Genomic DNA, 48,537 nt, shown 5'->3' with positions numbered 1-48,537 from the left:
TAATCAATTGAAGAAAGTTTTATTTTAAAGTAAATTTTACTTTTGTTTTAATATTGTCTGAAGAATTTCCGATTTGCGCTTCAAAATCCCCAGGTTCGGCTACCCATTGGTGTTTTTCGGCATCGAAGAAACTCAAAGCTTCTTTGTCTATCGTTAAAGTCACTTCTTTTTCTTCACCCGGATTTAAAAATACTTTTTCAAAACCTTTTAATTCTTTTTCAGGTCTTAAAACGGATGATTTTTTGTCTGAAATATAAAGCTGAACCACTTCCGCTCCTGCTCTTTTACCCGTATTTTTAACTTTTACCGTAAAACTGATTTTATCATTTTGCGAAATTGTGCTTTTGTCGGATGTTGCTTTTCCAAATTCAAACGTAGTATAACTTAAACCATGACCGAAACTGAATAACGGCTTAATTTTTTTGGTATCGTGCCATCTGTAACCCACCAAAATACTTTCATTATAGGTAATATTGATAGGATTTTGCTGATCTTTTCCTTTTCCGGAAGCCAATTCTTCTTTATTTCCCGGATATTCTCCCAAAGTGTGTGCAGAATTATCTTCTAATTTCACAGGAAAAGTAAACGGAAGTTTTCCTGAAGGATTTGCGTCTCCCGCCAAAACAGATGCGATAGAATGTCCGGATTCTGAACCTAAATACCAAGCCTGAACAACGGTAGGAACCTCTTTGATCCAAGGCATCGCAACTGCGTTTCCTGAAACCATTACCACTGCAAGGTTTTTATTGGCTTTTGCTAAAGCTGAAATCACCTGATCTTGGTTGTAAGGTAATCCGTAGCTTTTTCTGTCGTTTCCTTCGCTATCCTGGAAGTCAGCTTTATTTAAACCTCCTACAAAAATTACGTAATCAGAATTTTTTGCAAGCTCTACAGCTTCTTTTAAAATTTCGTCTGCCGAGCGGTTATCTTTTAAATCCTGACCAGATTTTACACCATTGTACTCACCTCCTACATCGCCAACGTAGCCTCTTGCAAAACTTACATCAGAATTTTTTCCAAATCTTGCTTTGATACCTTCCAGTGGAGAAATTTCATATTTAGCTTTTAAAGAAGATGAACCTCCGCCGACAGTCATCATTTTAATGGCGTTTTCACCGATGACAGCGATTTTTTTGGCACTATTTAAATTAATAGGAAGTACATTTTTATCATTTTTAAGCAAAACAATTCCTTCCTCTCCTATTTCTTTGGCAACGGCTTTGTGATTTTCAGAACCTATATTTCCGAAAGGTTTATTTTTATTTAAAGTGGTTTTATAAGCTAAATTCAGAATTCTTGTGACTTTATCATCCAATTCTGTTGTGCCTATTTTTCCTGCCTTAATCAATTTTAAATATGGATATGCCAGATAATAGTTGTCATAAGCATTTGAAGTTCCTTCAGAAAGACCGTTTGTCCAGCTTCCGAATTCCATATCCAAACCATTTTTGATGGCTTGTTCGGTATTGTTTACAGCACCCCAATCGGATACAACAACGCCTTTATAATTCCATTCCTTTTTCAGAATATCATTCAAAAGATATTGGTTTTGACTGGCGTACTGATTTTTGTACATATCATAAGCTCCCATAATCGTCCAAGAATCACCTTCTGTAACTGCGGCTTTAAAAGGCGGAAGGTAAATTTCATACAAAGCTCTGTCATCAACAATCACATTACTCGTATGACGGAACATTTCCTGATTATTCAGCGCAAAATGCTTCACAGAAGTCGCAACACCATTCGACTGCACTCCTTTTATATAAGGAACCACCATTTTTGAGGTGAGATAAGGATCTTCACCCATGTACTCGAAGTTTCTTCCGTTGAGAGGTGTTCTGTAGATATTAACTCCAGGACCCAGAATAATATCTTTTTTACGGTAACGAGCCTCTTCTCCAAGGGCTTTACCGTAATTCCATGACATATTTTTGTTCCAGGTTGCTGAAAGAGCGGTAAGTGCAGGATAAGCGATGATGGAGTCGTTCGTCCAACCCGCCTGATCCCATTCGTCCCATTTTACTTCTGCTCGCACCCCGTGAGGGCCGTCTGCAGTCCAAAATTCTGGAATTCCTAAACGGGGAACTCCCGCTGAGCTGAATTTAGACTGTGCATGAAGCATAGCTATTTTTTCCTCAAGCGTCATTCTTGATAATGCGTCTTTTACTCTTTGCTCAACAGGTTTTGAGTCATCAAGATAAATTGGTATCGTTTTGTTCTGCGAAAATGCAGAAGCTGAAAGTAGTATTGAAAAACTAAATAGAGCAGCTTTTTTGATCATAAATCTTTTAGTTTGAATTGGTAACAAATTTAAGAAAATAAAAATCATTAACTCATATTGAGACAATAATTTTAACTTTTTATTTAATAATTAAATTAGAAATGGATCAAAAAAATCTCTTCAAAAGATTTGAAGAGATTTTAGTGTCTATATATTTAATGATTGTCCTTAATTACTAATGACTTAGTTATTAACGGTTTGATTGTCATTCTGTATCTAAATTAATTTATTTTCAGTGTGTTGAGATTCCTACGGAATGACAAAATAACTGTTAATTTAGTTTTATGCTTAAAAACGGACAGTCGTTATATATTTCGTTTAATCTATCGGTTCCCAAAGCTGAATTTTGTTGTTTTCAAGATCTAAAATATGGACGAATTTTCCATAATCATAAGTCTGAATTTCATCTAAAATTTTCACATTTTCTTTTTTGAGTTCTTCCACCAATAATTCGAGATTATCTACACGGTAATTGATCATAAATTCCTTTTGGGAAGGCTCAAAATATTCTGTATTTTCTGCAAAAGGAGTCCATTGTGTAGTTGCTGTTTTGTCGGTTCCTTTATCTTTCCACTGGAAACTTACGCCATACGGACTTGTCTCCAAACCAAGGTTTTTCTTATACCAATCGTTGACTGCGTTGGTATCTTTAGCTTTAAAAAATATTCCGCCGATGCCTGTTACTTTTTTCATTTGTTGCTGGATGTTGGATGTTTTATGTTGGATGTTTTATGATGGATGTTAGATGTTGGATGTTAGATGTTGGATGTTGGGTGCTTGGTGTTGGATGATGGATTTATTTTAATATTGAAATAAAACACTTCCCCAGGTAAAACCACTTCCGAAAGCGGAAAGGAGAACTAAATCCCCTCTTTTGATTTTGCCCAATTCTATCGCCTCGCTTAAAGCAATCGGAATAGAAGCCGCCGTTGTGTTTCCGTACTTCTGAATATTGTTGTGGATTTTTTCATCCGGCAAACCAAATTTCTGCTGTACAAACTGGGCAATTCTCAAATTCGCCTGATGCGGAATGAACATATCTAAATCTTCAATGGTTTTCCCAGCTTTATTCAATGCTTCCTGCATGGTTTCCGGAAATCTTGTAACGGCATGTTTGAAAACAAAATTACCGTTCATAATTGGATAAACTTCTTTGTTGGTAACATTTTCCGGTTCAAGTCTCATTCTGTCGCTCCAGCCAAATTTAGAACCCGGAAACTGAGTACACAGTTCATCTGCATATTTCCCTTCAGAATGCATATTCATCGCTAAAATATCTCCGGCATTTTCATCTTCCGTTGCTGAAAGGACAATCGCTCCTGCCCCATCTCCGAAAATAACAGAAACTCCTCTTCCTTCATCAGAAAAATCAAGTCCGAAAGAATGAACTTCTGCTCCTACAACCAAAATATTTTTATAAGTACCTGATTTAATGAAAGCATTTGCCACACTCATTGCATAGACAAATCCTGAACATTGGTTTCTGACATCCAAAGCACCGATGGTATCACAACCTAACATGTCTTGTAATAAAACGCCACATCCCGGAAAATAATAATCCGGTGAAAGCGTTGCGAAAATAATATAATCGATATCTTTTGGAGTTAATCCTGCATTTTCAATGGCTTTTTCGGAAGCTTTAAAACCTAGATAAGCGGCGGTTTCCTGAGAATCATTGCGGTTGGCACGGTGTCTTCTCTCTTTAATTCCGGTTCTTTCCGTAATCCACTCGTCATTGGTGGTCATTAGTTTTGCTAAATCATCATTGGTGACAACGTTATCCGGAACATGAAACCCTATTCCTTTTATTGTACTTTTAATCATGTTGTTTTTTTATTTTGGTAAAGATAAAATTTATTTGATACATAATAGATTGAGGCAAAATTTAGGGTTTAGGGTTTAGGGTTTAGGGTTTAGGGTTTAGGGTTTAGGGTTTAGGGTTTAGGGTTTAGGGTTTAAAATTACGACCTTTTATAAATTGAACTACTTAAAACTTCTTACTAAACAATTAAACAACTAACCAATTAAACAATTAATCGATTAACCACTAAACTAATCAGGGTTTAGGTTTTAACAGATCCCAAAGTAATTAAAAATTTATCTGTCTAAATTTTAGTTAGTATTAAGAGTCTGTTTAAATTTCATCAAAATTATTGCCCCAACCCTAAAGGGAGTAATTTTGATGAAATTTTCAAGTAATTTTTGCTCCCTTTAGGGTTGGAGTAGACAAAAATTACTTGATAATGAAGATTTGAATAATTTTTAATCGACCTCTAAATTCTTACTCATTTCAATATATCTTTGTTTTTAAATATCATTACTTTTATAGTATGCCAATAGAAACGATTTACCGGGATAAAAACTGCGAATGGATTGACGTAGAATCGCCCACTGAAGAAGATTTGAAATTCCTTCATGAAAGGTATGAAATCAACAATCTTTTGCTGGAAGACACGATGGATCCCAATCACCTTCCTAAATACGAAAAAGACGGGAACATTCATTTTTTCCTATTGAGGGAAAGTACCGAGCAGGAAAGAAAAAATCTCAACACAATAAGTGATATCAGTACGAAAATCGGGATTTTCATATTTAATGAAACCATCATCACCGTACACAGGATGAAAACCAAAAGCATTCTGCAGACCAAAAAACAGCTCAGTATGGGAAAAGATGAATGCAGCCCGGCAAAAATTGCACTTTATCTCACGCTTCTGATTATGAAAAGTTTTGATGATGAATCAATAAGCCTTCTCGAAACAATGGATAATTTTGAAAACGAAATTTTCCTTAAAAATACCAACCACACCAACCAGCTGAGAAGACTGTACCGCCTGAAAAGAAAATCCGGATTGAATTCAAGGGTTTTGTCGATTTCTACTGACGCTATTGATAAATTTAAACTGCTAAACCTTCAGGATTCTGAAATTCAGGATTTGAAAGATAAGCACAAAGATGTGGTTGCCGATTTTGACCATCTGAATGCTCAGATTACTAACTTAATTTCCATGTTTCTGGCGTTGTCTGATCAAAAAGCCAACCAGGTGATGAAAGTTTTGGCAATTTATTCGGTTTACTTCTTACCAATCACATTTATTGCCGGTCTTTACGGGATGAATTTTGACAATATGCCGGAACTGCACACCAAACATGGCTATTTTTATACTTTGGGAGGTATGGCTGTGATTGTGATCTGTACTTTTATCTATGCGAGGAGGAAGCAGTGGTAATCAACTACGGTTGTTAGATTAAAACTACATCATTCAAATCTTCAAACATTATAATATGAGGAACCAAAAAAATTTAAGAATCGAATTTGTCCTGATTATATTATTTTTCTCATTGATTTCCTGTGGTAAAACAATAACTGTCAACGATAAATTAGAAATTAGCAAATGGAATGATGAGGGTTATTCATTAAATTTTAATAACCATGATAACTGGCTGGGTGTTGTTCGGCCAGATATTACAAGTTATGATTTACAGAATAATATTTTAATTTTAGAAAGAGCATCTGAAAATGAAATTACAGATTACTATGTGATTAATCTTGATTCTCTAAATCATGCAAAAGATTTAACAGACAGCACATTAAGTAAGAAAGAGTTTAAAAATAAAATAAATCGATTAAAAATTAATTATAATCCAAAAAAATTATAGGTAACATATTAACTAAGGAATAGCATTAAACACCATACCAAATCATGAAAACAGAAATTTTAAACAAAATCCTTGAAGACGAAACCCTCTCTTCAGAATCAAAAGAAAAATTCAAAGCTTTACACGAAAACATTTCCAGTAAAGAATTTTCTGATCTTCTCGATGCCACCGGAAATCAATATGTAGAATTTGTACAGGAAGGCGGCGGCGTTTGGGGTAGCGCTCTTGTAGGCTATCTTTACGGACTCGAAATCTTCGGGATCCGTTTTCTGAAAGTTGCGGGAACGAGTGCCGGAGCCATCAACACCATGCTTATCGCTACCTGTAAAGAGAAAGAAGATGCCAAAAGCGATGTCATTAAAGACATTCTTTTCAACTGGGATTTTTCAGATTTTATGGATGGGAAAGATTATGTGAAAACCACCATCCACTCGATTCTCAACAACAAACATTTTCTACAAACCAATTTTATCCTCTGTGGAATTCTCCTGCTGATCCTGGTTATCGCCCCTTTTGCCATCCCTACCGGAAGTATTTTCTACACCAAACTTCTATTTCTGCTTCCGATTATTCCTCTAATCATCGCATTTCTTTACCTTAGAAAACTCTACAGAGATTTCAAAAAAAACAACAGCGGACTGAATCCCGGAAATACTTTTCTCGAAAAAATGACCGACGTGACCCGTGCATTCGGTATAAAAACCGTCGCCGAACTCAACAGAAAATTCGCACAAAAAGAGCACAACCTCAATCTCAATTACCGCTACGGAAACAGCTCAGAATACTACAACCTCGCCTTGGCAAGCATTGAAAAAATAAAAACCGACTTCTCCCAACCCGAAAATCATATCGATGAAACCCGCTATCGGCTCTTCTACGAAAGTGCCAAAAACAACGACTATTACAAAACCAATCCTTTTTATCTTCTTAAATCTGAATATGTAGTTATCACCACCGATATTTCTGCAAAAATAAAGGTCGAACTTCCCAGAATGGCAAATTTATACTGGTCTGAAGAAGAATTAAAACACATCAGTCCGGCTGAGTTTGTGCGCGCCTCGATGTCGGTACCCTTTTTTTTTGAGCCGATGAAGAAAACCGTCAATTCCCAAGACGACTCTGTAAAATATGCCTGGAAATACTGGCTAAACATCGCACCGGAAGACATCTACCCGACCGGAATTTTCATTGATGGCGGCAGCCTTTCCAATTTTCCCGTTGACCTTTTCCACAACAACGATGTTTTTTATCCGAGACTTCCGATTTTTGGGGTAAAACTGACCAGCGATTCTGATATGCTCACCGACAAAGAACATACTTCAGACGAAATTCTGAAAACTCCCCTTTCATTTGCCGGAAATATCATCAGCACCATGAAAGGTTTTAACGACAAAACTTTCCTCACCAAATACAGTTTCTACGAAATCTACAGCATACAATCGGTAAACTGTGGCAAAAGCAACTGGCTGAATTTCTTTATGAAAAAAGAAGAAAAAGAAGATCTTTTCAACAGAGGTTTTCAGGCAGCCTTAGATTTCCTCAACACCTTCGACTGGGAGAAATATAAATATGAAAGAATGATTGTCTCGATGAAAGACAAAAAGATTTTGAAAGAGATGGATACGCCGACTGTGGGGTGAGTTTTTTTGAGTTGGAGCGTTGGAGTGTATGAGTGTTTTTAGAAATGTTTTTTTAAGTTTAACTCATAGACCTTACCCTATTTTTCTAAATTGCGGATTTTAACCAGAACAAAAATGAAATTGTACTTAGACATTGATGGCGTTTTATTAACTTCTAAACAAACAAAGGCAGCAGCAAATGCAGAGGAACTAATAATATTTGCAGTGCAAAACTTCGATTGTTATTGGTTGACTACGCATTGCAAAGGAAATGCAGATCAAGCTTTAAACTATCTGAAAAATTATTTTCCGAGCAATATTGCTGATGTTTTAAGAAAAGTAAAAGCAACAAATTGGGACACATTAAAAACCGAAGGGATTGATTTTAGTTCAAACTTCATTTGGTTAGATGATTATCCCTTAAACGCTGAAAAGTTAATTCTCGAAAAAAACAATACTCTTACGAATTTAATTGAAGTCAATTTAAATAACGAAAATGAATTATTGAATGTAGTACAAAAATTAAAAACTGTTCTTATCGAAAAATAGCTGATTTAATTTCTAATAAAAGAAGTAGTTTCTCCTTGCTGGTGCGAGCGTCTCGCTCGTACCCATTATCAGCTTATATTGTGGACACAAGCGGGACGCTTGCGCCAGCAAATGATTAAAATTTTCTAACAATACAATATTTCCCGTTCCTCTCTCTAACAATTCAGGTTTAGGTTTAGGTTTAGGTTTAGGTTTAGGGAAATTATTAAATTTAAAACTATCCAAGAAAATTTACTTTTAAAATAAATCATCATTAACTTTGATTCTTAAATAAACTAAAAATGAAATTCATCTGTGAATGCTGTGGAGAAGAAAAAGAAGAATGGCCTGCAATAGCCTACAACTCGCCTTCACCTTACACTAATCTTACAGAACAGGAAGAAAAGAATTCTGAACTGACTTCAGATTTATGTATTATCAGATATGATGATGAAACATGCTATTTTATCAGAGCTGTTCTTATACAAAATGTGATTGACAGCTGTCAGAATCTTGAATACGGAGTTTGGGCTTCTTTAAGCGAGAAAAGTTTTAATGATTATGTGGAAAATTATGATAATAAAGATTTCACTACGGTCTATTTTGGATGGCTTGCCAATTACATTCCCGGCTATGATTACGATTCAATCCCAACCAATGTTGAAGTTGATAATTCATTAGGTAGACCATTAATTCTTCCGCACAGTTCTCATGAAAATACTTTTGTAAAAGACTGCTATGACGGTATTTCTTTAAAAGAAGCAGAAAGAAGAATAGATTCTGTTCTGAATAGATAACTGAAATATTTTAATCAACTTTTACAGAATAATCCTTTTAAAATAAATCTATAAAATCATGATTCAATTAAACATTCATTGTAAGCCAACAAAAGAAAATATTGAATTTTACGAGAATATTATGGGGGCGTACGCTGTAATTTTTATCGATTATAAAGATTACGAAGGTGCATTTGAACTTGCAAAATTCTACATTACAAAGGATAATTGGGAGATAATTGAAATTGAAGATGAATATCTGGAATTGGAAACCAAAGTAAATTTTGATGAAGATTATTTAGAGTGTTATGATGAAGCTAAGAAATATGGTTATTCACTAATATATAATCTCTACGAAACTGATGATGAATAGTCCTAAAAAATTCTGTCCATTACACCGTTAGCGCAAGCGTCACGCTTGTAGTTCCAAAACAGCAATGAGCTTGAAACCTGTAACACCTTTGAAATCTACGCATTACAAATCTTGGTTTAGATTCCTACGGAATGACAAATAAACTGTAAAAGCTAAGTTATTATCTGTTTCTTACATTCATTTAATATATATATTCACAATTAATAAATCATGCAGGAAAAACTCAACCTCCGACAATCTTTAAACATCCTAATATCAGAAAACATCACTGCAACAGAAAGGTTTCAAAACCAAACCCTGCGTCCTATTTTAAAATTACAGAATGATTTGTTTGTTGATTTTTTCAGGAATTATATTTCAAAACAAAGTGGTGATTTCGATTCTTTATCAACCCTGAAAAAACACAACTATATTGAGCAAACTTTACAAAAAGATGCCTCCCTCAAAAATGTTTTTATAGGAATGTGTATTGGTATGTTTACTTTAGAAGAAATTACGATTTACCATTCTGACAGCAAAACTTTCAATAAAAGAATTATTGCGATGCTTATCGAAAGGTTAAAAGATCAGATAAAATAATCTCCCACTTTTACACTTCTCTTTATTATAATTGGCAAAGGCAATTCTCTTGTAGTAAATTGAGGTTATTTAAGAAAATCCCCTAAAAGGGCTATTTCTCCACCTGCTTTATTTATTTAGTTTTGATGAAAACATTTAGGGAAAAAAAAATGATATTATTAAGACCTGAAAACATTAAAATTTTAAATTCAATAAAAATGAAAAAACTTCTAACCTTTTTTGTAATGGCATTTGCCGTAAGTTTCTCACATGCCCAAAGTGTCTCAGACAATCTGAAGTGGCTGAAGAAAAATGAGAAAAATATGACCAAGATAAATACTTCGGGAGGTATATATGCAGCATTTAAACCAAAAATAGAATTCACAACAGATAAAATAAGGGTTTATACAAAAGAGAAACAGGCGGAAATTTTATGGGAGAAGCTTAATGAAATTATTGTAACAACCTACCCTGGAGGTAAAACAACGAGTCTCTCTATGGATTCTGATGAACAGCATATCACGTTTGACTGTGATAAAGATAAATGTAGTGATATGGCACAGAAAATCGGTCAGGTAGCTATTGCATTTGGAGGAAAAACACAGCTATATACCAGAGATTTAAGCAAGATAACTTCTGAAGATGTGTTTGGTCGTAAGTAAAACAGATTATAGATTACACTTTATAAGCAGTTGGTGCAATCGTCTTGCATGTGTCCATTAATTGCAGTATGGACACATGCAGGATATTTGCGTCAGCATGTTTTTTTTTGATGATTGTTAACGGGAAATTTTGCTTAAAATTTCATTCAAATAAAATTTAAGCAGGCTTTTAAAATGATCATTTCTGCGAATTTTCTTTTTCTTCAAAAGCCTTCATCGCACGGTTCAGGCTTCGCATGGTAATTCCAAAATAGGCAGCCATATCGTCTTTAGACATTTTCATTTCTTTAGCTCTTTCATCGAGAAGTTGGGCTAAAGTAGTTTCTTTATGGTGCAGTTTCTGATAAGAAGCCCTGGTGGAACTGTTCACAATACGTTCTGCAAAAACAGCGACTAAAAGTTTGTTGAAATTTGGATCATTTTTTATCAGTTCCTGAAAGTATGGAATAGACATTGAATACGCTGAAACCTCAGTAATAGCATCGATACTGCAGATACAGGGAACATTTTTTACCACTTCTATTTCGCCCAGAATTTCGCCTTTTCCTAAAAATTCTACGATATATTCTGTACCGTTTTCCTGAATGAAAAAACATTTGGTAATTCCGGTTTTTACAAGCATAATCTCTGTAGAAACATCATTCTGAATAAACAGATGATCATCTTTTTCGAATGATTTTAAAAGAATATTCCCTTCATGTTCCTCACTCGTGTACAGTTTGTCTAAATATTCTAAAAAAGGCTGATTGGTTCTTAACATAATGTCTCAGAAATCTTAAAATGGTATTCTATTTTCGTCTCCTAAAATTACAATTTCTAAAATAAACTCAATGTGAATAATCGCTTAAAAAAATCTTTAATTAAAACACATCTTAGACGCTAAATTTTAATTAGTGGTTAATTGTTTAGTTGTTTAATAGTAAAGTATAAGTACTTCAAATTTTAAAAGTTCTTAATTTTAAGTCTTAAACCTTAAACCTTAAACCTTAAACCTTAAACCTTAAACAAAATTAAATCTCCCTCCACTTCGGCTTTGCTTTCAAAACTTCCTGATGAATGGCGCAGGTCTCAGCGTGGGCACCTTTCAGCCAGCCGGTGCTCATCAGAAACTCATTTACAATTTCTCCGCCAGTGAATTTGAATGTTTTCTTGAAGAGTTTCATCCATTCCTGTAAGGTTTTAGGATGGTTGCTTTCGAGCCATTTTTCGAAAGAACCAAATTCTTTCTGAAGCTCGATAATAGTTTTTGCGTTTTCAATGGCAGCGTTTACCTTTAATTTATTTCTGATAATTCCGGGGTCTGCCAGCAATCTTTCATGGTCTTCTTCAGTATAAGCCGCAACTTTTTGAATATTAAAATTATCATACGCTTTTCTGAAACTTTCTTCTTTTTTAAGAATCGTTTCCCAGCTCAAACCTGCCTGATTGATTTCCATAATTAATCTTCCAAACAGTTCGTTGTCATCATGAATAGGGAAACCGTAATGGTTGTCGTGATACTTTTTGTGCAGCTCTTTTCTGCTTTCGGGCTGCATATTTTCGATGGCTGAACAGTAACTCATTAGAAAAGGTTTTCGGTTTTGGTTAAAAATTTGTCTAAAGCTTCTTTGAGGTCAATTCCGGAGCGGTCTGCCAATACAATGAGCCACCAGATATTTTCTCCTAATTTGTGTTCCAGTTCTTCAGCGGCATTCTTCTTCGACCATGTTTTTTCGTGGGACATTACGTTTCTGCCCACCAGTCCGGCATCGGTAAGATAAGCTAAAGCATCCTGCTCTAGAGTCCATTCGCTTCCGTTTTGCTGAACTTCGAGTTGATGGTACTTTTCTCTGATAGCTAAAGAGCGTTCCACAATTTTATCGAAATTATTCTGATCCATATTTGATTTTAATAGGATAAAGATAAGGCAAACTGCTGACAACTGTTTGTCAGGAGAAATTTAAATGATTAAAGATGTCTCCGCAGAATTTATTTTAAACGCAAAGGCAACAAAGGTTTTCATAAAATCTGATAAAAATTAAGACAGACAATGCCACTTCGTTTAAGAATGAAATACAAAGATTTTAAATTACTTTTTAAAAGTAAAACTTAGGCAATTTCAGTTTTCTTCAAACCAAAAATTTCTTTTCCATTAAAAACAATTACAGCGACAAAGATGATTGAGTAAGCTAAAATCTGTACAAAATCAAGCTTCTCATGATAGACAGCTCCTGCGAGAATAAAAGCGATGATGGGATTGATATTCAAAATCATCCCTACTTTTGAAGAAGCTATACCAGACAGAGCATACAAATTGAGAAGTAAAGGAACAATGGTGTACATCACGGCAATGATTTCAATAAAAACATAAAACTTAATTTCCGTAGGAACCGCTCCCGAATACGAAGGAAAAAATGGTAACAAAATCAATGATGCCAAAATCATGTGAAAATTGAGCACCAAAAATTTATCAAATTTCGTATTCGTGCTTTGTACAATAAGGTAACACGCATAAGTAGAACCAATGAGACTGCTGTACAACATATCTAAAAGGTTGGAATATGAAAGTAAAACACATCCGACAGCACTAAGAAATACCGAAAGCCACTGAAGTTTTGAAAGTTTGTCTTTAAGAATAAAAAATGCAAGAATAGTTGTGATAATCGGGCAAACCAAATAAGCAACAGATGTAGCACGAACACTTATATGATTCATCACATAGATAAAAGAAAACCAGTTTCCTGTGAGCAAAATGCTGCTGAGAATATTTAAACCTATTACTTTTTGCTTCTGGTTTTTGGCCAGATTTTTAAAATATTTCAGGTTTTCTTTCAACTTTGATTTTCTGAAAAGCACCGTTACCACCGTCATAATTATTGCACAGCTGAAAACTCTGTAAAACAGAATATCCAATGATGGATAAGAATGCAGCGGCTTTAAAACCAAACTGAATGTTCCCCATAATGAGAAGGCGGTAATGGCGGCGAGATAATATTTCAGGTTGTTCAAGGTAAAGTAAAGGTATTTATTGCTTTAAAGTGAGACAAAGATAATGAATGTTAGAAAATTTAAGTTTAAAAATAAATTGGTTGAAGAAGATTATTTTGTATTTTTAATTACCAAAACAAACCATTATGAAAAACTCAATTTCTACATTTTTAATTGTGACACTGTGCAGTTTCGGAATTACTGCTAACGCTCAGAAAATTTCCGATGGCGAAACAGTTGACATCAACGGAATGAAAGTCAGTTTTAATATTATGAACAAAGAAAGTGTTCAGGCTGGGGGAAAAACTTTTGACCGGTATAAAGTCGCTGCGTCTGTAAGAAATACATCCGACAAATCTTACAACATCAGATTAACCTCTTATCCTCAAATCGTTATGGATACTGGTATTGTAGAACTTGACTGCATGAATGCTACCGGAGCAAAACTGACCTCAAAAAAAATTCAGCTTAAAATGAAAGCCCAGATGATCAACGTTTCCTACTCGGCTTACGATAAATCCGGAAAATCAGTAACCAATATTCTTCCAGTCATTGGAAGCTATTATTTTGATACCGGAGATACGATAAGTGATGATGCTATCTTTATTGTTCCGCAGGGAGAAAAGCCGGAAGTGACTGTGAGGAGTTTAAGGTAAAAATCAACAAAAATCTCTGAAAAATTTCAGAGATTTTTGTTTTTACAGATTATCAATAAAATCCAGATACTGCGGAACACTTCTTTCAATCCATTCTTTAGAAACATTATGTTCTAAACCATAGTAGACAAAAGGTTTCTGGTAATCTGCTTTTACGTATTCAAAACTGAGTTCGAAAGGTCTTGTGAATTCAATCACGGTATGTCTGTATTTTCCATCAGCCTTAAAATCTTCATCATCAACACCTGCTGATATTGCCAGAGCAACTTTTTTTCCTCCAACTTTATATCCGCTTTTGCTTCCATACGCCCAACCGTGCAACAAAACTTCGTCAAACCATTTTTTCAAAAGAGACGGGCTGCTAAACCAATAAAAAGGAAACTGAAAAACAATTTTATCATAAGCTTCGACGAGTTCCTGTTCTTTTTTAACATTTATAATTTCGTCCGGATAGGATTTGTACAGCTCATGAACCACATACTTTTCGGGAAATTTATTTAACTCTTCCAGCCATCTTCTGTTGATTAAAGATTCTTCCATTTTTGGATGAGTTACTATTACTAATGTTTTCATATTCTAAAAATTTCTTTTACAAAAATAATAGGTGTAACTTACATTTCCGACATTAGCCACCAATTGTACGGTACTATAAAAAATGTAAGTAATGACTAAAATAAAAGAAACCTCAACCAACTTTGCCAATAAAAAAGCCCTTGTAGAAGAGTGTCCGGAGCTTTACGCTTCTAAACTGATTGGCGGACAATGGTCTCTCGCCATCTGCAGTTATTTAATTAACGGAAAACTTAGATTTGGTGAGCTCAGAAAAAGTCTTGGAAATATTACTGAAAGAATGCTTACGCTTCAGCTCAGAAAACTGGAGGAAGATAAAATTATCACAAGAACCGTGTATGCAGAAGTTCCGCCAAGAGTGGAATATGAGCTGACTGAGATTGGCTACAAATTAAAACCTGTAATCGAGGAATTGGATAAATGGGGAACGATGCATAAGGCAAGTATTGAAAATTAGAAACAAAAAAAACCTCTGAAAATGTTCAGAGGTTTATATTTTAATGCATCGCGTCGCTTAAATCAATTTTCTCTTTGCTTTTTCTTTCTCTTACAAATAAGATGAAAGGAATACAAACCAGAAAGATGACACCGAGATAGAGGAATACATCCATGTACGATAAAACGGCAGCCTGCTTCGTTACGGAAAGATCCAGAATTTTGTAGGCAGATTTTTCGGCTACATCAGAAGCCATTCCTTTAGACATAAAACTGGCTTTCAAACCTTGCAATCTTTGCTGTACGTTGAAACTGTTTTCATCTAAATGAGATAGTAGGTTGACTCTGTGTTTCTGGCTTTCATTGGCAATAAATGTGGTGATAGCTGCAATTCCGAAAGAACCTCCGAGCTGTCTCATCATTCCTGTGAATGCTGCTCCCTGACCGATTTCCTGACCTTTTAACGTACTTAATGAAAGTGATGTGATTGGGATAAACAATAAGCCAAGCCCCATTCCTCTTACAATTAACATCCAGAAAAAGGCGTCTTTGCTGGTGTCTGGTGTTAAAATTTTATAGCCCCAGAAACTGTAAATAAAGAAGATCAGTAAGCCGAGTGCCACCAAAATCTGCTGTTTGGCACCTTTGGTTAAAAGTTTTCCGATAATCGGCATCATAAAAGCGGTCGTCAAAGCAGCAGGAATCATCAAAGCTCCAGACTGAAGCGCTGTCCAACCCAAAATACTTTGCGTATATAAAGGAACAACGAAGGTAGAACCGTACAAACCGAATCCTAAAACGAAGGACATAATGGTTCCTATCCGGAGATTTCCGTTTTTCAAAACACGGAGTTCAACGATGGGATATTTGTACGTGAGCTCGCGCCAGAGAAATAAAATAAATCCTAAAATGGCCGCCGCAGTGAAAAATACAATCATACCGCTTTCAAACCAGTCTTCTTCATGACCTCTTTCCAAAATAAACTGGAGCGAACCTACTGTAATTGCCAAGAGTATAATCCCAAGAAAATCGACATCTGAGGCTTTCCTTTTTTCGGCAAATTTCGGACTTCTCACAAACTGAAGCGTCATTAAAGTCGCCGCAATCCCAATCGGAATATTGATATAAAATATATACGGCCAGCTGTAATTGTCTACAATATAACCTCCCAATGGCGGACCTAAAGTAGGACCGATAATTACCCCCAAACCATAAATTGCCTGTGCCATACTTCTCTTTTCGATAGGATAAGATTCGGTAATGATGGTTTGTGAAGTTACCAAAAGTGCTCCCCCGCCAATACCCTGCATCAGTCTGAAGAACACAAGTTCCCAAATGTTGGTGGCGTTTCCGCAGAGAAACGAGCAGATGGTGAAAATCACGATGGAAGCGGCAAAATAGTTTCTACGCCCAAACTGTTGAGACAGCCAGCTCGTCATCGGCACTACGATTACGTTTCCGATGGCATAGGCCGTAATCACCCATCCTACTTCAGAAAGTGTAGCTCCCATGTTTCCCTGCATATCGTGCAAAGCCACATTTACAATCGTGGAATCTACAATCTCGAGCAGTGCACAGAGAATCGCCGTAATGGTAATAATTACCCTTCTGGCTCCGTATTCTACTAATGAATCTTGCATTGAATTTTTTAATTTTTTTTAAAAGATTAAGGTTGAGGCTAAGGTTAAGGCTAAGGTTAAGAATTTAGCACTCATCTTTCTGTTTTTATAATCTTTCTTGAATTTTTAAGAAAAAGTGAATTGTCAGTTTTTATCTTCTCCATTATCAATTTTAGTCTGCCTCATTTCCAGTTTCATGACCGACTTTCTTCTACATAAGCATTCTTCCCAATCGGTTCCAGCTTCATATTCTTCTGTTTTTGAATTTCCTCTTCAAAACCGACAATTCAATATTTAATTTACCAGTGTAACAATTTACCAATCGCAAAGCATTGTTACATTGCTAGATTGTTAAATTGTTACATTGGTAAAAGTGAATTATCAATATTTAATCAACTTCATGGTCAATAGTCTTCTGCATAATTCAATCTTCATAAAACCTTCACAAAATCCCGCAACATTTTCAACATGATCCTTCCTCATCATTTACCATTGACTTGCCTCTGCAAAATTGACAATTCACTTATATTTTTTAAGCTTCAGTAAAAAAGTTATACACTTCTCACTTGACTCTTTTTACTTTTTACCTGGCTCTTTTCCTTGCCTCTTAGTTCAAAGAAACCTCCACTTTCACATTCAATCCAGTTCTCAGTCTTTTCGCAACTTCTTTATCAAGGTTTACGAAATCTATTTTCACAGGAAGTCTCTGTACTACTTTTACGAAGTTTCCACTTGCGTTATCCGGAGGAAGAATTGAGAAAGAAGCACCCGTTGCCGGAGAGAAAGAACTTACCTTACCTTCAAATTCTCTGTCCGGGAAAGCATCGATTTCTATTTTCACTTTTTGACCTTCAACCATTTTATCAACCTGAGTTTCTTTAAAATTGGCAACAATCCATTTTTGATCATTTTTAACCATAGCAAAAAGCTGAGTTCCGGCCTGCAAAAACTGTCCTGTCTGCGTGGAAACTTTCCCTACATAACCATCTTCAGGAGCTGTGATTACAGTGTATGATAAATTTAATCTTGCATTTTCTACATCTACTTCTCTCTGTTTTGCTACAGAACCTGCAACGCTGATCTGTTGTGAGCTGGCTGCGGTTTGTGATGAAGCAATTCCAGTTTGCTGTGCAATCTGATTTCTTGTTTCTACCAAAACCTGCAGCTGCTTGTCAGCAGACTGTTTTGCTGCCAAAGCCTGCTCGTACTGCTGCTCTGTAATCGAATGGTCTTTTACCAAAACTGAATATCTTTTTAAATCCTGAGCAGTTTTCCAGACATTTACTTTTGCAGCTTCAATCTGTGCATTGGCTGTAGAAACTGCAGCTTCAGACGAACCGATGTTTTTAGACGTAGCCGTCGTTGTTGCCTGAGCATTTGAAATATTGCTTTTTGCTGTTACCAAAGCCGCTTCAGCCTGAGCAAGAGCCATTTTCTGATCTCTGTTGTCAAGCACTACCAAAGTATCTCCTTTTTTTACAAACTGATTGTCTGTTACCTTCACTTCCGTTACGTAGCCTGAAATTTTAGAAATTACAGGAGCAACGTTTGAGGTAATCTGTGCATCATCGGTTTCTTCGTGAGTTTGCCCGTAAGAATAGGTTTTGTAACCGTAAATTCCTCCTACGACAACTACTACGGCAAGTATGATAGGGAAAACTAAACTTTTTTTCTTTTTAGGTTCAGTATTCTGCGTTGTATTATTTTCCATTTTGGGTATTGAGTTCTTTATTAATTATTCGTTAATGTTCCTGTAGTCTGTACCAGTTTTCTGTAAGCTAATGCTGCGTCTGCTTTCGCATTAATCACACCAACAGTTGCTGAAATCTGAGCCGCATCTGCATCCAGAAGTTCCTGCATGGTCGCCAAACCGTTGTCATATTTATTTTTGGTAATTCTGTAATTTTCGGTAGCCTGAACAGAAGATTTTTCGAAAACTGCAATTCTCTGTTTGTAGTAATCTGCGTTTTGATATTCTCTGTTTACATCGAGCTTAATGTTGTCATTCATCATTTCGTCTGTCGCAGAAAGTTGTTTTTCTCTGGCTTCAGATTGTTTTAAAGCTGAATTCTTTTTCCAGATATTTGAAAGATTGTACTGAATTCCCAACCCTACATTCACCGCATTGTACATGGTGAAAAATTTAGGAACATCAGCTGCAACATAACCTCCTGTAAGTGCAATTGAAGGTAAACTTTCTGCTTTCGCTGCTTTTGTACCCAAAGAAGCCGCCTTTCTCTGCTGCTGTAAAGCCTGAAGATCTTTTCTGTTTTCCTGAGCGGTATTCAGATAATAATCTACTGTTTTTACTTCTTCCATTTCGTTGATGTATTCAGAATCAACTTCGATTTCAGTTTTATCAGGAAGACCTAAAAGAAGATCCATATTGATATTGGCAATATTGTAATTGTTTTTTGCTTCCAAAAGCTGAAGCTCAATATTTGAAGTCTGAAGATTGGCTTTTAAACGGTCATTTCTTGCAATGACACCATTGTTTTCAAGCTTTAAAAAGGTAGCGTCTCTTTTTGCCGAAGCTGAAAGATTTTCTTCTAAAACTTTAATCGACTGACTTGCTTTAAACAGATTATTATACGCCTGTGCAACATTGTAAGCAATCGCTACCTTGTCGTTTTCAGTATTTAATTTCGAAGCTTCTACCAGATATTTTGCAGATTCTATTCCGTACTTTATTCTTCCGCCACTGTATAAAGGAAGCGAAAGATTGGCAGAACCAAACAAAACCTGATTTACTTTCGGGCCTCCGTTTGCAGAAACTCCGGGAAGTTTGATGTCGATATTCGGAGCCAACGGAAGATACATATAGCTTGCAGAAAATTTAAGATCCGGAAGCTGTCTGTTTTTTGCTTCCAAAAGATCTGCCGTAGCTTCTTCTATTTTGGCCGCATCTATTTTAAGGCTTTTACTGTTCTGAATGCCCAGCTGTACTGCCTCATCAAGGGTAAGCATTTTCTTTTCCTGCGCATTGAATGTCACCATTCCTGCAAAAAAAACTGCCGCAATTACCGTATTATTTATTGTCTTCATAACCTAAAAGGTCTTTTAAAATATGTTTAATATGTTTATTAAGTTCGCTGAAAAATTGTTCTTCGAAAACTTCATCAGAATCTTTATTGTGAAGAAATTCTTTATACATTTCAATCGCATTCGAACCATAAAACAACGTTCCGCTTACGGTAGAATGTAAAAGATAAATAGGTGGATTTTTAGTGAAAATTCCCTTCTCAATCCCCGATTCCAGAATTTTTGAATACATAGAAATGAAACCCATTTTAGTCTGCTTCAAAAACTCAACAATCTGCGGTGTTTTGGTGTGAAGCTGTTCCCGCTGCATGATTCTGTAGAAGCATTTCTGTGTTTTCACTCTTCCCGCAAACTGGTCTACGATTTTTTCAATTTTTTCCCACTCGTTCAAATCGGTACGCTCCAGAATGTCTTTAGAAAAAAACTGACCTTCGCTCATTCTGTATTCTACCAACTTCTCGTAGAGCTTTTCTTTAGAACCGAAATAATAGGAAATCATTGAAATATTAACGTTGGCCGCTTTTGCAATCTCTCTGGTAGAGGTTCCTTCAAAGCCTTTTTCGGCAAAAAGTTCTTCGGCAGCAAATAAAATATTTTCTTCTTTCGAAATCATTGTAGTGAATTTTACGGGTGCAAAGATACATCAGCTAATTCAAAAAATCAAACGTTTGATTGAATTTTTAATTTAATTTTAATCTTCACTTATTTTCAAAATAATTTTATATTTACTTAAAATCAAATTCTATGGGCTTTTTCAGTTTTCTTTTCGGAAAAAAAAAACAGGCAGAAAAAAATAATCCTCAACCAACAACAGAACATAAAATAAAGATTTCCGAAAACGGGCCGAAATTCGACCTGGAAATCGTGGAAGCTTACAAAAGATATCATTCAGATCCATCTTCAGATATCAGCCTCAACATTGAAGACCAAAAAGGAAACTCTGTACCTCCGCACATAGCCTACCATCAGATATTTGCGCAGTGGGATGAAATTAAGTCTAAATGGGACAGAATGTCTTTACTTTATGAATTCTGGGACAATTCACAATTCGAAAAACTGGAAGGCTGGAAAATCATGGAGCGCTTTACGAAAGACCGATATGCTACAAAATCATTGAAATATTTCAAAGAAAAGATTGAAGGAAAAGATCAATTGTCTGTAGAAGAATTGGTGGCAGCATCTAAATTGCACAGAATTTTGCTGGATAATGATACGGCGATGAATTATGCCGAAAAAGCCTATAGCAAAGCAAACAATAATGATTTGGCAAAAGTGGAATATGCCAGTGTACTTCATTTATCAAAAGATACTGTAAAAAGGGAAAAAAGTCATCAGATTATCGCTGATGTTTTAGACAGGAAAATAAAGCAAAACGATTCAGAAAATACATTCGACTGTTTTATTTTCTCAGAAAATTATCTCGACTCATCTATATTTGCCATGGCTTATCTCATCAACAGTGATGCAGATTTAGCTACTTGGGATTATGTATCAGAAGAATATTATTATTGTCCAATTTTCCGTTACGAGCATGCCGTAAAATTGGCTGAATCTGAAAAAGACAGTCTTCGGGCACTGGCAAAACTCACCTCTTTAAGTCAGGAATTCCCATGGTTTACGACTGCAGTGCAGTCTACAGTGAAAAATATTGAATCGATGCGGGTTCAGCTTGGTAAGCCTGATTTTATGGCGGAGGAATATGTGGAGTTTAAAAAGAATTTGGAGAGGTGATTTTCATTGAATATTGAACATTCTTTCATCAAATTACCAACAGAATTTTTTTTTAAGCTGAGCAGTTTTATCCTTCTGAATAAGTAAATAATGGTTCTGATTCGGTTAAAACACTCATACAATCATTCATTCCAACTACTAAAAATTCATTATAACTTACTTCATGATGTTGTGCTAAAAATCCAGACCTTAATTTTTCAAGTTCAAACCAACCCCCACTTTCAACTTTCCAAAGCCATCCGGAAACTCGAACTTCTTTATCCCAAAATTCCAAAAGATTTGCTTCGTCTAATACTCTAAATCCAATAACATTTTCAAAACTAATATCAATTTGTTTGTTTGCTCCATCAAAGCTCAAAGATATTTTTAAGGTCAACAAATTAAAACCAATGTTTAAGATTTGCGGGATTGAATCAGTAAAATCATTCTTAAATTCTGTGACTTTTGGTTTCAATAATTTCTGAATATCTTTCATTATTCGAGTTTTCTGAAATTGCTTACAAGTCTTGAATTTACGAAACCTTATGAATATACCTCGACAATTTAATCCCCAAATCCGTCCACACAATTTTTGGGTTTCCATTTCGGGTTAAATGATGATCTGCTTCGTTGATTTCTTCAAGTATAGAAACAATATTGGCTCCGCTGATGTATTTTGAAAAGCCAGCCCAGTTGAATCCGTTCGCATCAATCTTTTTGTAAACCAAATCTTGCGAACCATAGTTCTGAAGCATCGCCAAACGGAAAATTTCTGAGCAATAATTAAGAAAGTTTTTCTGCTTTTCACGGTTCCATGAGGCGACTTCTCTTGCCCAGCTGATGATCGATTTCAAATACTCAGGTTTCTTTTTCACCATAAAAGCGTCGCGAACCCACTGTACAAAAAGCGCTTCAAAGTCACTGTTTTTATTTTGAGAATTTAAAAGTTTTAAGACTTCGTTCAAATCGCCCTGAGCCTGATGAATAATTTCGGCAATTTTTCCTTCATCAGCCTGAGTTCTTGTCTTCATATATAATTGAAGATCTTCATCCTCAATTCTCGGCACATCAATAATCTGGGTACGGGAAAGAATAGTTGGCAAAATATCGTCAATGCTTTCTGTTGTGAGAAGAATCAATGTTTTTGCCGGTGGTTCTTCCAAAAACTTCAAAAATTTATTGGCTGCGGAAGTATTCATTTTATCGGCTCTCCAAACGATGAGAATTTTTGTTCCACCTTCAAAACTTTTCAGTGCAAATTTTTGATTTTGCTCATCCATCTCGTCTGCAGAGATGAAAAGCTGTTTGTTTTCAGATTCTAAAACACCGGACCAGTCATCAAAACTAGCATAAGGCGAATCTAAAATCATCGATCTGAACTCTTCGAAATTTTTCTTGCTTAATGAATTATTTTTTTCCGTAAAAACGGGAAAACAAAAGTGAAGATCCAAATGATTGAGATGATCTACTTTGGACGCAGAATGTTCATTTTCATTATTAAGAATCTGTTTTGCATAGGCCAAAACCAAGGGAAAAGTTCCGTAGCCCTCCTTTCCTACGAAAAGCTGAGCATGGCTCACCCTGTTATCTGAAATACTTTCCTGAAGCAGTTTTTTTAGATTTTGCTGCCCTGCGATGTCGTCCCAATTCATGGTTCAAAGATAAAAATTTTTGTTGGAAGATGGATGATGGAAGATGGGTATACGGGAGTTTCTTAAAATTTAGAAATCAATCTAAATTTAATGTGAAAACATTAGAAAATTATTAATATCCAACCTTTTTGTATATAATTTAGAGTAAACAATTCACCACAAAATCCCCTTAACAAACTTTAACCTCGGTAAATTTTTACAATTCATTAATATTTAAGATATTTGCGCATTATTTTAAAAATCTAGAATGAAAAAAATCTTTGTACTATCATTCATTTCGGTGGGATATTTCCTTAATGCGCAGAGTATAAGCAATTCGCCATACGCAACTTACGGAATTGGAGATGTGAAGTTTGATAATACGATTGAGACATCCTCTATGGGAGGCATTTCAACAGCATACATCAGTGATTTCACGAGTAACTTTAACTTCGGGAACCCTGCCAACAATACCAATTTTGAGCTTACCAGCATCAAATTGGAGGCAACCAACGAAAATAATTACTTCAAAACAAATTACAACAATACAAAGTCTACCAAACATTCTACGTATTTATCTAATATTTCGCTTGCATTTCCTCTTTCACCAAAAGTGAAAATGGGTTTGCTTTACCAGCCGTACAGCTCAAAAAGCTATGACGTATTGACTTCTGAAACCAATGAAACAACCGGAACTGTATATGCCAACAGATTTACAGGAAAAGGAACACTAAATACAGCGCAGGCTGCAATTTCTTACAACGTTGGTAAAGGTCTTTCGGTAGGAGCAAAAGCTAATTTCTACTTTGGAAATCTTTATGATATCAATGAATTTACAGTAAGTGGAGCTGAATTTATCAATGGCTATGAGACCAAAAATAATATCAAGAATTTCAATTTTACTTTAGGTACAAGCTATCAGAAAATCAATACTTCTACTGATAATAAGCTAACACTTGGTGCAACTGTTACATTCGGGAATACCGGCAATATGGTGACTGATTACAAAAACAGCACCTATTATTACGGTACCGCCGAAACGAAGATCAACGAAACAATCATCGAACAGAAAAGCATAAACTCTAAAAATCTTATTCCGTTGCAGGCTTCATTAGGAGCCGGATATGGCAGTAATAATGAATGGTTTGTTTCTGCACAGCTTGATTACAAAAAAGGCGAAGATATCTCTTATTTTGGGAAAAGTTTCGATTTTCAGGATACGTACAGAATCTCTGCCGGAGGTTGGTATTTGCCAAATTACAACAACTTCAGAAACTATTTCTCGAGAGTGGTTTACAGATATGGTGCTTTCTATGAAAGAGGCGGTTTGAAAATTGCCAACAACAGCATCAACAAATATGGTATTTCTGCAGGTGTACTTCTTCCGTTCAAATCCAGCGGTATCCAGAGAATGAGTGGTCTTGAGATTGGTATAGAAGCCGGGAAAAGAGGAACGCTTAATGATAACCTGATCAATCAGAACTATATCAATCTGAAACTTGGTTTCAACTTTGCTGACAAATGGTTCAGAAAGAATCTTTACAACTAAAATGTTTTTGACTTCAAAAAATATCAAATTTAAAAATATAGCATACCTTTTCAGTTGTGCTATATTTTTTATATTCACATCCTGCGAAGACGATCTCACCAAACAAAAAGGGACAGACAACAGGAATTTCCCGTCGCAGGTAATCAATAACGCCAACATTGTCCAACGGGATTCCGGGATAATTACACTAAAGGCTTATGCTCCGATTATTGAAAAATACGAGTTGATTGACAGCCCTTATGTAGTGGCAAAAAAAGGAATTAAAATCGATTTCTTCGATAAAAAAAATCCTAAACCCGGAACTATTACCGCCAAGTATGCCCGAATATTTGAATATAAAAAATTCTATGAAGCAAAAGGCGATGTGAAAATCACCACCAATGAAGGACGTAGATTTGCAACCCAAAGCGTTTACTGGGATCAGCGGAAGCAGCGAATTTACACCCGCGACACTGTTTACCAGACCATGCCGGACGGATCTGTTTTGATTAACGCTCATGGCATGTGGGCCAAAGATGATTTCTCAGAATACAGATTCTTTAAAAATTCGGGAGATCTTGATGTGAGCCAAAGCAAACTTGCCCAATAATTTTTCAGCATGAAAACCAGAGCTATCGGATTAATGTCGGGAACGAGCCTTGACGGACTTGATATTTGCTTCGCTGAATTTGATAAAACTGACAATCAGTGGCATTTTAAAATCATTGAAGCTGAAACCATTCCCTATTCTGAACAATGGGAAAACGATCTTAGAAATTCAATTCATTTATCTGTTGAAGATCTTTTAGCACTAAATTCAGATTACGGATTTTATTTGGGTGAAAAAGTAAAAGATTTTATCAAAAGTAAAAACATTTCAAAAGTCAACCTTATTGCTTCCCACGGCCACACGGTTTTTCATCAGCCTCAAAGAAAATTCACACAACAGATTGGCGACGGAAGAGCTGTAAAACTGGTCAACTCAATTCCTGTGGTTTATGATTTCAGAAGTCAGGATGTTTTGATGGGCGGAAATGGTGCTCCACTCGTACCAATCGGTGATGAACTCTTGTTTTCAGAATATGATGCCTGTCTGAATCTGGGTGGATTCTCCAATATTTCATTTAAAAAATCGGATAAAAGAATTGCCTTTGATATTTGTCCGGTGAATATTGTTTTAAATAAAATCTCTCAGGATTTAGGCAAAACGTTTGATGAAAACGGAGATTTGGCAAGAACTGGAAAAGTTGATTCAAACTTATTGGAAAAACTGAACAATCTGGAATTTTACCATCAGCCACACCCAAAATCTTTAGGAATCGAATTTTGTAATCAACTTATTTTTCCACTTTTGGAAAATGCAGATTCACTTATTGCTTTGGCAACATTTACTGAACATGCGTCAGTTCAGATTTCAAAAATATTCAATGAAAATCAATTGAAAAAAGCTCTGTTTACCGGCGGCGGAACTTACAATTCTTATTTAATTGAAAAAATTAAATCTAGAACTACTTGTGAAATTATTATCCCCGAAAAAACCATCATCGATTTCAAGGAAGCTTTGATTTTCGCTTTTATGGGCGTTTTAAGAATGAATAACGAGATCAATGTGCTTTCTTCTGCAACGGGAAGCACAAATGATCACAGCTCAGGGATTATCGCATAAAAAAAACCTTCATTGCTGAAGGTTTCGGTTTTATTTATAAGTTTCAATTTTATCGGTAAGGGTATTGATAAAATTCTGAAGCGGTTTTTCAACCATCATTTTGATGAAAGGATTAAATTTCCCTTCAAACAGCATCTGAACTTCAGTCTGATTTTCATTTAAAGGCTTCAAAGCAGCCGTCAGAGCAAAATCAAGACTTGAGCTTGCCGATTTCAAAACTGCTTTTTCTTCGGTTACTTCGTCAATCTTCAAAGCAATTTCGGGCATTCCCTGAAGTCCGAATTTGAATCCGTCTTCACGGGTTTCAAACTTCTGCAGACCGTCCGGCATAAACTGTTTGTAGTTTTCCGGAGTTTTTAATACTTCAGAAAGCTCTTTTGCAGATTTATTAACGATTATTTTTCGTCCTTCTAAATTCATTTTTTATTTTTGTATTTAAATTATTACAAATGTATAAAGTTTTTGTCAACGAAAAAAAATTATTACTCTCTAAGACTCCCGAAAACTTAGAAAAAACAGTCGGTTACGAAAACTCTACAACGCTGGAAATTGCTTTGGATCTTCTTCAAAACACATCCACTTCAGAAATGAATGTTTATGGCGAAAATCTGGAAACGATCTGGGAAGAATTTAACCGACTTTTCAGAAAGATTGAAGCTGCAGGCGGAATTGTAAATAATCCTTCAGGAGAAATTCTCTTCATCAAAAGACTCGGAAAATGGGATCTCCCAAAAGGTAAAATGGAAAAAGGTGAATCGCGTGAAGAATCTGCCATCCGTGAAATCGAAGAAGAAACAGGCCTGAGAAATGTTGTTTTAAAAAATTTCATCAATACAACTTACCATATTTATGTGGAAAGAAACGGCGACAAAGTACTTAAATACACGCACTGGTTTGAAATGTTTTTTGATGGCGAAGACACCTCAAAGCCTCAAACCGAAGAAGGAATTACAGAAGTTGCATGGAAAAACGACAGTCTGATTACCGCTGAAGTTTTCCCAAACACTTTCAAGAATATTAAACTGATTTTATCTGATTTTAAAGAGTCTAAGCTTAAATAAAATCCAATGCTTTTTCTAAGGCAATTCCTCGGGACGCCTTTAAAAGAACATTTTCTGAACTGATTTTATTTTTTTCTAAAAACGCTATGAGTTCTGAAGTATTTAAAAATGCTTCAGGTGAATCATTTACATTTTTAAACTGGTTTCCAACAGTAATAATTTGGTTAAAATTGAGACTTTTAGCCAGATTTAAAATATTCTGATGTTCAGTTTCACTTTCATCGCCTAATTCAAGCATGTCACCTATGACAATTGTTTTCGTTCCTTCAAAAGTTACGAAATTATGAAGTGAAGCTGTCATAGAACTCGGGTTGGCGTTGTAAGTATCTAAAACGAGCGTTTTTCCATCTTTTTTCATAATCTGCGAACGCATGTTGGTGGGCGTATAGTTTTCTACGGCATGTTTAATTTTTTCAGAATCAATTCCAAAATGAAGTCCGAGACTTACTGCTGCACAAAGATTTGTGAAATTGTACTCTCCTGTCAGTTTTGAAACAGCGGTAGTATTGTTAAAATTTAACCCGACAAAATGTTCAGAAGAAATTAATTCAAACTGATAATCAGAATTTTCCTTACCGAAACTGATTTTTGGAGAATAATTGAGTGTCTTTTCAAACTGAACAGTATCATTATCATTCACCAAAATGGTCTGCTGATGATTTATTAGATAATCATACAACTCAGATTTACCTTTAATCACACCTTCAAAACCACCAAAACCTTCAAGATGCGCTTTCCCGAAATTGGTGATGTAACCTATTGTCGGCTTTGCAATATTACACAGCAATTCAATTTCCTTTTTATGATTCGCTCCCATTTCAACAACCGCCATTTCATGTTCAGGTTTGATAGAAAGGATAGTCAAAGGAACTCCGATATGATTATTCAGATTCCCAAAAGTGTACTGTACATTGAATTTTTTGGAGAGAACTGCATGAATGATCTCTTTTGTGGTAGTCTTCCCGTTGCTCCCCGTAAGACCAATTACAGGGATTGTGAGCTGGTCTCTGTGATGAACCGCCAGCTGCTGAAGGAAATCTAAAGTAGATTCCACATAAAAAATATTTTTTTCTGTATTTTCAAAACTTTTCTGCTCAACAATTACCGCCAGCGCACCTTTTGAGACGGCATCTTCAGCAAGTGTTGCAGCATTGAAATTATCTCCTGAAAAAGCGAAAAAAATATCATTTTCACCAATCTTTCTGCTGTCGATGGTTACGTTGCTTGCCTTTAAAAATATCTGATAAAAATCCTGTACATTCATAGCCCAAAAATAAAAAACCTTCTGAATATTCAGAAGGTTTTTGTATAATATTTTGATAATAAATTATCTTCTCGTTCTACCTTTGTTTTTTGAAGTCGCATCCTGCGCTACACGGAATCCGATCCATCCGTAACCAGCGTTTTCAGCTTTATATCTTCTTTGTCCCGGATCTAACCAGTACGCTGAATCCTGCCAAGAACCTCCTTTCACAACTCTGATATCGTTAGAAATCTGAGAAGTTCTCTTCCCGGTATCTTTCTGTAATTTTACTTTACCGTTTGCATCAACGAAGAAGTTTTGTCTTGCTCCGTTATACATATTGTAAGAAGAAACAGAATCAGAAGCATTTCTGTAACTTAAAGAAGACTGCTGATCTCCATCTCTAAAGTTTGCATAGTTTGCAATTGTTTCTCTGGAGTATTGACCTGGAAGATTTTTAGCAACTAATCTTCCGTCTCTTAAAGTATCGTACTTCATGTTGGTTTCGTCTACCATCTGGTAAGTTCCGTCTCCGTTTCTTACGATAGCCTGAGGAGCATTTCCTCTGTAGTAGTTGAAATCACTGTATTCATCGTCTACGATTGGTCTGTAAACATCAGCTGTCCATTCAGCAACGTTTCCGTACATTCCGTAAATACCGATAGCATTTGAAGGATATAATCTTACGTCTGAAGTTTTAGCTGAACCGTCGTTTTTCCAACCTGCAGGACCTGAGTAATCTCCCTGACCTTGCTTGAAGTTTTCAAGAAGCATACCTCTGTCTCTACCTTTAGTACCTCTCAAAGACTGGATTTCAGGAGCTTTACCTAAGTACATGTTGTACTCTCTGTTTTTCTCCATTCCCAAAGCTGCGTACTCCCATTCTACTTCACTAGGAAGTCTGAATTTTGTTACCATATCTGCACCAGGAGCTCTGTTTGCAGCGATAAGTCTTTGGTTAGTTGTTTTTATACCAGTTTTTTGCTGTCTTCTTTGCTCATTGATGTAGCCTTGCATTTCAGGATCATTCGATTTGAATTTATCCATATTGAAAGCAGTACCACCTTGGTTGTTAGATTCATTAATATATAAATCTTTAGCAATGATACCGGCATTCATTAATGCTTTTTCGTTTGCTCTGTCTGTCAACCATTCACAATATCTGTTTGCCTGAGCCCAAGCCACACCTACTACAGGGTAATAGTCGTAGTTAGCATCTCTGAAATACGTTTCGTTGAAATCATTTCTAGAAAGCTTGTTGTCCCACAATAAAGTATCTGGCAACGCACCGTTGTAGATTTCTTTAAAGCTAGGATCACTTGGTGGGAAAACATACTTCAACCATGTAAGGTATTCACGGTATTCGTAGTTAGTAATTTCTGTTTCACCGATGTAGAAAGAGCTTACCTGCATTCTGCGAGGCGAGTTATTCCAATCGTGCATTACATCATCTTTCACTAATCCCATTGTAAAAGTTCCACCTTCTACATAGACCATTCCTGGCCATCCTTTCTGCTCCTGTTGCTTTCCTGCAAAAAACCAACCCTGTTTTTCGTTTGGTTTCCAACCTGTCTTAGAGACAAAACTTTTCGTACCGCCTCCTTTGCCGGTCCCGGATCCACCACAACTGGTTAATGCAAGTGTAGAACTCAATGCTATTAATGAAAACAACTTTAGTTTTTTCATAGTCGATATAAATATTAATCAAAGTACAAAGAAAAAGTAAATTATTCAATAAATCAAATAAAGATTTGATTTTTTTTGAAAAACGATGTGAAATTAATTTTATTGTACCCTACGTAATTACAAAATTTTCATTTATTTTGTAATTCGGAAATTCATCTACAAACATGAGACTGAAAATTATATTTATATCCCTCTTCTCTTTAGCCACCACTCTACAGGCACAACGTGTTGCCATTGAATGGAGCGGCTCTAAAACCGAAGATTTTGGTACTATAAAGAAAGTACTGCCTGCATTTAAAAATGAAGGATTTGCTTTCGCGCAAAACAATGTTTTTATTCATAATAAAATACAGACGGGAGCAAACCGGTTGAAGGTTACCAATCTTCAGTGGGAAAATGTTTCTTATAAAGATTTATTTGAACTGAATGCAGCACAACTTCCGGAGAATGAAATTAAGGATATCACGTATGTTGATATTGAGGGAGAAAGATATGCAAGCTACAATGTTTCTTTATTTAAAAGAGTAAACGGAACGGTGCAAAGACTTTCTTCTTTTCAAATTACGGAAGATACTTCTCCACAAAACCTTAACGCAGCGAAAGTAGGAACTACTGTAAACCCCCTTTCATCAGGTAGTTTTTACAAAATAAAAGTCGACAAATCGGGTATTTTTAAAATTACTGCACAATTTTTAAGAGATATCGGAATAAATCCTTCCAGTGTAAATCCTAAAAATTTCAGAATTTATGGGAATGGTGGTATTATGCTTCCCGAATTCAATCAGGATACAAAATACAGTGCCCTTCAGGAAAATGCTATTCAGGTTTTTGGGGAAGAAGACAATGTTTGGAATGATAATGACTATGCTCTGTTTTATGCACAGGGACCTAATGGCTACAATCTTTATAATAACACAAACGGGAATGGCTTCAAAAGAAGAGAGACAAGAATCGATGATGCCAATGGTGTGAAAAACATTTATGAAGATTTTTCTTATTACTATATCAATTTTGATAAAGGAGCGGGAAAAAGAGTTCAAAATGTAGATGTTAATTTACCGGCAACTCCTCTTATCACAAGATATGATGACTATCAGGTGATTAATAATGATCAGAAAAATTTACTGAAAGTAGGTCGTATTTGGGTAGAAGAAGCACCTTTCACTGCAGACAAAAGTATTGTAATTAATGTTGCAACTCCTATCCAGCCGGGTGATGCCATCAGATACCGTACGCAGGTAATAGGTTTTGGTGCACAGCAAAACAGTGTCACTTTCAACATTAATAACCTTAATCCTTCTATAGGAGCAGTTCCTCCGAATAACCAAAATTATGTGTTTGAATATTACCCGCTGAGCTACAGGGGTACTATATCTAATCTTACAGGAAATCAGATTACTTTCAACTACCTTCCTAATATTACCACCAATCCAAACGGGGCTTTCCATTTTGATTATCTTGAAGTACAATACAAACAGGATCTTACTTACAATGGTTCTCAGATGAGTTTCAGAGATTTTTCACTTCAAAGCGGAAGCAATACCACGTATGGTTTTGGAGTATCAAATACCGGAGCTATGGAGCAGGTATGGGATGTTACCGACATCACAAACGCAAACAGAAGAGTAAATAAGGGAGGAGCAGGATCATTTAATTTCGCTTATACCACTTCAAATTTATTCTTTAATAATGAATTTGTTGCTTTTAGAGCTGACGCTGCATTTGCACCTCAGTTTGTTGAAAGAATAGGCAATCAGGATCTTTCGGGACTGCAGAATGTAGATTACCTTATTATTACAACTCCAGAAATGATGGGGCAGGCTCAGCGATTAGCAAACTACCATCAGACTAAAAACAGTTATAACGTACAGATTGTAGATCCTGCCAAAATTTATAACGAATTTGGAAGCGGAAGCCGCGACCTTACTGCTATTAGAGATTTTATTACTAAACTGAATACTCCTACTGGAAGATTAAAGTATGTAATGATTATTGGGGACGCTTCTTATGATTACAAAAATAGAATTCCAAACAACAGCAATGTAGTTTCGGGTTACGAAAGTGAAGAATCTGCAGACGTTGTAAGCTCATACGTTACGGATGATTATGTAGTGATGACTACACCGCAAACCAATCTATCGCTAACCAGCAACCTGCCAAATTTGCCAATCGGAAGATTACCTGCTGCCAATGCTACGGAAGCTGCCAATATGATTGACAAAACCTTGGCTTACTATAATTCATTGCCGGGACAATCTAATTCTTTCGGAGAATGGAAAATGAAACTTGACTTTGTAGTTGATGATGATAATGACGGCGGACCGCCTTTTCATACTGTAATGAACAATTCCTTGCAGAGTGTTTTTGAAATCCCGGCAAGTACCAATTTAAAGGAATATAATGTTCGAAAACTTTATTTAGACTCATTTCAGGGGCAAAGCACTGCAGGCGGACGTAGATACTCACAGGTAAATCAGGCAATTTCTAATGATATGGGAAATAGTCTTTATCTTTTCTATTTCGGGCATGGAGGAATCAATGGCTGGGCTCAGGAAAGAGTTTTCACAACAGATGAAATTCAGGCTGCCAATAATTTTTCTAATATTTACAGCAGATTCCCTTTTGTATCAACTATTACATGCGAATTTACTTTATGGGATGAGCCTGGAACTTTCTCTGCGGGTGAGCAGCTTATTAAATTAAAACAAGGTGGCCCTGCTTCAATGATTACATCAAGCCGTGCGGTAGGTGTAGGATATGGTGTAGACTTTACAAATCTTTATACAAGAGAAATGTTTAAACTGACCAATGACGATTTTATTTCAATTGGAGACGCGCACCTCAATGCTAAAAAGCTAAAACCAGGCGACCCAAATCACTTTAAAGTTAACTTTTTGGGAGATCCTGCAATGAAACTTTCAAGACCGGCGAGACGATTGGTGATTGACAATATAGAATCTCCTGTTCCGGGATTAATCAGAGGATTGGATTTTGTGAAAGTGACGGGACATATCAATAATGCCAACGGAACTTTAAATAACACCTTCAACGGTCGTGTAGTTATTAATATTTTTGATAAAAGATTAAATAAAAATACATTAAACAACCCAGGAAATCTTACTCCTATCCTTAATTATACTGAAGAAGGGAGTGCTATTGTAAAAGCATCAGGAATTGCTACAAACGGACAGTTTACTGTAGAATTTTACGTTCCTAAAGACATTAATTACACTGTAGGAGAAGGTAGAATCTTAGGTTATGCAGACAATAAAGTTTCAGATGTCTTCAACAATCAGGCGGTACAGGTAGGCGATATTAATCCAAATGGAATTAACGACAATGAGCCACCAAAGGTAAAACTGTACATGAACAATACTAATTTTGCCAACGGAGGTATTACCAATCAAAACCCTACTCTTTTAGCCTGTTTAACTGATGATACCGGAATTAATTCAACAGGATCAGGAGTTGGTCACGACATTACAACTTATCTTGACGGACAGATCATCAATACTTTAGTTTTAAATGATTTTTATGCTTCAGGTGAAGGAAATGGATGTATCAATCCTGCTTTGGCAGAGTATCAAAAAGGTAATGTAACTTACCCTTTCAGAAACTTAGCGATTGGGCAGCACCAGCTTACATTTAAAGTTTGGGACATCAATAATAATTCTACAGTTTCTACGTTAAACTTTGAGGTTAAAGACCAATCTGACCAGCATTTGATTATCAACAGACCAATGAACTGGCCAAATCCTTTCACCAATAAGACCTACATTCATTTTGAGCATAATTGCGATGATATTTTGGATGTGAATGTTCAAATCTACACCATTACAGGAAAATTGGTAAAAACAATTACCTCGGCTGTGATTGCAGAACCGTTCCTACAGGGCTACAGAACGCCTAAACAGGCAATAGAATGGGATGGAAAAGATGATTTTGGTGATACAGTAGCAAAAGGTACGTATATTTTTAAGATATTTGCAAAAAGTCAGAATCAAGAAAAATGCAAAGGAAGTGCTACAGCTGTAGAAAAAATGGTACTTTTGAAGTAAAATTATAATTTAATCGAAATATATCTACAAAACTGATAATATATAAAAGACAACATATGAATTTAACTACTAAACTGCTTTTAGGAATAGGTCTGAGTGCCGGCTTCTTAAGCTACGCTCAGGATTTAAGCCAGGTAAGACCTGTATTGACAGGAGCACCTTTCCTTAGAATCGCACCAGATGCAAGATCAGGTGGTATGGGAGATCAGGGTGTGGTAACTTCACCAGATGCATTCTCTCAATTCTGGAATGCGGCTAAATATCCTTTCAGCAGAACAAGTTCTTCTATTGGTTTGAACTATACACCATACATGAGTAAACTTACAAATGATGTATTTTTATTGTATGGCGCCTTTCATAAATTTTTAGGTCAGGAAGAAAGATCTACGATCTCGGCAAGTATCTATTACTTCAATATGGGAGAAGTAGACCTTACTCAGTTGGTAGGAAACGAAGTTACTTCTATGGGTACTTCTAAGCCTAACGAATTCTCTATCGACGTTGCTTACGGTCTTAAGCTTTCAGATTCTTACTCAATGGCGGTTACAGGTAGATTTATCCGTTCAGACTTAGCCGGAGGATTCAACACAGATACTACTTTGAAACCAGCAAACTCATTCGCAGTTGATATTTCAGGTTACTATACTTCACCGAGATTTCAAAGTTTCGGAAATTATGAAGGTAAAATAAACGGAGGTTTCGCTGTCACCAACTTAGGTCCTAAATTGGATTATACAGGAAATGAAGAATCAAGATCTTATCTTCCAACAATGGCAAGATTAGGTTTAGGATATGATATGTATTTGGATGATATGAATAGAGTTGGGCTTTCTGTAGAAGGTTCGAAAATTCTGGTTCCGGGATCTGAATTTATCGGAAATGATCCTAATACAAGACAACCAATGTATGCAGTACCCAATGTAGGTGTAATGGAAGGTATCGGAAAGTCATTCAAAAACACCAATTCTATTATGTATAGTGGTGCTTTGGAATATTCTTATGACAATGCATTTGCTTTAAGAGGAGGTTACTTCCACGAAAGCGAAGAGCAGGGAGCAAGACAGTTTGCCACTGCAGGTATCGGTTTGAAATACCGTTCATTCGGATTAGACATTTCTTATTTGATCAACATGTCTAAAATCAATACAGCATTAGACAACACCCTACGTTTCGGTCTTACCTGGAACATCGGTGCTGAAACATCTAATGTAGATTATTAAGATTATAAAATTAATATACTCAAAAGCTCCAATTTCTGGGGCTTTTGTTGTTTTAACCTAATAATTAACTTCCTTCTTACCTCTTCCATCTTCCCTCTTCCAACACCTAACACTCCAACCAAAAAAAACACATTTTGTCCAAAAACTAAACCCATCAGTTCACATATAACCCGTATTTTTGCAGTATGAATTATTCTTCTGAGCTCAAAAAATTTGTAACCAGCCAATATGTGTATTCTGCGATCAGAATTACACTGTCTACGGTGCTTCCGTGTTTGGTTTTGGCTCATTTTGGGATGCTCAAAGAATATTTTCTTTTTCCGCTGGGAACCAGTTTTGTTGCGCTCACAGATCAGCCCGGACCATTTATCCGAAGAAGAAACTCATTGACTTTTGCTATTTTCTGTTTCGTCGCTGTAGCCTCAATTGCAAGTCTGGTAAAAGGAATAATCCCTTTGGTCATTTTGGAAATCGTCGCTTTCGGGATGTTTTTTTCACTGATCGGCGTTTACGGACAAAGATTGGCAGCTGTTGGTTCGCTTGCACTGGTTGTTTTGGCGATATTTATTGACGGGCATTTGACAGGAGATAATATTTTTAAAAGTCTGATGATCTTCGCTGCAGGATCTATCTGGTTTTTATTAATTTTTCTTGTTGTGACCACGATTCAGCCTTACAAACTGGCAAGTCAGATGATTGGGGAAAATTATCTTCAGCTTGCAGAATTTTTAAAAATAAAGGCCAATTTTTATCAGAAAAATCCCGATTTCAATAAACTTACAACGCAGGTGATTGCGAAACAGATCGAAATAAAAAATCTTCAGGAAGAAACACGCGAAACTGTTTTCAGAACCAGAACGATTGTCAACGAATCAACAACCATAAGCCGTTTGCTGATGTTGATGTTTCTGAATTCTCTGGATCTGCACGAAAAGCTGATGACCTCAGAGAGTGATTATAAAAAACTTCAGGAAAGTTTTGAAGACACTACTATTTTGGTTAAGATTCATGATTATCTCAATATTCTTTCAGACGAAATTGCCAACATCGGAATTGCGCTGCAAAGCAGTACCAGAGCCAGACCTATTTCGAATCTTGAACTGCATTCTGATGAATTAAACATCAGCTATTTCGAATTGCGAAACAGAGAAATGACTCCCGAAACTCTGGAAAACTTTATGATTCTCCGTCAGATTATGATGCGAATCAGCGAGATTACCAAAGAGATTAGTGAGATCTACAAAGTATTTTCCCAAAACGTAAAACTGGCAAAAAGTCTCTCCACTGGTTTAGATTTAAAGAAATTTATGCCTAATGAGGAAAAACTGAATTTTAAAGTTCTGAGAAGCAATATTTCACTGACCTCATCGCACTTCCGTCATGCCATCAGGGTGACTTCAGCGTTGCTGTTAGGATATTTGGTTTCTCAGCTTCCCTTCATCGAAATCGGTCATACATACTGGATTTTGATTACCGTCGTTGCTATTTTAAAACCCGCCTACTCCATTACAAAACAGAGAAATCTTCTGCGTTTTTACGGGACGGTTGCCGGCGCGGTCATTGCTTATGCGGTTTTGCATTACATTCAAATCAATGCTGTATTGTTTTCTATCCTCTTGGTCAGTATGATTTTATGTTTCAGCTTTCTGAAAGGAAGATATTTCTGGGCTGTCCTGTTTATGACAATGTACGTTTTTCTGAGTTTTAATTTTCTGAATCCGGGAAACGTTAACGTGATTTTCAAAGACAGAATTGTAGATACCATCATCGCCGGAATCATTGCTTTCTTGGTTTCATATCTCATTCTTCCTGTCTGGGAACATACTCAGAATCTGCAGCTGATGAAAAAGTCTGCGGAATCAAATCTCACTTATTTCCACAGCGTAATGTCGAAATTTCTGAATGAAGATTTTGATATGGAAGATTATAAAGTGAAGCGTAAAAATGCTATTATTTCACTTGCCAACCTTTCTGATAACTTCCAGAGAATGATTACCGACCCGAAGAATCAGAGAAAAAAACTGGAAGTGGTGCATCAGTTTGTGGCAACATCCCATTTGATTACGGCCTATACTGCTTCGCTATCTCAATATTCAAAAAATGAAAAAAAATATCCTGAAATAGATTCTGAAAGCTGGACGAAAAAAATTGAAGCAGAAATGAATCAGGTTTCGGTTTTGCTGAATGGCGAAAAAATTCCTGAAACATTGAGAATGGACAGCCGTTTGGAGCCTGAAGACTCTTCCATCGAAGATTTACTCTTAAAAAGAAAAACCGAACTGCTTGAAAAAGAACATTACGATACCAGAGATCCGAATAAAATCTCTCATTTAACGGAACTTAAAAACATTCACGATGTTTTGGAACTGATTTATGATGTAGCCAAAGAGCAGCGAAAAGTAATAGAAACGTACCGCAACGAAGAGATTATTCCTCAACAATCGTAAAGCAGTAGTCATCAAAAAACTCGACTCTCGCTTTCAATTCATCCGAAATTTTATCGTCGTGAACTCTGCATTTTATAGAACGTAGATATTTTAATTCAAAAGGTCTTACTTCGTAATGTTTTTTGAGAGACCAATGCTTTGAGTGATGAATTTTGTACATACTTTCCTTCACGCTCCAGATAATCGTATAAAAAACCACTTCCGTATCGAAAGGAATAAATCCACGTTCGTTTTCGTAGGTAAATTTATCGATAACCCTTAAAATTTTCGGATTAAATTTCTCAATATCAATCCCGATTTTATTTTTTGAAATGGCAATTGCTGCAAACGGAAAAGAATGCGTAATCGAGATTTCGGCATCTTTTGGAGACAAAAACGGTTCTCTTTCTTTATAAAGAATCTTGGAATTTGGTTTCAAACTTTTCAGAAGTTTTCTGACCATTAAAACCTCCAGCAATTTTTTCGGATGATAATCTTTTACTTTTTCGGCATTTTCCGGCTCTAAAAGTTCATCGATATTCAAATCTTCATTCTCGTCGTATTTCCAGACCAGAATGGTGGCGTTATCATCAGAAAAATCACGGTAAAGAGGCATGGGTTTGAAATTATTCGGTAAAAATAGGAAAATTTTGGCGGGAAGCGGGAAGCTGGGTGCCGGAAGTTTTGTGATTCGAATTCTGAAGCGGAAATTTTTGATTTACATTCAAATTTAACACAATATTTAAAAGTTAAATCTTACGCAAAGATTTTACATCCCGCATGCAGCACCCCACACAAAAAAAATCACCTAATCCTAAGACTCAAGTGAATTAATATAATTTAAAGCTAAAACTAATACGGTTAGTTGTGAACATCCATCATCTTACCTGCAAAAACTTCTAGCACCCAGCTTCCAGCATCCCACACAAAAAAAATTCACCTAAATCCTAAGACTTAAGTGAATCTAAATTATTTAAAGAGCTTAAAAGCTAAAGCAGTTAGTAGTCAACTTCCATCATCCATCATCCATCTTCCAGCTTCCTACTTTGCCTGGTGATTCTGATCATTTCTGTGCTCCATGATTTCAAGATTTTCATCTACGAAATATGCACTTCCGAAACCGTTTACGTAAGAACCTTTTACAGGATGAAGTCCGATTAAGATAAAATCTTTCATTTCAGAAATTACCTCAACCACTTTTCCATGAGTTTCTTTCAATTGAGAAACAACTGCGTTCCATGTTTCAGAATCTCTTTCAACCTGAGAAGTTGATGCTTCGATGGTTAGTCTTTCTCTTGCGTAGATCTGTTTTGTAGCAGATTCGTCTTCGATAAACATGATCGAAGTTTTTCTTCCGTCCGCAAGGTTTTTAGTATGCTTTGCCATGAAAGAAACCAAAATATAAAATGTATTGTCTACCTGTACGAATGGTGCATAGCTGGAGTTTGGCGTCCCTTCGGCATCTACAGTTGCCAATATAATGCTTTTTGATCTTTCTACAAGTTCTTTTACTTTCGGGGCAAGTGGCTTTGCCTGTCTTTGAGCTTCTTCCTGAGTTGGAGTATGATTCATATATAAGATTTATTTGTACCACAAAAGTACGTTAATTAGAATTAAAATAAATAAAACTAAGGCTGTAAAATCTCATATCCCTTAAATTTCATGTGTTTTTTTATCTAAATTATATGTTGTAATTTTGCACTTTAAATATTTGAATTTAAATCATTCATAAGATATGAGTACAACAACACAATACGTTCCTTATAAAGTTAAGGACATCTCCCTTGCAGAATGGGGAAGAAAAGAAATTACCCTTGCTGAAGCAGAAATGCCAGGTTTGATGTCTATCCGTGAAGAATACGGACCGTCTCAGCCTTTGAAAGGTGCTAGAATCGCGGGATGTCTTCACATGACGATCCAGACTGCAGTTTTGATCGAAACTTTGGTTGCTTTGGGAGCTGAAGTTACATGGTCTTCTTGTAACATTTTCTCTACTCAGGATCACGCTGCTGCTGCAATTGCTGCTGCAGGAATCCCTGTTTACGCTTGGAAAGGTCTTAACGAAGAAGATTTTGACTGGTGTATTGAGCAGACTCTTTTCTTCGGAGAAGACAGAAAGCCATTGAACATGATTTTGGATGATGGTGGAGATTTAACAAACATGGTTTTCGACAGATACCCTGAATTCACAAAAGATATCAAAGGACTTTCTGAAGAAACGACTACAGGAGTTCACAGATTGTACGAAAGAATGAAAAACGGAACTTTGGTAATGCCTGCAATCAACGTAAATGATTCAGTGACTAAATCTAAGTTTGATAACAAATACGGTTGTAAAGAATCTGCAGTAGATGCGGTAAGAAGAGCAACTGACATCATGTTGGCTGGTAAAAGAGTGGTAGTTTGCGGATACGGAGACGTTGGTAAAGGTACTGCTGCTTCTTTCAGAGGTGCCGGTTCTATCGTTACTGTAACTGAAATCGACCCAATCTGTGCTTTACAGGCTGCAATGGACGGTTTTGAAGTGAAAAGATTAGATACTGTAGTGGATAACGCAGATATCATCATCACAACTACAGGTAACTTCAACATCGTTAGAGGAGAGCATTTCCTTAAAATGAAAGACAAAGCTATCGTTTGTAACATCGGTCACTTCGACAACGAAATCGATATGGCTTGGTTAAACGGTAAATACGGTCATACAAAATCTGAAGTGAAGCCACAGGTTGACATCTATACTCTTGAAGAAGGTAAAGAAATCATCATCCTTGCAGAAGGTCGTTTGGTAAACTTGGGTTGCGCAACTGGTCACCCATCTTTTGTAATGTCTAACTCATTCTCTAACCAGACTTTGGCTCAGATCGAACTTTGGAACAATTCTGAAGCTTACGGAAACGAAGTATATATGTTACCAAAACATTTAGATGAAAAAGTTGCAGCCCTTCACCTTAAAAAATTAAGCGTTGAGTTGGAAGTTCTTTCTACTGAGCAGGCTGAGTACATCGGTGTAGAAGTACAGGGACCTTACAAACCGGAATACTACAGATATTAATTATCGGTAATGAGCAATTGGTAATGTGCAATCATTGCCAATCATCAATATACAACGCTTCGGATTTTTCCGGAGCGTTTTTTTATAGAAATTTTCTCAAACACACCTTGTCTCCTACTCTCCCATTCTTAAACTCTCAAACTATTAAACTCTTAAACTCTTAAACTTAATTAGGAGCTATTCCCGCTATCCGCTGTATCTTTTGTGTCATTGCAAACAAAGTGAAGCAATCTGTTAAACTTTTTCGCAATCGCAATAACAAAAAAGGATGCCGCTGCTATCGGTGCCAGGCCATGATTGCGCGTACACCACCCCGTCAAAAAATCAAAGATTTTTTGACACCCCTCCAGAGGAGGGGAATTGACACGAGTATTAATTATCCTGATTTCGGATTAAGCTTAAAGTATAAATTTTTATAGACTCAGATCAATAGCGTCGGGCTTTAGCACGATCTTTCTTATGATGAGCATTAAAGCTTTAGCCGAAACTTAACGATAGATTTTGGCTACAACCAAATGTATATCTCTTTACATAAATGGGCTAAAGCCCATTCCTATCGAATTATAAAATCTTTGTTATCTCCGATTCAGGTTATTGAAATATATTCTCTACTAATTAAAAGATATATTATCAAGTTTCAATTAGTGTAAACAACTTATTTTAAAATTGAAACTTACACATACAAACTACACTTTTCCAATAAAAGTGATAAAATCCACTTTTCATAAGATGCATTCACAAAAAAATAATATATTTGGTATCAATAATAAACAAAAATAACAATTAATGAAAAAACAGGGAGTTTCAACCGCATTCGTAGCCGCATCGTGGGTTGCACTGGGTGCAGGAATGATCGGATTTATTGTAGGATTGGCAAGAGCCGAAATGCAGCTTAACGAAAAAGGATATTATTTCACCATCCTTCTTTACGGTTTATTTGCGGTAGTTTCTCTACAGAAAGCCGTCCGTGACAGATTAGAAAACATTAAAGTAACTGATATTTACTACGGAATCTGTTGGTTTGCGACACTTTCCTCTATCGTTTTACTGGCAATCGGTCTTTGGAATGCCACTATTTTACCAAGTGAAAAAGGATTTTACGGATTTGCATTTTTGCTGGCATTGTTTGGTGCCATCGCCGTCCAGAAGAATACAAGAGACAATATGACTCAGGAATAAAACCACAAAACCCACCAGATTCGGTGGGTTTGTTTTTTTTTGCTATCTTTATTTCACAAAATAATGAAAATTAAAATTGTATTTTTGATTATCATTTCTTTTTACACCAAATTAAATTTTGATTAATATGATTGCAGGAAATTACAATTTAAAAACAAAGCTTACGACTCTTCTTCTTCTGGTATTTTCGTTTCAGCTGGTGACAGCTCAGAGCGAATTTATCACAACGTGGAAACCCGGCAATACTCAGATTCCAACGGTAACCAGTACGCCTTTTTTATCATCAAATACTCAGGCATGGATGCCCATTCGAGATACAGACTTTACAGTGTATTGGGAAGAAGTAGGTTTTCCGGCTCATCATGCAACCCTTAACAATTTAAATTCTACACAGTATATCTTATTAGATTTTGGCACGGCACACAATCCCGTTCCCGCTAATGCCACTTATCAAGTAAAAATAAGTAACGGAAACGTAAACCGAATGCTCTTCAATGAGATTATTCCTGGAAACAGTATCAATAATCTTTTAGGAGACACCTCAAAAATTATTGAAATCAATCAGTGGGGGTCTGCGGTATGGTCATCGATGGCTAATTCATTCGCAGGCTGTTCAAATTTAGATTTAAAAGCCACAGATTCTCCAAACCTTTCTTTGGTAACAGATATGCAGTACATGTTTTCAGGCTGTATATCATTAGTTGGAAATCCATCAATAAACAACTGGGATACCTCTCAAAACACCAAACTGGACGCTACTTTCCATGGGTGTGTACTTTTCAATCAACCCTTAAACAACTGGAACACCTCAAATGTGACCAGCATGGGCGTAACTTTCATGATGGCTCAAAATTTCAACCAACCGCTATCGAATTGGGATACTTCTGAAGTAACCGATATGACCTCCATGTTTTTTATGGCGAAAGCTTTTAATCAACCTATAGGAAACTGGGATGTTTCAAAAGTGACAGATATGGAATTTATGTTCTCAAATGCATGGCAGTTTAATCAGAATATCAGCGGTTGGAATACAGGAGAAGTTATTTTAATGAATCACATGTTTCAAAACGCAAAAGTATTTAATCAGCCTATCGGAAGCTGGAATACCTCAAAAGTAACAACTATGCAGGGAATGTTTGGGACTGCAACTGCTTTCAACCAACCCATCGGAAACTGGAACACCTCAAGTGTCATTCACATGCTCGGTATGTTTCAGGGAGCTACGTCTTTTAACCAAAGTCTTGCCGGATGGAATACTTCCAACGTCATTAGTTTGAATAATCTTCTTACAAATGCTGTAAGTTTCAATCAAAATCTTGGTAACTGGAATCTTTCATCACTGACTTCCGCTTATGGAATGTTTCAGAATTCAGGGTTAAACTGTCAGAATTACGACAACACACTTTACGGATGGAGCCAAAACCCTGCAACACCCAATAATATCAACATCAGCAGTGCATCACCGATGATTTATACACATACGGCAGCGGTAACGGCGAGAAATTACCTCATCAGCAACAAAGGATGGACGATAACAGGAGATTCTTACGATGACAAATGCCTTTCTGCTCTTTCCACTAAGGAAAATACTATCAAAAATGATTTTAGTTTTTACCCAAATCCAGCATCAGATTTTATTTATTTAAAAAATTTAAAAGATGGCGTGAGCTACAAAATTTTCGACACCAGCGGAAGAATTGTTTCACAGAATAATTTAGATAAAAATCAAATCGACATCAGAACATTGATGAAAGGAAATTATATCATTCAGCTGAAAACCAAAACTTCCATGAAGAACTTTAAATTTATAAAGAACTAACACCAACCAAAATATAATATGAAAAAGTCACTATTTACTTTAATCATCACGTTGCTGTGTTTCTTTCCGAAGGCACAAAATGAATTTATCACGACATGGAAGCCAGGTAATGAATCTACACAACAGATATCCAGCGGCGTTATATCCACCTCTACACAGATTTGGTTTCCGGGAAGAGGAAATAATTTTAATGTTTCTTGGGAAGAAATAGGACATCCTTCTCATAACGGCAGCCTATCAAACATCTCTTCTGCCCTGAATTTTCTAATTGATTTTGGAACTCCACAAAATCCGGTGGCAGCAAATGCGACTTATCGTGTAAAGGTAAGCAACGGAAATGGAACTTTTCAAAGGATGAAATTTTATCAACCAGTAGGTTCTATTTTTTTTGGAGATGCAAAAAAAATCTTAAAAATTGAGCATTGGGGAAATATTATATGGGACAATATGGATTTTGCTTACGCATCATGCCCAAATTTGGATATGACCGCAACAGATACTCCAAACCTAACCCAAGTTACAAGTTTCGAAAGTATATTTTTTTCCTGTACTTCTCTTGTAGGCAACAGCAGTTTTAATAATTGGAATACATCAAACGTGACAGATTTACAGGCTGCATTTTCAAACTGTCTATTATTTAACCAACCTCTTGGTAATTGGGATACTTCTAATGTGACAAGAATGATCCTGACATTCGCAATGTCACCATCTTTTAACCAGAATATAAACAACTGGGACACTTCAAGTGTTCAAGCTTTTAATGCAATGTTCCTTAATGCAAGCACGTTCAACCAACCTTTAGAAGATTGGGATACGTCTAGTGCCATAGAGATCGAATTGATGTTTTCAGGGGCTGTTTCATTTAATAAACCTATAGGAAATTGGAATACTGCAAATGTTGTGGATTTTCAAAGAACTTTCCTGAATGCACCCGCTTTTAACCAGCCTATAGGAAATTGGGACACTTCGAGTGGAATTTACATGAATTCCATGTTTCAAAATGCTACGGCTTTTAACCAGAACATTGCAAATTGGAATACCGGAAACGTTATACATTTAAACAGTATGTTTCAGAATGCAACATCCTTTAACCAAAATATCAACAATTGGAATACCTCAAATGTTACATCAATGAATTCTATGTTTCAAAATGCATCGGCGTTTAACCAAAATATAAACAATTGGAATACATCAAGTGTAACATTAATAAATTCTATGTTTCAAAATGCAACTGCATTCAACCAAAATATTTCTAATTGGAACACTTCACAGGTAAGCAACATGAGCAATATGTTTACAGGCGCTACAGCTTTCAATCAAAATCTTGGCAACTGGAATCTTTCATCACTGACTTCTGCTTCCGGAATACTTCAGAATTCAGGTTTAAACTGTCAGAATTACGACAGCACACTCTACGGATGGAGCTTGAATCCTGCAACTCCCGGCAATATCAACATCAGCAGTGCATCACCTATGATTTATACCCATCCGGCAGCCGTAACGGCAAGAAACTACCTCATCACCAACAAAGGATGGACGATAACGGGTGATTCTTACGATGACAAATGCCTTTCTGCCCTTTCCACAAAGGAAAATACTATCGAAAATGATTTTAGTTTTTATCCAAATCCTGCATCAGATTTTATTTATTTTAAAAATTTAAAAGATGGCGTGAGCTACAAAATTTTCGACACCAGCGGAAGACTTGTTTTACAGAATAATTTAGATAAAAATCACATCGACATCAGAACATTGATGAAAGGAAATTATATCATTCAGCTGAAAACCAAAAGCTCCGTGAAGAACTTTAAACTTATAAAGAAGTAACACCAATCAAAATATTATATGAAAAAGTCAATATTTACTTTAATCATCACATTACTGTGCTTCTTTCCGAAAGCACAGAATGAGTTTATCACCACCTGGAAGCCCAGCAACACCCAAAACATTCTTCCTAACAATCCACCTTTCCCATCGTCCGCCACACAGGCCTGGGCACCTTTCCACGGAACAGATTTTACAATTTACTGGGAAGAAGTGGGCTACACTTCTCATAATGCCACGCTTAATAACGTGACTTCGCAATATCAGGTTTTACTGGATTTCGGCACACCACTCAATCCTATTCCTGCAAACGCTACTTACACGGTAAAGGTAAGCAACGGCACCGGTAATTTTCACCGCATTTCTTTTAGAGATGATATCCTCAATCAGAACAGTAGTTTGGGAGATAACGCTAAACTTGTGGGAATTAATCAGTGGGGATCTACTGCGTGGTCTACCATGAAAAACGCATTTAGCGGATGTCTTAATTTAAACATGACGGCTACCGATATTCCCAATCTCAGTGCTGTAACCGACATGTCTTCAATGTTTTCTGGCTGCTCGTCTATGACAGGCAATAGCTCTATCAATAACTGGGACATTTCCACAGTGACTAATTTACAGGGCACTTTCATTTCATGTACTCTCTTTAATCAGCCTATTGGAAACTGGAATACAGGCAATGTACAAAACATGGGTGCCATGTTCCTGATGTGCCAAAATTTCAATCAACCCATCGGGAACTGGGATACTTCTAAGGTTACTGCGATGGATGCAATGTTTAACAATGCCAGAAACTTCAATCAGCCAATTGGTAGCTGGAATGTTTCCAGCGTTGATGAAATGGAGTTTATGTTTTCAAATGCCTGGGCTTTTAACCAACCGATCGGAAACTGGGATGTTTCCGGCGTATGGCAAATGAACAATATGTTTGTTAATGCAAAAGCTTTTAATCAACCTATAGGAAACTGGAATACCTCAAGCGCTACAATCATGAACGGAATGTTTACGAACGCAACAGTTTTCAACCAGCCCATCGGAAACTGGAACACTTCAAATGTGACAAGTATGTATAATATGTTTCAGAACGCCTTAGCTTTTAACCAAAATATTGGAAGCTGGAACACTTCACAGGTGACCACCATGCAAAATATGTTTATGGGAGCTGTAAATTTTAATCAAAACTTAGGCAACTGGAATCTCAGCTCACTCCTGTTTGCGAGTGCTATATTTCAAAATTCAGGTTTAAACTGTCAAAACTACGACAGTACATTGTATGGATGGAGCCAAAATCCTGCAACACCAAATAATATCGGTATCAGCAGTGTAGCACCCTTGATCTACACCCATCCGGCAGCAGTTACAGCAAGAAACTACCTTATCAATAATAAAGGATGGGCAATTACAGGAGATTCTTACGATGACAAATGCATTTCTGCGCTTTCCACACAGGAAAATACCATCGAAAATGATTTTAGTTTTTATCCTAATCCTGCATCAGATTTTATTTATTTTAAAAACTTAAAAGATGTTGTGAGCTACAAAATTTTCGACATTAGCGGAAGGCTGGTTATGCAAGGTGATTCAGAAAAAGACCGAATTGATGTTAAAAATTTAGCAAAAGGAAACTATATACTTCATATCATAATGAATAAAACAATAAAAATCCTTAAAATTGTAAAGAATTAACATTAAATAAAAAACGATATGAAAAGGTCGGTCTTTACTTTAATCATTTTGATGTTTTGTTTCTTTTCAAAAGCACAAAACGAGTTTATTACCACTTGGAAACCTGCCATTTACCCAAATCAATCAGCTGCGAATGTATCTTCCCCATCAACCACATTTCAGGCATGGGCTCCTTTCCGCGGCAACAATTATACTATTTACTGGGAAGAAGTAGGCTATCCATCGCACAACATGACGATGACTAATGTAACTTCTACCCATCAGGTACTTTTAGATTTCGGAACATCGTTAAATCCCCTGATTCAAAATGCTACTTACAAGGTAAAGGTAAGCAGTGGAAACGGTAATTTTCACGGTATTTCTTTCCGGGATGATTTTCAGAATATGAGTCAGAATCTGTTTCATGGAGACGCTTCCAAGATTATAGAGATTAATCAATGGGGTAATGCTGTGTGGTCTTCTATGAGAGGAGCTTTCTTTGGATGCAGAAATGTGAACATGATTGCTACAGACATCCCAAACCTCAACAATGTTTCAGATATGTCTTATATGTTTGGAAATTGTGAAGCACTTACAGGAAACACCACTTTCAATAACTGGAATACATCTGCCGTTACTACTCTAGCAGGAATCTTCAGTGGTTGTTTACTCTTTAACCAACCTATCGGAAACTGGAATACGTCTAATGTACAGAATATGACAAGTACTTTCTCATTGGCTCAAAACTTCAATCAGCCTATCGGAAACTGGAACACTTCAAACGTGACCACAATGACAAGCATGTTCAACACCGCCAAAAGTTTTAATCAGCCCATCGGCAGCTGGAATACAGCCAGTTTAACAAATGTAAGTTATATGTTTTCGAACGCCTGGGCATTTAACCAACCCATCGGAAGCTGGAATACTTCTCAGATTAATACCATGGAAGGAATGTTTGCATGGACCAAGGCCTTCAGCCAGCCCATCGGAAACTGGAATACGTCTAATGTGACGACTATG

General features: G+C 36.3%; 43 protein-coding genes (1 of these 43 only partly in view). 24 read left to right on the top strand and 19 right to left on the bottom strand.

The features are described 5' to 3' along the window. Window positions 1-19: 19 nt before the first annotated feature. The 3 genes from AC2A1G_RS06040 to AC2A1G_RS06030 all read right to left on the bottom strand — a co-directional run bounded on the left by AC2A1G_RS06040 (window position 20) and on the right by AC2A1G_RS06030 (window position 4,105). Window positions 20-2,281: a glycoside hydrolase family 3 C-terminal domain-containing protein gene (locus AC2A1G_RS06040; protein WP_484046033.1), complete on the bottom strand. Its 2,262-nt coding sequence runs from the start codon at window positions 2,279-2,281 to the stop codon at window positions 20-22. A gap of 318 nt (window positions 2,282-2,599) precedes the next feature. Beyond that, window positions 2,600-2,974, bottom strand: coding sequence for a VOC family protein (locus tag AC2A1G_RS06035; RefSeq protein WP_484046032.1), 375 nt, complete (start codon window positions 2,972-2,974; stop codon window positions 2,600-2,602). 108 nt (window positions 2,975-3,082) lie between these two features. Next, a complete protein-coding gene (locus AC2A1G_RS06030; RefSeq protein WP_484046031.1) occupies window positions 3,083-4,105 on the bottom strand; it encodes a 3-oxoacyl-ACP synthase III family protein in 1,023 nt (340 codons plus the stop codon). A 506-nt stretch (window positions 4,106-4,611) separates the two neighbouring features. Here AC2A1G_RS06030 and AC2A1G_RS06025 point away from each other — a divergent pair. From AC2A1G_RS06025 to AC2A1G_RS05990, 8 genes are all read left to right on the top strand, one after another. After that, the gene (locus AC2A1G_RS06025; RefSeq protein WP_484046030.1) at window positions 4,612-5,511 is read left to right on the top strand and encodes a magnesium transporter CorA family protein; all 900 of its coding nucleotides are present in this window, start codon (window positions 4,612-4,614) and stop codon (window positions 5,509-5,511) included. Between the two features lie 55 nt (window positions 5,512-5,566). Beyond that, window positions 5,567-5,941 (top strand): hypothetical protein, encoded by a 375-nt coding sequence (locus AC2A1G_RS06020; RefSeq protein WP_484046029.1) that lies wholly within the window; start codon window positions 5,567-5,569, stop codon window positions 5,939-5,941. A gap of 44 nt (window positions 5,942-5,985) precedes the next feature. Next, on the top strand, window positions 5,986-7,581 hold the full coding sequence (locus AC2A1G_RS06015) for a patatin-like phospholipase family protein (protein ID WP_484046028.1): 1,596 nt from the start codon (window positions 5,986-5,988) through the stop codon (window positions 7,579-7,581). Window positions 7,582-7,695: 114 nt separating this feature from the next. Further along, window positions 7,696-8,109, top strand: a complete 414-nt coding sequence (locus AC2A1G_RS06010) for a hypothetical protein (RefSeq protein ID WP_484046027.1) — start codon at window positions 7,696-7,698, stop codon at window positions 8,107-8,109. Window positions 8,110-8,390: 281 nt separating this feature from the next. After that, window positions 8,391-8,885 carry a DUF2199 domain-containing protein gene (locus AC2A1G_RS06005; RefSeq protein WP_484046026.1) on the top strand — a complete coding sequence of 165 codons (495 nt, stop codon included), beginning with the start codon at window positions 8,391-8,393 and terminating at the stop codon, window positions 8,883-8,885. Between the two features lie 58 nt (window positions 8,886-8,943). After that, window positions 8,944-9,237, top strand: a complete 294-nt coding sequence (locus AC2A1G_RS06000; protein WP_484046025.1) for a hypothetical protein — start codon at window positions 8,944-8,946, stop codon at window positions 9,235-9,237. 210 nt (window positions 9,238-9,447) lie between these two features. Further along, window positions 9,448-9,816, top strand: coding sequence for a glyoxalase (locus AC2A1G_RS05995; RefSeq protein WP_484046024.1), 369 nt, complete (start codon window positions 9,448-9,450; stop codon window positions 9,814-9,816). Window positions 9,817-10,013: 197 nt separating this feature from the next. Beyond that, on the top strand, window positions 10,014-10,457 hold the full coding sequence (locus AC2A1G_RS05990; protein WP_484046023.1) for a hypothetical protein: 444 nt from the start codon (window positions 10,014-10,016) through the stop codon (window positions 10,455-10,457). Between the two features lie 178 nt (window positions 10,458-10,635). Here AC2A1G_RS05990 and AC2A1G_RS05985 read toward each other — a convergent pair whose 3' ends face one another. From AC2A1G_RS05985 to AC2A1G_RS05970, 4 genes are all read right to left on the bottom strand, one after another. Continuing rightward, complete coding sequence (locus AC2A1G_RS05985) at window positions 10,636-11,217, bottom strand: Crp/Fnr family transcriptional regulator (protein ID WP_484046022.1); 582 nt, start codon at window positions 11,215-11,217, stop codon at window positions 10,636-10,638. A 250-nt stretch (window positions 11,218-11,467) separates the two neighbouring features. Continuing rightward, complete coding sequence (locus AC2A1G_RS05980; protein ID WP_484046021.1) at window positions 11,468-12,019, bottom strand: DNA-3-methyladenine glycosylase I; 552 nt, start codon at window positions 12,017-12,019, stop codon at window positions 11,468-11,470. After that, window positions 12,019-12,336 (bottom strand): MazG-like protein, encoded by a 318-nt coding sequence (locus AC2A1G_RS05975; protein WP_484046020.1) that lies wholly within the window; start codon window positions 12,334-12,336, stop codon window positions 12,019-12,021. The genes AC2A1G_RS05980 and AC2A1G_RS05975 overlap by 1 nt, the downstream gene beginning before the upstream one ends. Before the next feature lie 209 nt (window positions 12,337-12,545). Further along, window positions 12,546-13,445: an EamA family transporter gene (locus tag AC2A1G_RS05970; RefSeq protein ID WP_484046019.1), complete on the bottom strand. Its 900-nt coding sequence runs from the start codon at window positions 13,443-13,445 to the stop codon at window positions 12,546-12,548. 125 nt (window positions 13,446-13,570) lie between these two features. On the opposite strand from AC2A1G_RS05970, the gene AC2A1G_RS05965 reads away from it, so the two are divergent. Next, a complete protein-coding gene (locus AC2A1G_RS05965) occupies window positions 13,571-14,080 on the top strand; it encodes a hypothetical protein (RefSeq protein ID WP_484046018.1) in 510 nt (169 codons plus the stop codon). 42 nt (window positions 14,081-14,122) lie between these two features. Here AC2A1G_RS05965 and AC2A1G_RS05960 read toward each other — a convergent pair whose 3' ends face one another. Then, a complete protein-coding gene (locus AC2A1G_RS05960) occupies window positions 14,123-14,653 on the bottom strand; it encodes an NAD(P)H-dependent oxidoreductase (RefSeq protein ID WP_484046017.1) in 531 nt (176 codons plus the stop codon). A 91-nt stretch (window positions 14,654-14,744) separates the two neighbouring features. Here AC2A1G_RS05960 and AC2A1G_RS05955 point away from each other — a divergent pair, with 91 nt between their 5' ends. Beyond that, the gene (locus tag AC2A1G_RS05955; RefSeq protein WP_484046016.1) at window positions 14,745-15,107 is read left to right on the top strand and encodes a winged helix-turn-helix transcriptional regulator; all 363 of its coding nucleotides are present in this window, start codon (window positions 14,745-14,747) and stop codon (window positions 15,105-15,107) included. 40 nt (window positions 15,108-15,147) lie between these two features. Here AC2A1G_RS05955 and AC2A1G_RS05950 read toward each other — a convergent pair whose 3' ends face one another. The 4 genes from AC2A1G_RS05950 to AC2A1G_RS05935 form a co-directional block, all read right to left on the bottom strand. Then, on the bottom strand, window positions 15,148-16,725 hold the full coding sequence (locus tag AC2A1G_RS05950) for a DHA2 family efflux MFS transporter permease subunit (protein ID WP_484046015.1): 1,578 nt from the start codon (window positions 16,723-16,725) through the stop codon (window positions 15,148-15,150). 586 nt (window positions 16,726-17,311) lie between these two features. Next, complete coding sequence (locus tag AC2A1G_RS05945; RefSeq protein ID WP_484046014.1) at window positions 17,312-18,415, bottom strand: HlyD family secretion protein; 1,104 nt, start codon at window positions 18,413-18,415, stop codon at window positions 17,312-17,314. A 20-nt stretch (window positions 18,416-18,435) separates the two neighbouring features. Beyond that, window positions 18,436-19,749: a TolC family protein gene (locus tag AC2A1G_RS05940; protein ID WP_484046013.1), complete on the bottom strand. Its 1,314-nt coding sequence runs from the start codon at window positions 19,747-19,749 to the stop codon at window positions 18,436-18,438. Continuing rightward, window positions 19,733-20,359, bottom strand: a complete 627-nt coding sequence (locus AC2A1G_RS05935; RefSeq protein ID WP_484046012.1) for a TetR/AcrR family transcriptional regulator — start codon at window positions 20,357-20,359, stop codon at window positions 19,733-19,735. Before AC2A1G_RS05935 ends, AC2A1G_RS05940 begins: the two co-directional genes overlap by 17 nt. A gap of 131 nt (window positions 20,360-20,490) precedes the next feature. On the opposite strand from AC2A1G_RS05935, the gene AC2A1G_RS05930 reads away from it, so the two are divergent. Next, entirely contained in the window at window positions 20,491-21,477 is a 987-nt protein-coding gene (locus AC2A1G_RS05930; RefSeq protein WP_484046011.1) for a hypothetical protein, read from the top strand. Window positions 21,478-21,544: 67 nt separating this feature from the next. Here the strand turns inward: AC2A1G_RS05930 and AC2A1G_RS05925 are convergent, their stop codons facing one another. Beyond that, window positions 21,545-21,952 carry a hypothetical protein gene (locus AC2A1G_RS05925; protein WP_484046010.1) on the bottom strand — a complete coding sequence of 136 codons (408 nt, stop codon included), beginning with the start codon at window positions 21,950-21,952 and terminating at the stop codon, window positions 21,545-21,547. Between the two features lie 37 nt (window positions 21,953-21,989). Next, on the bottom strand, window positions 21,990-23,108 hold the full coding sequence (locus AC2A1G_RS05920; protein WP_484046009.1) for a DNA polymerase III subunit: 1,119 nt from the start codon (window positions 23,106-23,108) through the stop codon (window positions 21,990-21,992). Between the two features lie 247 nt (window positions 23,109-23,355). Between AC2A1G_RS05920 and bamG the strand changes: the two genes are divergently transcribed. The 3 genes from bamG to AC2A1G_RS05905 are packed head-to-tail and all read left to right on the top strand — an operon-like array spanning window position 23,356 to window position 26,281. Further along, complete coding sequence (bamG, locus tag AC2A1G_RS05915) at window positions 23,356-24,636, top strand: BamG family beta-barrel-assembly machinery protein (RefSeq protein ID WP_484046008.1); 1,281 nt, start codon at window positions 23,356-23,358, stop codon at window positions 24,634-24,636. 7 nt (window positions 24,637-24,643) lie between these two features. Further along, complete coding sequence (gene lptC, locus AC2A1G_RS05910; RefSeq protein WP_484046007.1) at window positions 24,644-25,225, top strand: LPS export ABC transporter periplasmic protein LptC; 582 nt, start codon at window positions 24,644-24,646, stop codon at window positions 25,223-25,225. Window positions 25,226-25,234: 9 nt separating this feature from the next. After that, window positions 25,235-26,281 (top strand): anhydro-N-acetylmuramic acid kinase, encoded by a 1,047-nt coding sequence (locus AC2A1G_RS05905; protein ID WP_484046006.1) that lies wholly within the window; start codon window positions 25,235-25,237, stop codon window positions 26,279-26,281. 30 nt (window positions 26,282-26,311) lie between these two features. Here the strand turns inward: AC2A1G_RS05905 and AC2A1G_RS05900 are convergent, their stop codons facing one another. Beyond that, complete coding sequence (locus tag AC2A1G_RS05900) at window positions 26,312-26,701, bottom strand: hypothetical protein (protein ID WP_056083850.1); 390 nt, start codon at window positions 26,699-26,701, stop codon at window positions 26,312-26,314. A 29-nt stretch (window positions 26,702-26,730) separates the two neighbouring features. On the opposite strand from AC2A1G_RS05900, the gene AC2A1G_RS05895 reads away from it, so the two are divergent. Beyond that, complete coding sequence (locus AC2A1G_RS05895) at window positions 26,731-27,342, top strand: NUDIX hydrolase (RefSeq protein ID WP_484046005.1); 612 nt, start codon at window positions 26,731-26,733, stop codon at window positions 27,340-27,342. Here the strand turns inward: AC2A1G_RS05895 and AC2A1G_RS05890 are convergent. Next, on the bottom strand, window positions 27,335-28,606 hold the full coding sequence (locus AC2A1G_RS05890) for a UDP-N-acetylmuramoyl-tripeptide--D-alanyl-D-alanine ligase (protein ID WP_484046004.1): 1,272 nt from the start codon (window positions 28,604-28,606) through the stop codon (window positions 27,335-27,337). The genes AC2A1G_RS05895 and AC2A1G_RS05890 overlap by 8 nt on opposite strands. A gap of 63 nt (window positions 28,607-28,669) precedes the next feature. Further along, window positions 28,670-30,271 carry a gliding motility lipoprotein GldJ gene (gene gldJ / locus AC2A1G_RS05885; RefSeq protein ID WP_484046003.1) on the bottom strand — a complete coding sequence of 534 codons (1,602 nt, stop codon included), beginning with the start codon at window positions 30,269-30,271 and terminating at the stop codon, window positions 28,670-28,672. A 164-nt stretch (window positions 30,272-30,435) separates the two neighbouring features. On the opposite strand from gldJ, the gene porU reads away from it, so the two are divergent. The 3 genes from porU (at window position 30,436) to AC2A1G_RS05870 (ending at window position 37,996) form a co-directional block, all read left to right on the top strand. Continuing rightward, window positions 30,436-34,329: a type IX secretion system sortase PorU gene (gene porU, locus AC2A1G_RS05880; protein ID WP_484046002.1), complete on the top strand. Its 3,894-nt coding sequence runs from the start codon at window positions 30,436-30,438 to the stop codon at window positions 34,327-34,329. Between the two features lie 56 nt (window positions 34,330-34,385). After that, a complete protein-coding gene (gene porV / locus AC2A1G_RS05875) occupies window positions 34,386-35,549 on the top strand; it encodes a type IX secretion system outer membrane channel protein PorV (protein WP_484046001.1) in 1,164 nt (387 codons plus the stop codon). Window positions 35,550-35,734: 185 nt separating this feature from the next. Further along, on the top strand, window positions 35,735-37,996 hold the full coding sequence (locus tag AC2A1G_RS05870) for an FUSC family protein (protein ID WP_484046000.1): 2,262 nt from the start codon (window positions 35,735-35,737) through the stop codon (window positions 37,994-37,996). Here AC2A1G_RS05870 and AC2A1G_RS05865 read toward each other — a convergent pair. Both AC2A1G_RS05865 and AC2A1G_RS05860 read right to left on the bottom strand, forming a co-directional pair. Then, entirely contained in the window at window positions 37,977-38,591 is a 615-nt protein-coding gene (locus AC2A1G_RS05865) for a 4'-phosphopantetheinyl transferase family protein (RefSeq protein ID WP_484045999.1), read from the bottom strand. The two genes, AC2A1G_RS05870 and AC2A1G_RS05865, sit on opposite strands and share 20 nt — an antisense overlap. Before the next feature lie 425 nt (window positions 38,592-39,016). Beyond that, a complete protein-coding gene (locus tag AC2A1G_RS05860; RefSeq protein ID WP_484045998.1) occupies window positions 39,017-39,547 on the bottom strand; it encodes a HugZ family pyridoxamine 5'-phosphate oxidase in 531 nt (176 codons plus the stop codon). A 163-nt stretch (window positions 39,548-39,710) separates the two neighbouring features. Between AC2A1G_RS05860 and ahcY the strand changes: the two genes are divergently transcribed. From ahcY to AC2A1G_RS05830, 6 genes are all read left to right on the top strand, one after another. Beyond that, window positions 39,711-41,027 carry an adenosylhomocysteinase gene (gene ahcY, locus AC2A1G_RS05855; protein ID WP_484045997.1) on the top strand — a complete coding sequence of 439 codons (1,317 nt, stop codon included), beginning with the start codon at window positions 39,711-39,713 and terminating at the stop codon, window positions 41,025-41,027. A gap of 786 nt (window positions 41,028-41,813) precedes the next feature. Continuing rightward, window positions 41,814-42,206: an inner membrane protein YiaA gene (gene yiaA, locus AC2A1G_RS05850; protein WP_191738182.1), complete on the top strand. Its 393-nt coding sequence runs from the start codon at window positions 41,814-41,816 to the stop codon at window positions 42,204-42,206. 127 nt (window positions 42,207-42,333) lie between these two features. Further along, window positions 42,334-44,025: a BspA family leucine-rich repeat surface protein gene (locus AC2A1G_RS05845; protein ID WP_484045996.1), complete on the top strand. Its 1,692-nt coding sequence runs from the start codon at window positions 42,334-42,336 to the stop codon at window positions 44,023-44,025. Window positions 44,026-44,043: 18 nt separating this feature from the next. Next, the gene (locus tag AC2A1G_RS05840; RefSeq protein WP_484045995.1) at window positions 44,044-45,852 is read left to right on the top strand and encodes a BspA family leucine-rich repeat surface protein; all 1,809 of its coding nucleotides are present in this window, start codon (window positions 44,044-44,046) and stop codon (window positions 45,850-45,852) included. Between the two features lie 18 nt (window positions 45,853-45,870). Beyond that, entirely contained in the window at window positions 45,871-47,538 is a 1,668-nt protein-coding gene (locus AC2A1G_RS05835; RefSeq protein ID WP_484045994.1) for a BspA family leucine-rich repeat surface protein, read from the top strand. Between the two features lie 18 nt (window positions 47,539-47,556). Beyond that, window positions 47,557-48,537 carry the 5' portion of a BspA family leucine-rich repeat surface protein gene (locus AC2A1G_RS05830; RefSeq protein WP_484045993.1) on the top strand. The gene runs 693 nt beyond the window's last position, so 981 of the gene's 1,674 nt are visible here — the first part of the coding sequence; the start codon lies at window positions 47,557-47,559; the stop codon falls past the right edge of the window.

The organism is Chryseobacterium sp. HNCC26DJ240, assembly GCF_057180485.1.
This window is presented reverse-complemented; position numbering and strand designations above follow the sequence as displayed.

What these genes read in the sequence shown, in the direction of transcription:
- AC2A1G_RS06040 (WP_484046033.1), bottom strand. Translation starts at nt 2,281, where the DNA reads ATGATCAAAAAAGCTGCTCTATTTAGTTTTTCAATACTACTTTCAGCT.
- AC2A1G_RS06035 (WP_484046032.1), bottom strand. Translation starts at nt 2,974, where the DNA reads ATGAAAAAAGTAACAGGCATCGGCGGAATATTTTTTAAAGCTAAAGAT.
- AC2A1G_RS06030 (WP_484046031.1), bottom strand. Translation starts at nt 4,105, where the DNA reads ATGATTAAAAGTACAATAAAAGGAATAGGGTTTCATGTTCCGGATAAC.
- AC2A1G_RS06025 (WP_484046030.1), top strand. Translation starts at nt 4,612, where the DNA reads ATGCCAATAGAAACGATTTACCGGGATAAAAACTGCGAATGGATTGAC.
- AC2A1G_RS06020 (WP_484046029.1), top strand. Translation starts at nt 5,567, where the DNA reads ATGAGGAACCAAAAAAATTTAAGAATCGAATTTGTCCTGATTATATTA.
- AC2A1G_RS06015 (WP_484046028.1), top strand. Translation starts at nt 5,986, where the DNA reads ATGAAAACAGAAATTTTAAACAAAATCCTTGAAGACGAAACCCTCTCT.
- AC2A1G_RS06010 (WP_484046027.1), top strand. Translation starts at nt 7,696, where the DNA reads ATGAAATTGTACTTAGACATTGATGGCGTTTTATTAACTTCTAAACAA.
- AC2A1G_RS06005 (WP_484046026.1), top strand. Translation starts at nt 8,391, where the DNA reads ATGAAATTCATCTGTGAATGCTGTGGAGAAGAAAAAGAAGAATGGCCT.
- AC2A1G_RS06000 (WP_484046025.1), top strand. Translation starts at nt 8,944, where the DNA reads ATGATTCAATTAAACATTCATTGTAAGCCAACAAAAGAAAATATTGAA.
- AC2A1G_RS05995 (WP_484046024.1), top strand. Translation starts at nt 9,448, where the DNA reads ATGCAGGAAAAACTCAACCTCCGACAATCTTTAAACATCCTAATATCA.
- AC2A1G_RS05990 (WP_484046023.1), top strand. Translation starts at nt 10,014, where the DNA reads ATGAAAAAACTTCTAACCTTTTTTGTAATGGCATTTGCCGTAAGTTTC.
- AC2A1G_RS05985 (WP_484046022.1), bottom strand. Translation starts at nt 11,217, where the DNA reads ATGTTAAGAACCAATCAGCCTTTTTTAGAATATTTAGACAAACTGTAC.
- AC2A1G_RS05980 (WP_484046021.1), bottom strand. Translation starts at nt 12,019, where the DNA reads ATGAGTTACTGTTCAGCCATCGAAAATATGCAGCCCGAAAGCAGAAAA.
- AC2A1G_RS05975 (WP_484046020.1), bottom strand. Translation starts at nt 12,336, where the DNA reads ATGGATCAGAATAATTTCGATAAAATTGTGGAACGCTCTTTAGCTATC.
- AC2A1G_RS05965 (WP_484046018.1), top strand. Translation starts at nt 13,571, where the DNA reads ATGAAAAACTCAATTTCTACATTTTTAATTGTGACACTGTGCAGTTTC.
- AC2A1G_RS05960 (WP_484046017.1), bottom strand. Translation starts at nt 14,653, where the DNA reads ATGAAAACATTAGTAATAGTAACTCATCCAAAAATGGAAGAATCTTTA.
- AC2A1G_RS05955 (WP_484046016.1), top strand. Translation starts at nt 14,745, where the DNA reads ATGACTAAAATAAAAGAAACCTCAACCAACTTTGCCAATAAAAAAGCC.
- AC2A1G_RS05950 (WP_484046015.1), bottom strand. Translation starts at nt 16,725, where the DNA reads ATGCAAGATTCATTAGTAGAATACGGAGCCAGAAGGGTAATTATTACC.
- AC2A1G_RS05945 (WP_484046014.1), bottom strand. Translation starts at nt 18,415, where the DNA reads ATGGAAAATAATACAACGCAGAATACTGAACCTAAAAAGAAAAAAAGT.
- AC2A1G_RS05940 (WP_484046013.1), bottom strand. Translation starts at nt 19,749, where the DNA reads ATGAAGACAATAAATAATACGGTAATTGCGGCAGTTTTTTTTGCAGGA.
- AC2A1G_RS05935 (WP_484046012.1), bottom strand. Translation starts at nt 20,359, where the DNA reads ATGATTTCGAAAGAAGAAAATATTTTATTTGCTGCCGAAGAACTTTTT.
- AC2A1G_RS05930 (WP_484046011.1), top strand. Translation starts at nt 20,491, where the DNA reads ATGGGCTTTTTCAGTTTTCTTTTCGGAAAAAAAAAACAGGCAGAAAAA.
- AC2A1G_RS05925 (WP_484046010.1), bottom strand. Translation starts at nt 21,952, where the DNA reads ATGAAAGATATTCAGAAATTATTGAAACCAAAAGTCACAGAATTTAAG.
- AC2A1G_RS05920 (WP_484046009.1), bottom strand. Translation starts at nt 23,108, where the DNA reads ATGAATTGGGACGACATCGCAGGGCAGCAAAATCTAAAAAAACTGCTT.
- bamG (WP_484046008.1), top strand. Translation starts at nt 23,356, where the DNA reads ATGAAAAAAATCTTTGTACTATCATTCATTTCGGTGGGATATTTCCTT.
- AC2A1G_RS05905 (WP_484046006.1), top strand. Translation starts at nt 25,235, where the DNA reads ATGAAAACCAGAGCTATCGGATTAATGTCGGGAACGAGCCTTGACGGA.
- AC2A1G_RS05900 (WP_056083850.1), bottom strand. Translation starts at nt 26,701, where the DNA reads ATGAATTTAGAAGGACGAAAAATAATCGTTAATAAATCTGCAAAAGAG.
- AC2A1G_RS05895 (WP_484046005.1), top strand. Translation starts at nt 26,731, where the DNA reads ATGTATAAAGTTTTTGTCAACGAAAAAAAATTATTACTCTCTAAGACT.
- AC2A1G_RS05890 (WP_484046004.1), bottom strand. Translation starts at nt 28,606, where the DNA reads ATGAATGTACAGGATTTTTATCAGATATTTTTAAAGGCAAGCAACGTA.
- gldJ (WP_484046003.1), bottom strand. Translation starts at nt 30,271, where the DNA reads ATGAAAAAACTAAAGTTGTTTTCATTAATAGCATTGAGTTCTACACTT.
- porU (WP_484046002.1), top strand. Translation starts at nt 30,436, where the DNA reads ATGAGACTGAAAATTATATTTATATCCCTCTTCTCTTTAGCCACCACT.
- porV (WP_484046001.1), top strand. Translation starts at nt 34,386, where the DNA reads ATGAATTTAACTACTAAACTGCTTTTAGGAATAGGTCTGAGTGCCGGC.
- AC2A1G_RS05870 (WP_484046000.1), top strand. Translation starts at nt 35,735, where the DNA reads ATGAATTATTCTTCTGAGCTCAAAAAATTTGTAACCAGCCAATATGTG.
- AC2A1G_RS05865 (WP_484045999.1), bottom strand. Translation starts at nt 38,591, where the DNA reads ATGCCTCTTTACCGTGATTTTTCTGATGATAACGCCACCATTCTGGTC.
- AC2A1G_RS05860 (WP_484045998.1), bottom strand. Translation starts at nt 39,547, where the DNA reads ATGAATCATACTCCAACTCAGGAAGAAGCTCAAAGACAGGCAAAGCCA.
- ahcY (WP_484045997.1), top strand. Translation starts at nt 39,711, where the DNA reads ATGAGTACAACAACACAATACGTTCCTTATAAAGTTAAGGACATCTCC.
- yiaA (WP_191738182.1), top strand. Translation starts at nt 41,814, where the DNA reads ATGAAAAAACAGGGAGTTTCAACCGCATTCGTAGCCGCATCGTGGGTT.
- AC2A1G_RS05845 (WP_484045996.1), top strand. Translation starts at nt 42,334, where the DNA reads ATGATTGCAGGAAATTACAATTTAAAAACAAAGCTTACGACTCTTCTT.
- AC2A1G_RS05840 (WP_484045995.1), top strand. Translation starts at nt 44,044, where the DNA reads ATGAAAAAGTCACTATTTACTTTAATCATCACGTTGCTGTGTTTCTTT.
- AC2A1G_RS05835 (WP_484045994.1), top strand. Translation starts at nt 45,871, where the DNA reads ATGAAAAAGTCAATATTTACTTTAATCATCACATTACTGTGCTTCTTT.